The organism is Flavobacterium sp. (genome assembly GCF_044368995.1).
Classification (GTDB): domain Bacteria; phylum Bacteroidota; class Bacteroidia; order Flavobacteriales; family Flavobacteriaceae; genus Flavobacterium.
The window spans coordinates 1-46,353 of sequence record NZ_JBIPMS010000003.1; the positions used below are offsets into that span (position 1 = coordinate 1).

The window sequence follows — 46,353 nt, forward strand, 5'->3', positions numbered from 1 at the left end:
GTTATCTTCAATTTTAATAACAACATAATCTTTAATATTTTCTGTATAGACTTTAATAATTGGTTTTTCCGATGCATATTTCATTGCATTATCCAAAATATTAACCAAAACGTTTGTAAAATGGACATCATTTAAAAGAACTGTATTTCTAGTAGCATTAAAATGAGTATGCACTTCTCCTTCTCTATCTTCTAAAATTAAACTCACATGATCAATTGCATCTTCAATAAAATTGGTTATTTCTTGAGGTTCTTTATCAATATTTAATTCGTTTCTTTCTAATTTAGAAATTCTAAGTACATTTTCTACTTGGGCATGCATTCTTTTATTTTCATCCTTAATCATTTGAAGGTATTTATGCACCTTTTCTTTATCATCAATAATTTTAGGATTTTTTATTGCGTCTAAAGCTAAATTTATCGTTGCAATTGGTGTTTTAAATTCATGTGTCATGTTGTTTATGAAATCTGTTTTTATTTCAGATATCTGCTTTTGCATGATTAATTGTTTTAAAGCACTGGTATACGTTACTAAAATTATTACCACAAACAGCAAGGTTAAAATTGTCATAGGTAACATAGATGAGATTACAAAATTTGCTTTATTTGGAAATCTAAGTAATAATTTATATTCTGTTTTTCCGTCAGCGTCTAATAAAATAGGCACACTATAGGTCGTGCATTTATCATATCTAAACTCTTCTGATTTTATTTTTGTAGCTAAACCATTTTTATATACCGCAAACTCATAAGGTGTTTTTAATTCTGATTTATATAATTCAAAATTCAAAACATCATTTACTAATTTTGAAGAAATTCTTTTATGAATTTGTCTTTGAGATACAATATCTCTAAACAAAAGTTCAAATTGAACACGATCTAAAATCTCTAATCTTCCATTTTTTTGTATGGTAACATTAGGTTTTGTACCCATATTAGTTTCGCTACCTTCTAAAGAATTATCTTTATAAACTTGGGTTTTTCTTTTTGTTTGATATTCTCTAATTTTAATTGCTCCCGCATTTTTATCAAAGAACGAACCATCTATGCCAAAATCTTCAGGTATAATGGTATTTGAATAAATTAAAACTTCTTTTGTATTGGAATCTTTTTCATAATAAAAAAGTTGTTTTAATTGCTCTTGCATTGGTTCTCTTCCTGTACTGTCCTTAAATTTTTTATAAGACGTATAGAAATCAACCATTTCTTTATTATTAAGCTTTTCAGAAACATTATTTAAAACCACTAAAGCATGATGTCTAAATTGATCGTCATTTTTTTGAAACGAACTATTAATCCAGTACAATTGGACTAAAATAATTCCTATCAAAGAAATACTCATTAAAAAAACCAGTATAATAAATCTTGTTTTATTCATTACAACAAAGTTAAGGTGGAAATAACAACAAGCGAAATAATTAACCTATAATTAACAATTATGTTAAAATTTAAATATTATTTAATTTTTTTATTAAATTATCGATTATTTCATACGTTTTTTCTAAATTTTCATTTTCAATAACGTATGTTGCTAGACTAATTTTCTCTTCTTCAGGAAGTTGGTGATTAATAATCTTCAAAATGATTTCTTTGGAAGTTTTGTCCCTTTCTATAATGCGTTGGATTCGGGTTTCTAATGGTGCTGTAACAAGAATGGTGGCATCGCAATAATTTTGACCATTCGTTTCAAATAAAATGGCTACTTCTTTAATTACAAAAGGAGCTTCTTTAAATTCTTTAAGCCAATTTTGAAAGTCGATTTTAACTTTTGGATGAATAATTGAGTTGAGTTGAGTTAATTTATCTTCATCCTTAAACACCAATTCTCGAATATAGTTTCTGTTTAATTGACCGTTTTCTGAAATTACGTTTTCTGAAAAAAGTGTTTGAACCTGTTGTATAACTTCTTTAGTATTCATTATTTCTTTTGCAGCATCATCGGCAATATAAACAGGAACTCCCTTTGAAGCAAAGTACTTTGCCACAGTTGTTTTCCCTGTTCCTATTCCACCTGTAAGTCCAATTATTTTAGTCATTTTATCTTTTAAAAAATAGTTTTGGAAAGGCCATTTCAGGTTGTTGCTTTAATATATGAATTTTAATAAATGAAAGTAAAAAACCTTTTCCATAACCATAAAACTGAATTATCGTTGCTATCAAACTATAGAAAGCTATTTCAATTGATTTATTTTGTTTCAATGAAGCACGAAACAACATCATAAAATAAAAAACATATACGTACAAAAAGTAAGGAAAATTGAAAATGGCAACTAAAGCAGAAAACAAAAATCCTACTAAAAACAATGTTGGAAACCAAAATGTAATTTTAGCATATTCTGGATACCAAGAATTTAGTATTGGTCTTGCAATTCCGAATTTATTCACTTGCGTATAAAATTTATTCCAATCAATTCTGCGTTTGTGGTAAACAAAAGCTTTTGAAATTAATTTTGTTTTATAGCCTAATTTCCATAGTCGAATAGACAAATCAGGGTCTTCACCTGGATGGATATTTCCAAATCCATTAGAAGCCTCAAATGCCTTTTTGGACAAACCCATGTTAAAACTTCTGGGTTGAAATTTATCTAGTTTTTCACTTCCGCCTCTAATGCCTCCAGTAGTTAAAAAAGAAGTCATAGTGAAATTTATAGCCTTCTGTATGTTTGAAAAAGAATCCAATGCGGCATCTGGACCACCAAAACAATCTACAAATTCTGTATTTAAAGCTTCATCAACGGTTTGTAAGTAGTTAGATGGGATAATACAATCTGAATCTAAAATAATAAAATAATCACCTTTTGCTGCTTTCATACCAAAATTTCTTGAATCTCCCGGACCTGAATTAGATTTAAAATAATAGCTAATATTTAAAGCTACATATTTTTGAATAACATGCTCGCAAGTAATTGAAGAGCCATCTTCAATAATTACTATTTCATAATTAGCTGTATAGGTTTGTTTCGATAAACTTTCTAATAGCTCATCCATTTCATCAGGTCTATTAAAAATAGGTATAATTAAAGAAAATAGCATGGTCTTATTTTATGAAAACAAAGATATATATAAAAACAAAAAAGTCCCGATAAATCGGGACTTTTAAGTAAAAAATTATTTAAAATAATTATTCTTTAATCACTTTTATTGAATGTACTGTATCATCAACAGTTACATTAACAATGTAAACTCCTGCATTTAATGCAGACATATCAACTTGTACATCATTTGTATTTGCTTTTGCATTTACAACTTCTTGACCTAATAAGTTAATTACTTTTACATTACTAATAGCTGTTTTGTATGATAAATTCAATACATCTTTTACGGGATTTGGATACGCTACAAAGTTTGAAGTATCAAAACTTACAGCACTTAATGATGCATCATATGCAGAAACTTGAAATGTTCCAAAAGCATTATTTTCATATTCCCAAAATCTAACATATAATACCTCACCTGGTGTTCTATTTGTTAATGAAATCTTTGAAAATGAATCTAATGAATCATCATCATCACATTCAACTAATACCAAAGTACTACATGGACCTGAATAAACAGCCATACCTGAATCAGAAATAGGTGAGCCTGAAACAGATGCAGAATCGAATGTAATATTACCAGATGCTGGTACGATTACAGAATACCATACGTCACCACCTAAATAAGAAGCACATCCTGGAGCAGGAGCACCAGCGGAAGCTGTTGATCCAATATTAGTTCCAACTAATGGATTTGTAGCAAATGTACCACCTGGAGTTAAAACTGTTGCGGTAGCACAATCATCATTCACTGGTGGAGTTGCCACTGTAGTGAAAGTAACTGTATTCCAAGTACTATATGTTCCTATACTACAAACAGAACGAACATGAAAATAATAAGTTGTTAAAGGAGTTAAGGCCGAAGCCGCATAAGTAATACCGGTAATTGCTGTACCAGATCCTGTTGGGTCTGTTGGAACAGTATTTAAAACATACTCATATCCTAAAGCGGCACTTGGAACTGCAGGCCAGTTGATATTTGCAACCATATCTGCAACACCAGAAGCTACAGGAGCAGGTGGCGCACATGCTGGAGGTGCAATAACCGTAATTGTATAATCTTCAAACTCACCTCGTGAAACTGCTGCGCATGGATCATCCGGATTTGAAGCATTCCAATCGGTTGTAATTCTCATTTTATAATTACCTAAAGCTGTTCCAGCAGGAATCGAAATTGTACCAGAAAATGGACCATTACTATAAGAAGTTGTATTATATACTTTTTCTGTGGCATCGTCTAATAACATATCATTGTTCCAATCAATCCAAATTGCAAAACCAGCAGTTCCGCCCACAATAGCAGCATTAAAGTTAAAGGAGCTAGTAGCAAAGCCTTCTACAAATTGAGTACTTGCATTTAAATAACCACCAGTTGTGAAACCTGTAGCTAAATTTGAAATATTTTGAGTACCTCCAGTAGTAGAGAAATTGTCAACATAAGTAGTATTAGCAGTACTTGACGGCATACAATATCCAGTAAAAAATGATAATGTACTCCAGGTACCAAATGCTCCTGCTGCACAAGCTGCTCTAACATGCAAATAATGAAGAGTTTGTGGTGTTAAGCCAGTTGCAACATAAAAGGTAGCTGTGGTAGCCGTACCTGAAGTTGGTGGCGTTGCAGAAGTTGTTATGGCATATTCATAACCTGTTGCACCATTAGAAGATAAATTATCCCAAAATGTATTAGCAGCTGTAAAAGTAACACCTGTAACTATTAAACCTGTTTGATCTGGACAAGTTGGTATAGCTTCCCAAACCACATCATCAATTAGTAAACCACTTGATGGTGCTCCTGTGTGTCTGAATGCTGGATAATCCGAATACGTTCCAACAGGAGGAGCAAATGTCATATTTTCATAGGTTAATGTAGCAGCTGTCATTGTAGTAAATGCTACAAATGTAGTTGCATCCATTGGATTGGTTAAGTAACCGAATTCTACAATCCCGCCAATTGACCAGCTAGAGCTAGCTCTTATTTTTAATTTCAATCTATGCGTTCCATCACCTAAATTAGATACAGGTTGCATTTTAACTACTGCCATACTTGTTGTACTGTATGAAACCATATATAATGTATTTGGCGAAGAACTAGGGTTACTTGTTTCTGTGTATGCATAACCAGTTGTACCTACCTGACCCCAACAATTAGGAAAATCTGGAGTGGTAACTGCATCAAAATTCTGAACAAAGCTTGTAACTGAAGTACAAGATGTTGTAAAACTAATAGAGGTAGACCAAGGACTTAAATCACTTGATCCACAAGCTGCTCTTACAAAAATATAATAAGGTGTATTTGGCAATAAACCCGTTAAAACTGCATACGTATTTGTTGTTGCAGTTCCTGCTGCTGTTGGAGTTGTATTTGTTGTAGAAACAAAATACTCATAGCCAACTGAAGGTAAAGGAGAAGTTGCATCCCAAGAAATTGAAGCTCCTGTTGAAGTAACTGAAGATGATACTAAACCTAAGGGTTCAATACAAGACGGCGTTAATCGAATTTGGAAATTATCTATAAAAAATTCAAAATCAGAAGTTCCATTAGTCGTTCCTTCTACTACTCTATATGCAAATCTAACCGTTTGACCAGAGTAAGCATCTAAATCGATAATGTTTACGGAACCAGTATTAGACGGAACATTAGTATCATTATATGTGAAAAGCGGAGTCCAGGCTGTAGTGCCTGTTGAACTTACTAATACTTCTACTGAATCATCTGATTCCCAGTCTGTAACTGCGGTTGTAACGTCATAATTTGCAGCCGCGGCATCAAATTTTAATTCATATCCAGTTGCTGGTATGGTGAATAGAGGAGAAATTATCCAGTCATTTGCATTTGATGGTGACCAGGATGAGTAATATATATTATAAGCAAAAGATCCTGTGAAACCTACATTTGCAAATCCATCTTCATAGAAATCATTTGAACCAAACGTGGTTGGTCCTGCAGTTAAATCACCACCTTTTCCTTTAGACCAACATACATTTGGTAAAAAAGTATCAAATGGTTCGATACTAGGAAAAGTGGTTATAGGCGCACAAGCTGTAGTAAAACTAATTGAAGCACTCCAAGGACTGAAATCACTTGATCCACAAACTGATCTTACAAAAATATAATAAGGTGTATTTGATAATAAACCTGTTAAAACTGCATACGGATTAGTTGTTGCAGTACCTGCTGCTGTAGGTGTTGAATTTGTTGTAGAAACAAAATACTCATAGCCAACTGAAGGTACAGGAGAAGTTGCATCCCAAGAAACTGAAGCACCATTCCAAGTAACAGAAGCCGAAACTAAACCTAGGGGTTCAACACAAGAAGGTGTTAATCTAATTTGAAAATTATCAATTGAAAAATCAATATCAGCAAATCCATCGGTAGCTCCTTCAACAGCTCTAAATGCAAATCGAACATTTTGTCCTGCATAAGCATCTAAATCTATAATATTTGGAGTAGCTACAATCCCTGGCTGATTTGAATCATTATACGTGAAAAGCGGAGTCCAGGCTGTTGTACCTGTTGAACTTACTAGTACTTCTATAAAATCATCTGCTTCCCATGGTGTTGTTGGCGCAGTAGTTGCTGCATACTGAACCGCTGCTGCATCAAATTTTAATTCATAACCAGTTGCTGGAATTGAAATTGCTGGAGAAATTACCCAATCATTAGAACCTAGATAATCAATATTATTTCTAATTGCTCCTGAAGTACCATTATTGGCCAATCCATCTGCAACCCATAAAGATCCAGTTGTTAGTGTAGGACCTGTAGTTAAATCTCCTCCAGACATATTTGTCCAACAATTTGGCAAAAATGTTGTAAATGGCTCTGATAATGGAGCAGTAAAGGCTGTTGGACCTACAGCAACTGTAGAAGATGCAGCCATATTAGTTGAACAAGTAACTTCACAATAATAATTAGCAGTTGAAGTAACTGACGGAATAACATATGTAGCAGAATTTGCTCCTGAAATCGCAACCGAATTCATATACCATTGATAAGTTACACCTGAACCAGAAGTAGCATTTTGCAAACTTAGAGTAGCACTACTTCCGTTGCAAATAGTCGAAGGAAAAATAACATTACCTGGAGCAGGAGTTCCAGAACATGGAGTATTAGTATAAGTCAACTGTGTATTATAAATTCTTGTTTGACTAGAAGCCAAATTACCAGTAATTGAAGCAGAATCTGAAGTTCCAACTGCCTGAATTGCTGTAGATGTTGTATACAACCAAACGAAAGGACCAGTAGTTGGACTACCCGAACCCGAATTAATTGACCAATTTATAGCTGTTTCTATGGATCCACCATTATAATTAAATGGTGTAGAAAAAGTAAATTCAACCCAACCGGCTGCAGCTGGAAAATCAGCAGCACCAATAGCGGCGTTTGAATAGCAATTTGTAGAACCTGTAGTCCAAGTATTAAAATTACTTGAAGTTGAAAGCGCAGTAGCAACTGAATTCTTTAAAAAAATATTCATAGTAGCGGTTCTTCCTGTCGACAAATTATTACTATTATTTTTATAAAATGCAATTTTAGTAATGGTAGAACCTGAAGTTACACCTGCCGCAGCTAAATCAGCTGCAGTAAGTAACTGAATACTCTGTGAAAAATTAAAGCTACTAGAAGCACTTGAACGATAAATGGGATTACCATTATCAAATGCACCAGAAGCAGTAGTCCCTGCACCAATCGTGACGGTTGTTTGAGCAGTTATATGCCAACAGGTAAAAAGGGCAAATAACCAGAAAGTAATTTTTTTCATTTTATATAAATTTATGTTAGATTCGTAAATAAACAAAAAAAAAAACATATTGTTAAACAAAACATAAATTATTCGATGAAACGATTTAAAAAACCGATAAAAAACAAAAAAATCCCGAAGAATCGAGATTTTTTAACATTAATTTGATGTTTTGTTATTTGATACTAGGTACAAAAACCATTTCTGAGGTATCTTCTTGGTAATTTACGCCTTCAAAACCAAATCCGAATAGACTATCAAAATCTTTTTTATATCCTGCTAAATCACCAATTTCTGATAAATTTTCAGTAGTTGCTACTTTCCATAAGATAGCTACTTGTTCTTGAACATCCTCTCGCATTTCCCAATCATCAATTCTAATTCTTCCTTTTTCATCTGTTGGAATGGCGTTACCACTATATAATCGATCTGCATATAAACGCTGCATTTGTTCGATACATCCTTCATGAATACCTGCTGCTTTCATGGTTTTATACAATAATGAAATATATAATGGGATTACTGGAATAGCCGAACTAGCTTGCGTTACCAATGCTTTATTTACAGAAACATAAGCTTTACAGTTTACGCTTTCTAAATGTTTTGTAATTTCAAAAGCAGTAGCTTCTAAATGATCTTTTGCACGTCCGATTGTTCCTTTTCTATAAACTGCTTCGGTAACTTCTGGTCCGATATAAGAATACGCTAATGTCATTGCGTCATTTGCTAAAACGCCTGCATCGTTTAAGACATTCATCCACATTGACCAATCTTCACCGCCCATAACCACTACTGTATTGTCAATATCGTCTTGATTTGCAGGTTCGATAGAAACTTCCGAAACATTTCCAGTATGAAAATCAACGGTTTTGTTTGAAAATTTTCCTCCAATTGGCTTCAATGTTGAACGGTGTAAAACTCCTGAAACAGGATGCATACGAACTGGTGAAGCCAAACTATAAATAACCAAATCTACTTGACCTAAATCTTTTTTAATAATATCAATGGTTTGTTGCTTGATTTCATTTGAAAAAGCATCTCCATTTACACTTTTTGCGTATAGTCCTGCTTTTTCTGCTTCCTTCTCAAAAGCTGCAGAATTATAATATCCTGGAGTAGCTGTTTTTCCTTCGCTTGGTTCTTTTTCAAAAAACACACCAATAGTTGCTGCATTGCAACCGAATGCACTTGTAATTCTTGACGCTAAACCAAAACCAGTAGAAGCACCAATTACTAAAACTTTTTTTGCACCCTCAATTTTTCCTTTTGATTTTACATATTCAATTTGATTTTTTACATTTTTTGCACAACCATCTGGGTGAGCTGTTAAACATATAAATCCTCGCATTCTTGGTTCGATAATCATAATTTTATATTTTATTGTTGTTGCATTTATAAACTTGATACAAAAGTATACATTTTAATTTAATAATGTTTTAGCGTGAGATACTGCCGACTCGGTAATTTGTTTCCCTGACAACATTTCTGCAATTTCTATTATTCGTTCTTCTGAATTTAATTTTACAATTTTTGAAATGGTATTGTCAGCAATAGTCACTTTTGAAACCTTATACTGGGCATCGCCTTTTGAAGCAATTTGAGGCAAATGAGTAATCGCAAAAACTTGACGGTTTTTACTCATTTTTTTCATGATTTCACCCATTTTTAATGCAATTTCTCCTGAAACTCCAGTATCAATTTCATCAAATAAAATAGTAGGTAATTCAGAAAAATCTGCTAAAACAGCTTTGATAGCTAACATAATTCTGGACATTTCTCCTCCTGATGCTACTTTTTTAAACGAACCTAAGCTGGTTCCTTTATTAGCTGAAAATAAAAGTTCTAATTCATCTGTTCCATTAGAAAGAAATGAATTTGAAGAATTTAATTCCATTTTAAATTGCGAATCTGGCATGCCTAATTCAAACAAAATAGAAGAAATTTTAGAAACAAAAACAGGAATAGCTTCACTCCTATTTTGCGAAATTTTATTAGAAATGGTAGTCAGCTCAATTGTTTTTTGACTTAAATACTCCTTTAAATGAATTATTTTTTCTTCTAAATTATCTACTAAAAGTACTTTTTTTGCTAGTTGATTTTGAATTTCCAGTAAATCATGAATAGAAGTTACCTGATGTTTCTTTTGTAAATCGTATATAGTTTGTAACCTGTTCGATATAAATTCTAATCGTTCTGGATTATAGGTGTTTTTTTCGGCTAAATGAAATGTAGTATCAGTAATATCTTCTAATTCAATTAAAGCAGATTGTAATCTTTCGAAAACTTCTGAATACTTAGTAGAAAAACCAGCAATTTTTTGCAACGCATTTTTACATTCTTTAATGGAAGTAATAAATCCAAATTGGTCTTCATTGGCACTAGAAACTAATTTACTTAGCGATTCTGTAATTAATTCAGAATTATTTAAACTCATTAATTCGCCCTCTAATTCTGTTTGCTCCTCCACCAGCAAACCAACTTGCTCTAATTCATTTAATAAGTGTAAATTATATTCTTGTGCGGAGAAAAGCACCTTTTTATCTGCAATAACTTGTTCTAATTCTTTAGATTTTAGTTTAAAATCGGATAATAAAATTACATATTCTTTCAAATTATCAGCATTAGAACCCATCGCATCTAAAATAGAAATCTGGTAATTCTGTTCTTCTAATTCACGTGTTTGGTGCTGCGAATGAATGTCAATCAGATTTTCTGCTAAAAGTTGTAATTCCGATAAATTAACTGGAGTATCATTTATAAAAGCACGAGATTTTCCAGAAGGTAGAATTTCACGCCTAATTATTGTTCTGTTTTCGTAATCTAAATCGTTTGCTTCAAAAAGAGGTTTCAAATTGTATTTTGAGATTTCGAAACTGGCTTCAACTATACATTTTTTTTCATTATCTTTAAGTGAGGATAAATCAGCACGATTGCCCATAATTAAGCCCAATGCTCCTAATAGTATAGATTTTCCAGCACCTGTTTCTCCTGTTATAGTAGCAAACTGATTAGAAAAAGCAATATTAAGTTGCTCAATTAAAGCATAATTTTGTACAGATAAAGATAAAAGCATATTACCTTATTTTATTCCATTTAGAAGAATTTAACGGAGAAATAGTAGCTAAATTTTCTCTAATTTTAACAGTATCTATAACTGGTCCGCCGTTAAAGATAGCTACAATTTCATCTGTTTTAGTATCAAAAAAAGTTCTTGCTAAAAGTGAATTAGGCCTCACTTTATGTAGCTTATTTAATGTCTCTAATGCATTGGCAATCTCTAACTTTCCTTGTTTTAAATCGTCTGCCATTTTATCCAATCCATTGATGTGATATTGATAAAACGCTTCTCTATAGGCATCAAATGTATTTGACATTAAATCTGAAATCAAATTAAATCTTGTCATTTTTTTACCCGTTTGTACCCAACCTGAAAATCCACTTGATTGTGCCACATTAGTAATATTTAATGCAGTTTCTAAAGAATCTGTTCCGCCTTTATCAGAAAAAGTATCTGCGTCTGAAGCGATAATAATATTGGCATAAAACGACAAAACCGAAACTAAATTTGAAGTAAATGCATTTTGATCATATATTAAATTTTCAAATTCAATGTATTTAAAACTTACATCTTTATCATTAATATTTAAAATTGGCGATGTAAATGTGCTATTATAAACTGGACGTGAGGAATTAACTTGCAAAGTCACTTCAAAATTATTGCTTTCAAATTTATTGACAATGAAGAAAAAAGCACAATTTATTTTTTCATTTTGTTTAACAACTTTTTCAGAGAATTTAGTGTTATTTAAAAAATCGAAAACCTGTTTTTCTAAGTTCTTAAAAATTTGAGTATTTACATTCGTTACCTGATCTGTATTTATAGATACAATGGCTTTTAATTCTTGTGAATTTGCACAAAAAGCACCTAAAAAAAGTAGTATTAAAAATTTAATTCGCATATTTTTTTACAATTAGGTTAACAATATCTTCGGCAACTAATTCTTTTGATTTTAATGGAATATCAAATATATTAAATTCTTTATCAATAAATGTAACTTTATTAGTTGGTTTTCCAAAACCAGCTCCTTCATCGTTCAGAGAATTTAAGACGATAACATCTAAATTCTTTTTTTTAATTTTACTTTTAGCATTTTCAATCTCATTTTCTGTTTCTAAAGCAAATCCAATTAAAAATTGGTTCTTTTTAATTTGACTTAAAGATAATAAAATATCTTGATTCTTTTCTAATTCTATAGTTAACTTAGTTTCCTCTTTTTTTATTTTCTGTTGTGCTACATTTTTTGGTTTATAATCTGCAACGGCGGCGGCGGCAATAAATACATCGGTATTTTCAAAATAGTGATGACAAGTAGCAAACATGTCATCGGCAGTAGTAACTCTTATAATAGTTACCAAACTGTGTTGTAATAGCAAGTGCGTAGGTCCAGAAACCAAAATAACTTCTGCGCCTAAATTGGCGGCTACTTGAGCAATTTCGTAACCCATTTTTCCAGTAGAATGATTGCCTATAAATCGAACTGGATCTATAGCTTCGTATGTAGGACCTGCGGTTACTAATATTTTTTTACCTTTTAGTGGTAATTTGCTTTCAATATCTTTTTCAATAAATTGAAGTATGTTTTCGGGTTCAGCCATTCTACCTTCACCACTTAATCCACTAGCTAATTCGCCGCTTTCAGCTGGAATTATTGTGTTTCCAAAACTTTTTAATGTTTCAAAATTCATTTTTGTTGTAGGATGAATATACATATCTAAATCCATTGCTGGAGCAAAGTATACTGGGCATTTAGCAGATAAATAAGTAGCCAAAAGTAAGTTGTCGCAAGTGCCTGAAGCCATTTTAGAAAGTGTATTCGCTGTAGCTGGAGCAATAAGCACAAAATCAGCCCAAAGTGCTAATTCTACGTGATTATTCCAAGTAGCATTTTCATCTTCTTTATTGTAAAAAGTAGAAAATACGGGATTTTTTGATAGCGTTGATAAAGTTAAGGGTGTAACAAAATCAACAGAAGCAGGTGTCATGACAACTTGTACATGTGCACCTGCTTTTATAAGTAGTCTAACTAATGAGGCTGTTTTATAAGCTGCAATTCCGCCAGAAATACCTAGCAAAACATTTTTACCTTTTAAAACAGACATTAATTAAAGTTTAAATTATTTAGTATCTCTATAATAAATTTTATCTTCTAGCCATTCTTGAACAGCTAAAGCATGTGGTTTAGGCAATTTTTCGTAATACTTAGAAACTTCAATTTGTTCTTTATTCTCGAAAACTTCTTCTAAACTATCATTATAAGTAGCAAATTCGTCTAACTTATCTAATAATTCTTTTTTAATTTCAGAATTAATTTGATTGGCTCTTCTAGCTATTATAGTAATTGCTTCATACACATTTCCAGTTGGTTCTTCAATGACACTTTTGTTATAAGTTACTGTGTTTACTGGCGCATTTGTTTTCTTTAAATCCATAATAATGATTAATTTGTATATTGTTTCAATTCTTTTTCTACCATTTCAAGCATTTTGTTTGATTTTTCTATATACTTGGTATCTGCTTTAAATTTAACTAAATTTTGATAATACGATTTAGCTGAATTTAATCTTTCTTGTTTTTTTGAAGGAATACTATTTGTTGCTAATTTATACATAGCATCATATTTATAAAATAAAGCATCTTCTTTATATTTTGAACCTGGAAAATTAAAAACAAAATTATCAAGCGCTACTATTGCTGCATTATAATCTCTTGTAAATTCACCAATTGTATTGTATTGTTTTGCTATTTCAAATGCTTTAAGCTCTAATTTTTCAGACAATTGTTTTACAATTTCATTTGCTTTTGGTAAAAAAGTAGAATTAGGATATTTATTTACAAAAACTTGAATTTTATTTAGTGCTTTATCTGTGTCTACTTGATCTAAACTATAAATAGGAGATACTTTACTGTAACATTCTGCTCCTAAAAAAGCAGCTTCTTCTGCAAAAGCACTTTTTGGATAACTACTTGAAAATCTTTCAAACTCGTATGCAGCAGAAATATATTGTTTAGTGTTGTATAATGCCTGGGCGTAACTATAAAAAGCTGCTTCTCCCTGAGGTTTTGCTCTTAATGAAGAAGCAAATTGTTCAAACAATCTTATTGCTTTAGCGTACTTTTTCTTTTCAATTTGTTCTGTAAACACTTTTGTTTTAACTTCTATATCATCCGATTTCATAGCTCTTTGATAAGGACTACAAGATGAAATTGAAAGTATAACTATAAGAATGTATATAAATTTGTTCATATTTGATGTTGCATTATGCCTTTTGCGTAGTTTAAAAAACCAACTGCAAAGGTAGCTATATTTTTAAGTTTTACAAAAAAGATTTTTATTCTAAATTTTTAATGAAATTTGCCAATCTTCCAGACAAATTTTCATCTACATTTACCAATGGTAAACGGACGGTATTTTCAGACAAACCTAGGTGTTTAAAGACTTCTTTGATTCCTGCGGGATTACCTTGTTCGAAAATCATATCAATAGAATCAGCTAATTTATAATGTAATTTATAAGCTTCATCTACTTTTTTGTTTAATCCTAACCGAACCATTTCTGAGAATTCTTTTGGAAAACCTTCTCCAATTACAGAAATTACGCCAGATCCGCCAGCTAAAACCATAGGTAAAGTGATCATGTCGTCACCAGAAATTACTAAAAACCCTTCTGGTTTTGTTTGAATTAACTTCATCGCTTGTACAATATCGCCAGCAGCTTCTTTGATTCCAATAATGTTTTTAAAATCGTTAGCTAATCGAATAACAGTAGAAGGCAACATATTGCTCGACGTTCTTCCTGGCACATTGTATACAATAATTGCTATTGGTGACGCTTCAGAAACAGCTTTAAAATGTTGATAAATACCTTCTTGTGTAGGTTTATTGTAGTATGGCGAAACTGACAAAACAGCTGCAAATGGTGACAAATCTCTTGTTTTAAGTTCTTCTACTACTTTTGCAGTATTGTTTCCTCCAACTCCTAAAACCATTGGCACTCTGCCATTATTTGCTGCTAATATTGTTTTTATAACTGTTTCTTTTTCGGATGCCTCTAAAGTAGCGCTTTCTGCTGTAGTTCCTAAAATTACCAAATATTCAACTCCGCCTTCAATTACAAAATTTGTAATTCTTTTTAACGCTTCTGTATCAACAGAAAAATCTTTTTTAAAAGGCGTTACCAAAGCCACACCAGTTCCTATTAATGATTGCATATTATATTTTTTTAAGTATTTTTAAATATTTGAATAATTCCGAGATAAATTCCGAATAATTTTCAGCTACACTATTTATTGCTAAATGATTTACTCGTTTGTCAATGGATTGAAAACCAACCTTAAATTTTGCTTTCGAACTTCTTGTTACCAAAAGCAAAGTTGGTTTTTGAATATCGTAATAGCTGATTAACATATCAAAAGATTGTTCGGTAAAATTAGTAACTCTTTCGCTCTTAAACAAACCTCCAAACGAAATATCTTTTCTGAAAAAAAAATTAAATTTTTCAAGAATTGTTTTCTTGTTTTTATTTACAAATGATAAAATTTCGATGTTTTCTATTAAAATTCCATATTTTACAATTTCATTAATCAAATCTTCTTGATTTGTAAAATAATTAGTGTCAATCAAAACGCCAACTCTAACTATCTTATTTGAAGACATTTGTAGTTGATAGTTTCTTAATTTACTATTTACCTTTCTTTTAAGAAAAAAATCCTTTACTATTTTATAAATCATTGTAACTTTACATCTTTTACAATATTAAAGTAATCTATTCTAATATATGTCATTCAAAAGTAAAAATACTAAACATCTTTACACAATTTTTGTTACAACTTTAACATTATTTATTGTTGTCTCTTGCAAAACGAAACCTTACAACAATTATTTAATTGAAGGGAAAAAAATTGAGATATCTAAAAAATATTCTTCTAACGAGACAATAGAAGCCTATATTTTACCTTACAGAGCGCATATTACTAAAGATTTAGATAGTGTAATTTCTTTTACCAATGAAACTTTAGACAAAAGCCAAGGCGAATGGCAGAGCAATATTGGAAATTTTATGGCGGATGCGTGTATGGAATTAGCCACTCCAATTTTTTTTAAACAACAAAACAAGCAAATTGACATTGTTCTTTTAAATAGTGGAGGCATCCGGTCGATTATTCCGAAAGGAAATATCAGCAAAAGAAATGCTTTTGAGGTAATGCCTTTTGAGAATAGCTTAATTGTAGTAGCGCTAAAAGGAAACGAAATTATGGCAATGGCAAATCATTTCATCAAAGATAAAAAGCCACATCCATTAAACGGACTTAAAATATTTTTAAATAAAGAAAACACCATTACTAAAGTAATTTTTAAAGATAAAGAGATCGAACGTAACCAAATTTACTATGTTGCCACCAATGATTATTTAGCAAATGGAGGAGATAACATGACTTTTTTTCTCAAAAACGAAGGAACATTTGATTTAAATTATAAAATAAGAAATGTTTTGATTGATTATTTTTACAAATACAAAATTATTGAAGCTTCAACCGTAGATAGAATCATAAAAGAATAGCAACATGAGAAGAAGGAATTTTATCAAAAATACAGCTGCAACTTCAGCATTAATCTCACTTAGTGGACTTTCATTGTCGAGTTTTTCTACTGTAAAAGAGAAAAAAATAACCATATTGCATACCAATGATGTGCACAGCCATATTGATCCGTTCCCAGAGAATCATCCTAGAAATCCATCGATGGGAGGTGTAGCCAGACGTGCGAATATCATTGAACAAATTAGGAAAGAAGAAGAAAACGTACTGCTATTAGATGCTGGAGATGTTTTTCAAGGAACGCCCTATTTTAATTATTATGGAGGCGAATTAGAATTTAAACTAATGAGCATGATGAAGTATGATTTAGCCACATTAGGAAATCATGATTTTGACAACGGAATTGATGGTTTTTATGCACAATTACCACATGCTAATTTTGAATTTGTTTCGGCCAATTACGATTTTAAAAATACCGAGTTAAATGGAATTGTGAAACCATACAAAACATTCATAAAAGAAGGAATAAAAATTGGCGTTTTTGGTTTAGGTATTCAATTAGAAGGTTTAGTAGATAAAAAACTATATAAAGAAACCAAATACAACAACCCTATTGAAGTGGCAACAGATATTACTAAAACACTTAAAGAGACAGAAAAATGCGATTTAATAATTTGCTTGTCGCATCTAGGTTTTGACTATAAAAATGAAAAAGACAAAGCTTCAGATCTTAAATTAGCAGCTGCTACACAAGATATTGATTTAATTATCGGTGGACATACACACACTTTTTTAGATAAACCCGTTATAAAAACTAATAAAGTTGGTAAACAAGTCGTTATTAACCAAGTTGGTGCCTATGGAATAAATTTAGGTAGAATCGATTTTTACTTAAGCGATGAATTAAAATACATCAGTAAAGAAAAAAATATTGTGATAATTTAATTCTTAACCCATTATCATTTTTTGAAATTGGTATTCGTCAATAATTTCAATTTTTAGTTGGTTGGCTTTTTCTAATTTAGCAGGTCCCATATTAGCTCCGGCGATAACATAATTGGTTTTTACTGAAATTGAACTTCCAACTTTTCCGCCATAATCTTCAATGGCTTTCTTCAAATCGTCTCGAGAAAAAACTTCAAAAACGCCGGAAACAACAAAAATTTTCCCTTCTAAAATATTGGAAACAGAAGTAGAAATTTCATTCAATTCAAATTGAATTCCTACTGCTTTTAGTTTATTAATAATGTCTATGTTTTTTGAATTCTGGAAAAAATCCATTACACTTTGTGCAATTCGTTCCCCAATTTCATCCACAGTTACCAAATCAAGTAAATCTGCTTTTGCTAAGTTGTCAATGTTTTTATAATGTTTCGCTAATTTTTTCGCAACGGTTTCTCCTACATATCTGATACCTAAAGCGTATAAAACGCGTTCAAATGTAATGACTTTAGAATTTTGAATACCTAAAATTAAATTATCAGCAGATTTATCCGCCATTCTTTCTAAAATCACAACTTGCTCTTTTTTTAAATCATACAAATCGGCATAATTTTTTACCAATCCGGCATGATATAATAAAGCCACCGTTTCACCACCTAAACCTTCAATATCCATGGCTTTTCTGGTATTAAAATGCTGGATTCTACCAATTATTTGTGGTGGACAGCCATAAAAATTTGGGCAATAATGATTGGCTTCCCCTTCACTTCTTATTAGCTTCGTATCGCATTCTGGACAATTTGAAATATAAACTGTTGGATGTGCTTGATTGCCTCTTTTAGCAACACCAATGATTTTTGGAATAATTTCGCCGCCTTTTTCTACAAAAACTTCATCGTTTACACGAATATCTAACTTATAAATTTGATCTGCATTATGCAAAGACGCTCGTTTTACAATAGTTCCAGCTAGCTGAACAGGCTCTAAATTTGCCACAGGTGTTATGGCACCCGTTCGGCCTACTTGATAAGAAATAGATTGCAAAACCGTACTCACTTGTTCTGCTTTAAATTTATATGCCATTGCCCAACGAGGTGATTTGGCGGTGTAACCTAATTCTTCTTGATAATGAATGTTATTTATTTTTACTACTACTCCGTCTGTTTCATAAGGTAAATGGTGTCTGTTTTTATCCCAAAATTCAATAAAATCAAAAACTTCATCTATATTTTTTGCCAATTTGCTTTGATTTGGCACTTTAAAACCTAATTTTCTAGACAACTCTAAGCCTTCATATTGCGTATTAATTGCTAAATTATTTCCAATCATTCCGTACAATAGGCACTCTAATGGACGTTTTGCAACTTCAGCACTATCTTGTAGTTTTAAACTTCCAGATGCAGTATTTCTGGGATTAGAATAAGGAGTTTCTCCAATTTCAATTAGTTCTTGATTCATTTTTTCAAACCCTGCGAAAGGTAAAATGATTTCGCCTCGAATATCAAATTTAGTTGGAAATCCAGCATTTAAATGTAACGGAACGGACTTTATTGTTTTGATATTTTGAGTTACATCATCACCTTTAAAACCATCTCCTCGTGTTACTGCACGAACCAATTTTCCATTTTCATACGTAATACTTATCGAAGCACCATCATATTTTAATTCGCAAGTAAATTCTAAATCAACGTCACCTAAAATTTTCTGACATCTAGTTTGCCAATCGAGTAAATCTTCTTTGGAATACGAATTATCTAGAGAATACATTCTATATTCGTGTTCAATCGTATTAAAATTCTTTGTTACAGCTCCACCAACACGTTGTGTGGGTGAATTTTCATCAAAAAAAGATGGATTAGCTAATTCTAAATCTTGTAATTGTTTTAATTTTGCATCAAAATCAAAATCAGAAACCGTAGGATTATCCAACACATAATAGTTGTAATTGTGTAAATTTAATTCTGCTCTTAAAGATTGAATAGTTTCTAAAACAGTCATATTATGATACATTAATTAATGCCGTTAGTTTAATATATAAGTCGCCTTTACTAATAATTCCTCCGTTTTCAATTATTTTAAAAACTTCTTCATTTCGATTTTCGGGTACTTCTTTTTTTCCTGTTCGAATAGTGACTACATCAGAAAAAAGGTTATTTCCCAACCATTCTAACCCTTCTGTAGTAAAGAAATCAACAGAAACTTCTGAAGTATTTACAATTATTGATTCTAAAAAAGTATCGTGACATTTAAACAGAAAAATGTGATTTTTTGAAAAATGATCTACAAAACGAACATTAGTAATCGCTTTATCCCAAATTAAATCAGAAAATACATCAATTTCTTGCAAAGCAATTTGTGGTGTATTTGTTTTTAATTCGTCCCATTCTTTTTTATCAATTGTTTGAGTAGCTAAAAAAGTAATAAACTCAGGATGAAGTTCTTCTAATTGTTCTTTTGTTAATCGGGTATATTTCATTTACAGATATTTATCAAACATTTAAAGTTCCGTAAAAATAAAAAAAGCGTTGCAATTGCAACGCTTTTTTTAAATAAATATTTTAAATAAAATTATGCTTTTTCAGCAACAATTTCATAAGCTAATTCAATGATAACTTCTCTGTGTAAACGAATAGTAGCATTGTATTTACCTGTTCTTTTAATAATACCCGAAGTAATGAATTTTCTATCGATTGTTTGTCCATTTGCTTCTAAAGCGTGAGCTATATCTGCATTAGTAATTGATCCGAATAATTTTTCACCACCTGCTTTTGCAGTAATTTTTATCTCTAAAGCTTTGATTGCATCTGCAGTAGCTTTTGCATCAGCAACAATTTTAGCTTCTTTGTGTGCTTTTTGTTTTAAATTTTCAGCTAAAACTTTTTTAGCAGAAGAAGTTGCTAATATAGCAACCCCTTGAGGAATTAAGAAATTACGACCGTAACCATTTTTTACAGTTACTACATCATCTTTAAAACCTAAATTTTGAACGTCTTGTTTTAAAATTAGTTCCATTTTGTTGTCCTTTTATTTTATAAGTTAGTTCCGATGGCATCGGAACAACAAATGATTAGTATTATTTTAATAAATCGGCCACGTAAGGCATTAAAGCTAAATGACGTGCTCTTTTAACAGCCACAGAAACTTTTCTTTGGAATTTTAATGAAGTACCTGTTAAACGTCTTGGTAAAATTTTACCTTGCTCATTTACAAACTTTAATAAAAAGTCACCGTCTTTATAATCGATATACTTTATACCTGATTTTTTGAAACGACAATATTTTTTTTGTTTGTTGGTATCAATATTTAAAGGAGTAAGATATCTGATATCACCCTCTTTTTTACCGTTGTTAGCTATTGACATGATTAGTTTGCTTTAGTTTTTAATTTTTCTCTTCTTCTTTCTGCCCAAGAAATAGCATGTTTGTCTAAAGAAACAGTTAAGAATCTCATGATTCTCTCATCTCTTCTTAATTCAGTTTCCAAAGAAATGATTAATTCAGCTGGAGCTTGGTACTCGAATAAATGGTAAAAACCACTTTTTTTGTGTTGGATTTCATAGGCTAATTTTTTTAAGCCCCAATCCTCTTTTGATACCATTTTGGCACCCTTAGAAGTAAGAAAATCTTCAAATTTGCTTACTGTTTCCTTTACCTGAACATCAGATAAAACGGGATTCAAAATGAAAACAGTTTCGTAATTTTTCATGTGTACGTATTTTTTAAATTGGGTGCAAAGATATACAATTTTATTTAATTTACAAATTCACTAAAAAGTATTTATTTTTTACAATATTAGTTTTCTGTTTTTTTTTGTATATTTTTATGCTGTTTATAAAATAAATATTTAGTTTTACAAAAATTAGTTTTAAATAATTACTTTTATTTAATTGTAATAAATACCAATATATGAAATTAAAAACAATTGTTGTAGATGACAGTTCCATTCAACGTATTACTATTGCTAAGTTAATCTCTGAACATCCTAATTTACTATTAGGTGGCGATTTTTCAAACGCATTAGAAGCTAAAAATTATATTTCAAATAATGCTGTTGATTTAATTTTCTTAGATATAGAAATGCCACATATTACTGGTTTTGATTTAATTGATGGTTTAAAAATTAAGCCATTAATTGTATTTATTACTTCTAAAGCCGATTATGCTGTAAAAGCTTTTGATTATTCCGCATTAGATTTTTTACAAAAACCTATAAAAAAAACGCGTTTTATAACTGCTGCAAAAAAGGCTTTAGAAATGCACCATTTAAAATATGACAAAAATCATGACGAAAACGGACCTCATTTAATAATAAAAAGTAATCTTAAAAAAATAAAAATATACACTTCTAATATAAAATGGATAGAAGCTTTTGGTGACTATATTAAAGTAGTTACATACCAAGACACCCATCTTGTATTATCTACTATGAAATCTTTTGAAATAGAACTTCCGAAAGACAATTTTCTTAGAATTCATAAATCATACATTATAAACTTAGATAAAATCGATCGATTTAATAGCAAACAAGTAGAAATTAGCGGCGAAAAAATACCGTTAAGTAGAATTAAAAAAGAAGAAATTATAGCTATTTTAGAAAAGTATTAAACAGCTATTTTGTCAATCTGAATTTATTTCAGAATCTGAAACAAGTTCAGATTGACAATAAATGGTGAGAAAAGTATTAATAATCTACATTAATTGTTGTTTTTATTACTCGATATTGGGAAGTAGCTTCAAAACTTACCAATGCTTTTTTAATGATTTTTTTTGTTTCAACAAGATTCGCATCATTTGGAATTTTGATTAGAATGGTTCGAATATATTCATTTCTAATTCTATTAATTGCGGGTTCCTCTGGACCTAATATAGGAACAGCTACATGCTGTTTTAATACATTATACAGCCAAGTTGATCCTTCACGAAGTTTTTCGTAATCTCTATGTTTCAATTTTATTTGCAACAAACGGAAATAAGGCGGATATTGAAAATTACGTCTTTCGTATAATTGCTCATTAAACATTGCTGTATAATTATTATTCACCACTTGCTGAATCGTATTATGCATAGGATTGTATGTTTGAATCACTACACTACCATTTTTTGCTTTTCTACCCGAACGTCCCGCAACTTGAACCATCATTTGATACGCTCGTTCATAAGCGCGATAATAAGGTTGATTTAGTAAATTATCTGCATTTAAAATCCCAACTAAAGTCACGTTTTCAAAATCTAAACCTTTGGCTAACATTTGTGTACCAACTAAAATATCAATTTCCTGATTTTTAAAGGCATCAATCATTTTTTCAAAAGCAAATTTTCCACGAGTGGTATCTTGATCCATTCGGGCAATTCGTTTCTCAGGAAATAGCTTTATCAATTCTAATTCTACTTGTTCTGTACCGAAACCTTTTGCAGAAATATCTAATGAATTACAAGCATGACAATGCGTTGGTTTCGCCATGCTGTGTCCACAATAATGGCATTTTAAATGATTTTTAAACTTGTAATACGTCAAACTTACATCGCAACTTGGACATTGAGGCACGTGTCCGCAAGTAGTACATTCAATATATGGCGAATATCCTCTACGATTTTGAAATAGCATAATTTGGTCCTTATTCGCTAAAGTTTCGTTCATTCTTTCTAGTAATTCATCGGAAAAATGACCATCCATTCGTTTACGGAAATATTTATCTTTTAAATCAATCAAATGAATTTCAGGCAAAACCACATTATTAAATCGGGTAAACATTTCAATTAAACCATATTTATTGGATTTAGCATTATGATACGATTCTAAACTTGGTGTCGCACTTCCTAATAAAACTTTTGCATTATGAAATTTTGCTAATACAATTGCGGCATCTCGGGCATGATAACGCGGCGCTGGATCTTGTTGTTTGTATGTTGCTTCATGTTCTTCATCTACTACGATTAAACCCAAATTAGAAAATGGTAAGAATAACGCACTTCGCACACCTAAAACCACTTTTGCTTTTTCAGAATTATGCAACACATGATTGTACACCTCAACACGTTCATTAGAATTATATTTCGAATGAAAAACGGCGATTTGATTTCCAAAATAAGCCGATAATCGTTGTACTAACTGAGTAGTTAATGCAATTTCGGGTAATAAAAACAATACTTGTTTGTCTTGCTGTAAAAATTCTTCGATTAGTTTTATATAAACTTCCGTTTTACCAGAAGCGGTAACGCCGTGTAATAAATTAACATCAAATTGAGTGAACTTTACTTTAATTTTTTCTAAAACTATAGTTTGAGATTCGCTTAATTCAATTTCGTAATCGGCTTCTTTTTCAAATGAAACGCGATCAGTAGTAATGTAATATTCTTCAAATATATTTTTATCGACTAATGATTTAATTACCGCTGCGCTAACTCCAGAAGTTTCAATTAATAATTTTGCAGGAATTGGTTTTTTCTCTGTCGCTTGTAATTGAAAATACGTCAAAACAATTTCTTTTTGCTTTTTTGCTTTTCCTAAAATTTCTAATAATTCTTGCAATTTTTCTTGCTGTAAAAATTCATCTTGAAGTTTGATATATTTTACTAATTTGGGTTTATACATATCTTGAACCTCATCTTGCATTGTTAGTAATCCTTTAGATAACAAACTTTGAACAATTGGAATTACATTTTTTTTGTTTACTATCTGAGAAATTTCCGAAATTGTAATAGATGATTTATTTTCTAATGCTTCTAAAACTAAAAATTCGTCGTCTGAAGCAAGTGTTTTGTCCGATTCTGTATGCGATGAAGAAATCATCGTTTCGCTTTCTAAAATCAATCCAGAAGGTAATGCTGATTTAAAAACTTCGCCAATCGAACACATATAATACGATGCAATCCAATGCCAATGTTTCAATTGAATTTCATTTACAATAGGAACCTCATCAATAATTTGACTGATTTCTTTAGCTTCATACAAAACGGGAGGAATGTTGTGCTTTTCTACAACTAAAGCCGTATACACTTTTGTTTTCCCAAACGGAACCGTAACGCGCATGCCAGGGTGCAAAAATTTGTATTCTTCCACATTTACCGAATACGTAAACGTTTTATCAAGATTTAGAGGAAGAATGACGTTGATGAAGTACATTTTTTTAGGTGTTGGGTTTTGGGTGAAGGATATTTGGTTTAGGGTTAAAATACGAAAAACGAACCTTTTGCCTTATACCTTATACCTTTGCACTAATCTAACTTCTCCGTTAATTTACTAAATACTGCTTTGGCATTTTTACCTTCGTATAAAATCTGATAAACGGCATCAATAATAGGTGTTTTTGCTTTGTATTCTAAATTTAAATTATAAGCACTTTTACAAGCATAATAGCCTTCTGCCACCATACTCATTTCCATTTGAGCTGATTTTACGGTGTAGCCCTTGCCTATCATATTACCAAACATTCTATTTCTTGAAAAAACTGAATATCCAGTTACTAACAAATCGCCCAAATAGGCTGAGTCGTTAATATTTCGTTTCATTTTATGTACTTTTCGAATGAATTTTTTCATTTCACGAATGGCGTTACTAATTAAAACAGCTTGAAAATTATCTCCGTAACCCAAACCATGAGCAATACCTGCAGCAATAGAATAAATGTTTTTTAAAACTGCTGCATATTCGGTTCCAACAATATCATCAGACGTTTTTGTTTTTATATAATACGATGCCAAATTTTTAGCTACATACCTTGCTTTTGTTTTATCAGAACATGCAATAGTTAAGTAAGACAAACGCTCTAATGCCACTTCTTCTGCGTGACAAGGCCCAGTAATTACTCCAATATTATCGTAGGGGATATTAAATATTTCATGAAAATGTTCCCCTACAATCAAACTAGTTTCTGGAACAATTCCCTTTATTGCAGAAAAAATTATTTTTCCTTCTAAAGATGCCGTCATTTTCTCTAATTCAACACTTAAAAAAGCAGATGGAATAGCAAAGATTATAACATCAGCAAATTGAATGGCTTCGTTAATATCGTTTGTTAATTGTAATTTATTAGTGTCAAAAGCTACAGAACTTAAATAATTAGGATTGTGTTTTTGTAGTTTTAAATGCTCCAAAGCATAAGTACTGCGCATGTACCAAGCTATTTTTTCTTGATTTTCACATAACATTTTAGCAAGAGCTGTTGCCCAACTTCCGCCTCCTATAACTGCAAATTTTTTATTGCTTTCCATTTTCTAAAATTATGAACTCCAAAAATACACTTTTCAACAACAAAAAACAATATCAAAATTCAATATCAATTTCAAAGCTAAAAATCCTGAAAAAAGTTTAGTTTGATAATATTGAAATTTGTGTTGGCTAGAAAAAAGTGTTAATTATTTGTGAAGATGAAGTTTCTGGCACGACTATTGAAAATATCATTATATAGATTTAAAATAATAAAAGTTTGGTTAGTTAGTAGTTTTTTTTGCATGTAAAAAGCGTCACAAGATGAATTTCTTGGACGCTTTTTTATTTCACTTTTTATTTACTTAATAACTCATTTCAATAATTTCTTTTACTTTTTCTAAAGTAATATTTTGTTTCTCACCCAAAGCTTTCCAGCCTCTTTCTTCAAAGCGGTTTACAATGAAATTAGCCGTATCAGAATAATTTGTAGTAGCTTGAGAAAGTTTGGTTTCCATTCCCATTTTTTCTAAGAACCATACCAATTTTTCTATAGCTTTTTCAGCAATTTCTTCCGTGGAATTTCCTTTTAAATTAAAAACTCTTTCACCAAATTGTGCTAATTTGTCTTTTTTAGAATCAAACATAACTCGGTATAAATTCGGACCGATAATCGCTAATGTTCTAGCGTGGTCAATTTCGTACAATGCGGTTAATTCATGACCAATCATATGTGTAGCCCAATCTGATGCCACGCCTTTTTGTATTAATCCATTTAAAGCCATTGTAGCACACCACATAAAGTTAGATGCTAATTTATAATCGGTAGGATTTTCAACTACTTTTGGTCCAATTTCAACTAAAGTTTGTAAAATTCCTTCAGAGATTCGGTCTTGCAACATTGCCTCTTGTGGATAGGTTAAATATTGCTCTAAAACGTGTGTAAAAGCATCTACCACTCCGTTTTGAAGTTGTCTTTTAGGTAACGATTGAATTACCGTTGGATCACAAATTGAAAATTGAGGAAACAAAGCGCTTCCCCCTAAAGTTAGTTTTTCTTGTGTGGCTTCTATGGTAATTACAGCGCCAGAATTCATTTCGGAACCAGTAGCGGGTAACGTTAAAATTGTTCCAAAAGGAATTACTTTTGAAATATCTTTAAATAAAATTCTATTTTTTAAAATATCAACTGCATTTCCTTCATAATTTACAGCGCCTGAAATAAATTTTACGCCATCAATGACGCTTCCTCCGCCAACAGCTAAGATAAAAGTTATTTTTCCGGTACGAACAATTTCTACAGCTTTCATTAAGGTTTCAAATCTTGGATTTGGTTCAATACCGCCAAATTCAATAATCTCAAAACCTCTTAAGTGTTCACAAACTTGCGCATGAATACCATTTTTAAAAATACTTCCACCACCATACGCTAAAAGTACTTTCGCATTGGGAGGAATTAAAGAAGCTAATTTTTCTATTTGATTTGTACCAAAAATATAATTGGTAGGATTGTATAACTCGAAGTTTAACATGATATATTGAATTTTATTATTTCAAATCTACAAAATGAAATTCGTAATACTTCATTAGTTTTATTGCTTTAACAAAAATTTATTAAAACATTAAGTTTGCTTACTACTTTTATGATTTAAATTATTTTTCTTATTTTTGATATTATTGTGATCAATATTTCTTTGAAAAAATCTATTTTTATAGACTTAGTCAAAAATATTAATTTTGTTTTATCCTGAAATAATTCTTAAAATATTTAAACATGAAAAAAATAATTATTCTATCAATAATTTTATTTACTAATAATTTAATTAGTCAAGAAAATTTTAACTCTAAATCATTAATTTTAAAATTAAATTCTGAGTTATGGTGTGTTTCTAAATTGGATTTAAAAAATAATGTTTTCTCAATTTCGAAAATAGACAATTGGTTAAGTAGAAATCAAATTAAAAAAATTATTCCAATTGGTCAAGCTGAAAAAACATTTGTATTTCAAATAGAATTTAAAAATGAAATAAATGTAACAAAAAGTATAAAATTTTTAAAGTCTTACCCAGAAATAATTTATGTTGAGCCTGATTATTTATCTGAAGGAGGTGGAAAAAAATCTGATGCACTTCAAACCCCAAATGATGCACTTTTTAATCGACAATGGGGAATAATTAACAATGGTAGTTTTAATGTTTCAGGAATGCCTTTTGTTTCTGAAAATGATGCTGACGCAGATATTGATTTAGCTTGGGATATAGAAACTGGAGATCCAAATCTAATCATAGCCGTTCCTGACACCGGGTTTAGGCTAAGTCATCCTGAATTATCAGGTAGAATTTGGACAAATTCCAGTGAAATTGCTAATGATGGGATTGATAATGACAATAATGGTTTAATAGATGATGTCAATGGTTGGGACTATGCAAACAATGACAATAATGCAACTGATGATTATGGACACGGAACCAACTGCACAGGAATATTATTAGCAAAAGGTAACAATGGAATTGGTTATGCAGGTGTAAATTGGAATTCAAAGCTTATTCCATTAAAAGTATTAGATGCAAATAACAGTGGTCAATACTCATGGGTGGCAAATTCAATATATTATGCTGTTGATAAAGGAGCAAAAATCATTAGTATGTCTATTGGTGGAACTGGAAATAGTATAACCTTGCAAAACGCTGTTCAATATGCCATTTCAAATAATGTAGTATTCGTTGCATGTATGATGAACTTTAACAACAATACTACCTATTATCCTGCTGGATATGCAAGTTCAATGGATATTATTGCAGTAGGATCTACGGATTCAGATGATGATCGCACTTCTCCATTTTTTTGGAGTCCTACATCTGGTAGTAATTACGGTAATCATTTAACTTTAGTTGCGCCAGGGAATTATATTTATGGATTAAGTTCTACTTCAGATACAAATTATAATGGTTACTGGGGCGGCACATCGCAAGCTACACCATTAGTTGCAGGTATTGCTTCACTTTTACTTTCTTCTAATCCAAATTTAACTCCTTTGCAAATAAAAAATATATTAAAAAATACTGCTCAAGATCAAGTAGGGGCAACAAATGAAGATATTCTTGGATATGATATTTATATGGGTTGGGGTCGTGTTAATGCAAATAATGCTTTTCAAACATTAAGCAATTTAAATCTATATGACAATAAACAAGAATTTACCTACAAAAACCCTATTTACAATAAAAAATTTGAGTTTCTTTCTAGAAATTATCATACAAATTTTAATATTGAAGTTTACTCATACGATGGAAAATTAATAAAAGATGAAAAAATTATAATCAATGAAGGAAAGAATGAATTAGATTTTAATTACGCTAAAGGAAATTACATAATAGTTCTAAAAAATGATGATTATAAAAAAACTATAAAAATTATTGTCAATTAAGACCCTCACTTCTTATAAAACAAATTATGTTCAACATATTCCCAAACTTTATGGGGTAGCATAGGAATTACATTTTTATTATTTTTAATGTTTTCACGAATAAATGTAGAAGATAATTCGACAACTGGCGCAGCTATTCTGTGAATTTTAGAATTATTGACAAATTGCTCATCTATTTCACCAGAATTTAATCGTGGATATACATAAATATGATGGTGTTGTAAAATAGCTTCGTAGTTTTTCCATTTATGAAGTGAATTTAAATTGTCTTCACCCATAATTAAAGAAAATTCGTAATCAGGATGTTTCTCTTGCAAATGCACCAAGGTGTTAATTGTATAATTTGGTTGAGGCAATTTAAACTCAATATTAGATGGTTTAATTTTTGGGAAATCTTCAGTTGCCAAATGCACCAGGTGTAAACGATGGTAATCGTCTAACAAAGTTTTTTTTTGTTTTTGTGGATTGTGTGGTGTAACTACCAGCCAAATTTGATCTAAATCCGAATGCTCCGCCATATGATTGGCAATAATTAAATGCCCAATATGTATGGGATTAAACGTTCCGAAATATAAACCTATTTTCATCTTTTGGGTGTTGGGTATTGGGTGTTGGGTGTTGGGTTGTTAAGTATTTTATACCTTTTACCCTTAACCCATTGCCTTTTACCTAATATCTATTTATTCACAAATTCCTTAACTAAATTATACGCGTCAACTTTGGCAACATCTAAATCGTAATTTTTGATTATTGTATCAAATTGAGGCGCAGTGGCTAATTCTACCGAAGCTTTTGCAATACGCATGTTGATTTTATCGTCAGTTTCTGTAGAACGTTTTTTTAATCTAATTTTTAACTCGTCAATGCTTGGTGGTTTTACAAATACTGCCAATGTTTCTTGTTTGAATTTCGATTTTATTCGTAGTCCACCCGCTACATCAATATCAAAAATTACGTTTTTACTTTTTGCCCAAATACGTTCGACTTCATTTTTTAAAGTGCCGTAGAAATTATCTCTGTAAACCTCTTCCCATTCCACGAAATCTTCCGCTTTAATATGTTTTTTAAACTCGTCCAAAGAAATAAAATAATAATCTTTTCCGTGCACTTCTTCGCCACGTGGCTCACGAGTCGTGCAAGAGATAGAAAATTCTAAATTTAAATCTTCTTGATTTAATAAATGTCTTACTATCGTTGTTTTTCCAGACCCAGAAGGTGCAGAGAAAACTAATAATTTTCCTTGATTCATTGTGCTTTATATATGGTATGTTGTCACTCTGAACTTGTTTCATAGTCTCGTTTTTTTTAGATTCTGAAACAAGTTCAGAATGACAAAAAAATTACAAAACGTTTAAAACTTGTTCCTTAATTTTTTCTAACTCATCTTTCATCATCACTACCAATTTTTGCATTTCGGCGTGGTTTGATTTGGAGCCCATGGTATTGATTTCTCGTCCCATTTCTTGAGTGATGAAACCTAATTTTCTCCCGTTGGCTTCACTTCCGTTTAACGTTTGCAAGAAATAATCTAAATGATTAGTCAAACGTACTTTTTCCTCAGTAATATCTAATTTTTCTAAATAATAAATCAATTCTTGTTCAAAACGATTCGTATCTACATTCACTTTTAACTCGTCAATTGCAGTTTGCAAACGTTCTTTAATGTTAGTCACTCTTTCAGGATCTAAAACTAACGCCTGATTCATATAACTTCTAATATTTTCGATACGTAACGTAAATTCTTTCTCTAAAGAGGCACCTTCTGATATTCTGAAAGATAACATATTTTCAATGGCTTCATCAATTACAATTTGAATTTGTATCCATTCATTTTCATCTATTTCTTCGCGCTCGGTTTTCATGGTATCGGGCATACGAATTGCCATTTTCATCAATTCTGTATCGTCAGCGTTTGGCAAAATAGCTTTTAACTGAGCCATATATGCTTTTACAATAGATGCATTAATTTTAGATGAAGTATCTTCACCAGTAACCTCAACATATAAAGAAAAATCGACTTTTCCTCTTTCCAATTTAAGCGCTAGAAGGTTTCTTAAAGTCAATTCGTTTTCTCTATAAACAGAAGGCATGCGTGTATTTAAATCTAGCCCTTTGCTATTTAGAGATTTAACTTCAACTGTGATTTTTTTGGTTGATAATTGCAAACTTGCTTTACCAAAACCGGTCATTGATAATATCATATTTTTTTCAAATAAAGTGTAAAGATAATACTTTTTAGTGATTAGTAAAAAGTCAGTAGCAATTAGTCGTTGCTGGTTTCTTTCTTTTTATGAATAACCAAATAAACGCCAACAAATATTAATATTGCAGAAACTATTTTAACCATGTTTAAGTTGTCTTTTCCTAAACCAATAGCAAAAATTGTAGCGAAGAAAGGTTGTAAATAAATAAAAACAGCTACAGTTGTTGGTTTTAAATTTCGCATGGAAATTAAGTTTAGTAAATAGGTGAAAAATGTTGAAAACACTACTACAAATCCAATTTTCATACTAACATCTAAAGGAATTTCGTTCCATTTTACCACTTGTAACTCTTTAAACCCAAAAGGTAACACCATAAAAAATCCGAACAAATAAATGTATTTTACAAACGTAAATGCGTTGTATTTATCCATTAACTTCTTTACAAAAATTAAATAAAAAGCATAAGAAACGGCATTTACAAATACTAATATATTTCCTAAAGTGGCATTTGGTGCATTATTTAATGCTTTTCCATACAGAATTAAAGTAATGGTTCCTGCTAATCCTAACAAAATACCAATAATTTTTTTAGACTGCATTTTTTCTTTCATAATTATAGAGGAAAGAATCAACACAATCATAGGTGTGGTGACCATTAAAACGGCGCCCATAATTGGTGAAGTATAACTTAAACCTTTAAAAAACGTTAACATGTTAAGCGCTACTCCGAAAAAGGCACAAGCAGCGATTCGAAAAAAATCGTTAACCGCAATTTTTTCCTTTGGTCCTAAAAAAGAAACTATCCAAAATAAAATTGTTGCTCCTGCAACTCGCAAGACAATAAATCCGTAAGCATCAACATACTTTGGCATTACATCTTTTGCAACAGTGAAAGTTACTCCATAAATAATGGCTACAATCCAAGCGCAAACCAATGCCCAAGAACGACTACTCATTATGCAAGGCCTTTTGCAATTTTAGTATATTAGGTTGACTATTTCCAATAAAAATTTCATTTTCTAAAATTACCACAGGACGACTCAAAAAAGTATAATGTTCCAAAATATAATTTTTATAATCGGCTTCAGTTAAAATTATATTTTTCAATCCTTTTTCTTTATATAATTGGGCTTTTTTACTAAAAAGTGCCTCATAACTTCCTGAAAGTTGGTGCATAAATTCTAGTTCTGCTATGGTTATAGGATTTTGACGAATATCATGAAACTCTAAATTTGCATTTGAAGGCAATGACTTAATTATTTTTCTGCAAGTATCGCAAGTGGCTAAATAATATATTTTTCGCATAGGAATTGAATTGTTCTTAAAAAATATTAAACACAATGCACAAAGGTATGAAAGTTATTTTTGTTGAAAAGTTTTGCTTTGCATTTTTAAAATAAAAAAATCGGATATAAAATCCGATTTTTTATGAGTATATTATTAAAAATTATTCTTTACTAGCCAAATATCGTTCTGCATCTAAAGCAGCCATACAGCCAGTTCCTGCAGCTGTAATGGCTTGTCTGTACACATGATCAGCAGCATCTCCACCAACAAAAACTCCTGGAATATTTGTCTTTGATGAGCCTGGTACATTTATAATATAACCTGTCTCATCTAATGTTAAATAATCTGCAAAAATATCGGTATTTGGTTTATGTCCAATCGCAACGAAAAATCCAGTTGCAGGAATATCAAAATCTTCATTTGTAGTTTTGTTTTTAGCCTTAACACCTGTAACTACTTGTCCGTCACCTAAAACTTCCACTGTATCATGATTCATTAAAATAGTAATATTTTCGGTATTTTTGACGCGTTGTTCCATAATTTTAGAAGCTCTAAATTTTTCACTTCTAACTAACATAGTAACTTTTTTACATAATTTAGATAAATAATGTGCTTCTTCACAAGCACTATCACCTGCTCCAACAATCACTACTTCTTGGTTTCTATAGAAAAAACCATCACAAATTGCGCAAGCGGAAACACCACCACCAGTTTGTAAATAATGTTGTTCTGAAGGTAAACCTAAATATTTAGCAGTAGCACCCGTAGAAATAATTACGGTGTCGGCATGAATTTCTTTAGAATCGTTAATCCAAATTTTATGTGGTTCGGCGCTAAAATCTACTTTTGTTGCCCAACCATCTCGAACATCTGTTCCAAATCGTTCCGCTTGTTTTTGCAAACCAACCATCATTTCAGGACCTGTAATTCCTTCAGGATTTCCTGGCCAATTTTCTACTTCATTAGTCGTTGTTAACTGTCCACCAGGCTGCGTGCCTTGGTATAAAACCGGATGCATATTCGCTCTAGCAGCATAAATTGCAGCAGTATATCCCGCAGGACCAGAACCTATTATTAGGCATTTTACTTTTTCTATTTCGTTTGACATGGTCATTTAATTAATTTATATGCAAAATTAGTGAATTCAAAATCAAAAATCAATTAAAATTAAGTTCAAAAACCATTTAACGCTTTTCAATCGAATCCAAAAAACTATTTATAAACAATTATGATTTTCAATAATAAAAGTTTTAAATATTGATTACTTTTGTTTTTTAAAAACACATATTATGATTTATAAGTTTAGAGCCATTTTAGACAATGAAGAAGATATTTTTAGAGATATTGCTATTGATTCAAAAGACAGCTTGGAAGATTTTCACAATGCTTTAGTAAATGCATTTGGTTTTGATGGATCCGAAGTAGCTGCGTTTTATACTTGTGGAGAAGACTGGGCGTGGCACGAAGAAGACGGCATCCCAATGTTTGATACTGGAGATATTCCAGGAGAAATAAAAACAATGGCTGAGTATAAATTAGATGATTTAGTTCATGAGCAAAATACTAAGTTAGTGTATGTTTATGATTTATTCTCGATGTGGACCTTTTTTGTAGAATTAGCTTCTATCGAAAAAAACAAAGAAGATACAATTTATCCTGCATTATTATTTTCTCACGGCATTTTACCTGAAGAAGCAACAACTAGTGGCTTTAGAGGCGGCGATTTAGAAAATGAAAGCTTATTTAGTGACTTTGAAGACGACTTAGATCAAGATGATTTAGATATGTTTGATGGCGATGATAGTTTTGAAGACATGGGATTTGAAGAAAATTGGAATTAATTCAATAAACCAATGTGCCAATTGAAATATAACAAAAAATAATAATTACAGTTAATTGACACATTGTCAAATCGACTTATTGACAAATAAAAATGATAAACCTATTTAATACACACGTAGAGAACCTTTCTATTCATAAAGTTGGTAACAAAAATAAAGCGGAAGAGATTTTTCTGTCTGAAAATCCGTACTCGCTAAATGATGAAATTATGCCCATTTTGAAAGAGTATTTTTTTAAAGCTTTTCGCGAAAAAGAAGAAAATTACTATCAATTTGCACATGATGTAGATTTGGAATACAATGAAATGTTCAATTTAGTCACCGAAGTATTTAATAACCCTTCTGAAATTCATAACGTTTCAAAAAAAATCACACAACATTTATTTGAACAATCTAACCATCCACACATTAAAAGTGGCGAAGTTTACGTGGCTTATCTAACAAATGTTTCCATTGATAACAATGTAGTAGATGCCATTGGTGTTTTTAAAAGTGAAATTAATACCAACTTTTTACAATTCAAAGAAAGTGGAAGCAATTTAGAAATGATTTTACAAGACGGAATTAACTTAAATAAACTAGATAAAGGTTGCTTGATTTTTAACCACAAAAAGGAAGAAGGTTACAAAATATTAACAGTAGATAGTAATAGATACGATGCCAGATATTGGTTAGAACATTTTTTAAGCGTAGACGTTTTTCAAGACGAAACCTTTATGACCAAGAAATACCTGCAATTTTGCAAAGATTTTGCTAAAGAAGTAGTATTTCCCGCAGAAGATAAAAGAGAAGAAGTATTATTTATGAATCGTGCTGTAAATCATTTTGCGAAAAATGACGAATTTGAAGAAACTGCATTCTTAAATGACGTAATTAACAACCCGGATTTGATACCTGAATTTAGAAATTATAAAGTAGATAAAGGTGCAAAATATAGCATTGAAGATGTTTCTAATTTTCCAATAGCCAATGCCGCTGTTACTGATGTTCGCAGAAAATTAAAAAATGTAATTGAATTAGACACTCATATACAAATAAAGTTAGATTTCATAAACCCAGAAAGTGCTGAAAAATTTGTTGAAAAAGGTTGGGATGAAGAAAAACAGATGTATTACTACTTAGTTTATTTTAATAAAGAGAGTAAATCATAATTTTCAAAAAACCCCATTACAATTTAATTGAGGTTTTTTTTACATTTCGAAAAACATTGGTTCTATCATGGTTCTGTCCGCTACCGCTTCTACTCGATCTGAAATTTTATTACAAAAAATCAAACGTTGCGATTTAGAAATACTTTCTGACATTCGATTTGTTTTGGCATCTAATCGAAGTTTGAACAAAACATCGGCATCATCAACTACGAACATAAGCAATCTGTTGACATCAAAACCTGCAGTAGCAAACATTAAATCTAAGCGATTTGGTGTGCCAATTAATACATCTAGTCCTAAAGAAATTTGGTTTTTATCCCAATCAATATCGCCTTTGTCATGGGCACCATAAACTCGTAATTGTGTGTAACGATTATATTTTCTAAACATTTCTACCATTTCCAAAACCTTCTCTTTTGTTTCCACAACAATTAAAGCTCTTGGCGATTCCATTAAAGGTTTTTCCAATCGTTGAATCACATTCAGTACAATTGTTGTTGATTTTCCAGATTTTTTATCAGATTGAATTACAGCATCTGCACCACTTTTTATAGTTGAAAAAGTTTCTTTTTGCACTTCATTGGCATCGATTAAGCCGTTTTCAATTAATGCTTCCTGTAAAAGTGGGTTTATTTTTTTTAATTGCATTTTATTTAGCATTTTGTCATTAGCTTTTAGCTTTGACTGATTTTATTTAGAAGCAAACAAAGTTACATCATTTTCAGAGATTTCGTTTCCTCCAAGGATAATTAAACGCTCTACAACATTTCTTAATTCACGAATATTTCCTGTCCAATCATATTCTTGCAATAATTGTATGGCTTGTTTTGAAAATACTTTTTTGATAGTTCCTTGTTCTTCAGAAATTTTGGAGGCAAAATGCGATATCAACATGGGAATATCATCTCGTCTATCATTCAAAGCTGGAACATTAATTAGAATTACCGCCAATCTGTGATACAAATCTTCTCTAAAACGTCCTTCTGCAATTTCTGTTTTCAAATCTTTATTGGTAGCCGCAATCACACGAACATCAACTTTTATATCTTTATCTGCGCCAACTCTTTGAATCAAATTTTCTTGCAAAGCTCTTAATACTTTGGCTTGCGCGGACAAACTCATATCGCCAATTTCATCTAAGAAAATAGTGCCACCATTTGCTGCTTCAAATTTTCCAGCTCTGTCTTTTACTGCCGAAGTAAAGGCACCTTTTACGTGTCCAAACAACTCACTTTCAATTAATTCTGAAGGAATTGCAGCACAATTTACTTCAATAATGGCTTGTTGTGCACGATTGCTTTTTTCGTGTAATTGATGGGCGACTAATTCTTTACCCGTTCCATTTGGACCAGTAATTAAAACTCTTGCATCGGTTTGAGCAACTTTTTCAATCATGGTTTTAATATGTGAAATGGCTTCACTTTCTCCAATCATTTCGTAGTTTTTAGACACTTTCTTTTTTAGAATTTTATTTTCCACAACCAATTGCTTTTTATCTAAAGCATTTCTAACTGTGTTTAATAAACGATTCAAATCTGGTGGTTTCGAAATATAATCAAAAGCGCCTAAACGCATTGTTTGAATTGCGGTTTCTAAATCACCATGACCAGAAATCATCACCATTGGAATTTCAGGTTTCATTTTTTTTATAGCTTCCAACACCTCAACGCCATCCATTTTTGGCATTTTAATGTCGCATAAAATCAAATCGAAATCTTCGTTTTTTACCAATTCAATTCCTTGTAAACCGTCTTCTGCTTCTTGTACCGAATAGGTATCACTTTCTTCCGATAAAATTTTATTTAACACGCGACGTATTGGCGCTTCGTCTTCTATAATTAGGATTTTACTCATTTGCTAAGGTAATGGATTAAAGGTAAAAGACTAAAGGTTTAATTCTAAAATAGTAAACAATTAAACTTCTAAATACTTTTCTTAATATTTCAACCATTTATATAATTCTTTCCAAGTTGGTTTTTTTCCGTACATTAAAATTCCTACACGGTAAATTTTGCTTGCAAACCAAACTACTCCCACAAATGTAGCAAATAATAAAACTAAAGAGACAAGTATTTGCCAAGTGGGCACACCAAACGGAATACGCATTAGCATTACAATTGGCGAAGTAAAAGGAATCATGGAGAAAATCGTAGCAATATTTCCGTGAGGATCGTTGGCAACCGTGAAAAATCCGATATAAACGCCTAACATTAATGGCATAATAATAGGTAATAAAAATTGTTGCGAATCAGTTTCGTTGTCAACTGCGGCACCAATAGCTGCGTATAAAGAACTATATAAGAAATACCCTCCAATGAAATAAAATATAAACGAAATAATAATTGTAGCAATCGGTAAATTTCCTAATTCATCTAAATATAAAGGTAATTTCGCCATTAATCCACTGTTTTCAGTGGCTAATTTCACCGCTTGCGGATTAGCACTTGCGGCTGTTTCTGCACCAAAAAATGTAGAAACAATAAAGAAAATAGACGTTCCAACAATAGCCCAAATAGTAAATTGCAAAATTCCTGCTAAAGAATTTCCAATAATTTTTCCCATCATTAACTGAAATGGTTTTACAGATGAAATGACAATTTCTATAATTCGATTGGTTTTTTCTTCAATCACACTTCGCATGACAAAGTTTCCGTAAATGATAATAAACATCATAATTAAATAGCCAAAAACGAAACCTAAACCAATTTTAATTTCATTAATTCCTTTTAAACTCGCATCACCAGAATATTTACTTAATTGCAAAGTCGATTCCACTTTAGCCTTTTCAATTTTAGAAATATCTAAATTATTGGTTTTGAAATTATCTTGAGTTAAGATAGAATCCACTACAAACTCTATATTTGAGATGAATTCTGCACTTGCACTTTCATCGGAAATATATTGAACTTTAGACTTCAAATCTTGAATAGTTGCCGTTTTTGGAATAAACAACAATCCTTCATAACTTTTACTCGCTGTGTCTTTTGCGACTTTAAAAGGCATGGAAGACAAATCTGTAAAAGCGGTTTCTTTATCGGATTGTAAACTACTTTTTAATATATTTCCTTCATCGTAAATGGCAATTTTAGTTGCTTCATCTTTGTTTAAACTAGATAAATAGCCAATTAAAAAAGTCATTCCTAAGAAAATTAGTGGACTTAAAAAAGTCATCACTATAAATGATTTGTTGCGCACTTTGGCAATAAATTCTCTTTGTACGATTAATAATAATTTGTTCATTTTGTTTTAGATTATTAGAAGATTAGACTCCTTAGATTCTTAGATTTATTTGACTTTTTGTTTATTAAAATTTCAGAAAATCTAGCCTTCTAAAATTCTAATAGTCTAAAAGTCTATTCTGTTACTGTTTGAATAAAAATATCGTTTACACTTGGAATTTTTTCTGCAAAATGGGTTACTTGTCCGTTTTGTAATAATATTGATAATAACTCATTAGATGTGAAATCACCCAATTGAACTTCTAATTTTAAATCGTCATTTAACGATTTGAAATCGGTTTGCGCAATTGTAAACTTCTGAGTTAATTGGTACATCAACGCTTCTACATTTTGTGTCATTACGCCAACTTGAAATGTATTGGTTCTAAATTTACGTTTTACATCTTCTAGTTTGCCTTCTATTAATTTGTTCGATTTATGTATTAAGGCAATATAATCGCACATTTCTTCTACACTTTCCATTCGGTGTGTAGAAAAAATTATAGAAGTGCCTTTTTTATTTAATTCGATAATTTCATCTTTAATTAAATTGGCGTTTACAGGATCAAATCCTGAAAAAGGTTCGTCTAAAATTAATAATTTTGGATTGTGAAGAACCGTTACAATAAATTGTACTTTTTGAGCCATACCTTTAGAAAGTTCTTGCAGTTTTTTGTCCCACCAAGTTTCAATTTCAAACTTTTCAAACCAATATTTTAGTTGCTTTTTGGCTTCTTGTTTGCTCATGCCTTTCAATTGAGCTAAGTATAAACATTGCTCGCCCACTTTCATAGATTTATACAAACCACGTTCTTCTGGCATATAACCAATTATGGAAATGTGATTTGGATTTAGTTTTTCACCATTTAAAATTATTTCACCTGCATCTGGCAAAGTAATTTGATTTATGATACGAATTAATGAGGTTTTTCCAGCGCCATTTGGACCTAATAAACCATAAATACTTCCTTCAGGAACAGTTAATGAAACGGCATTTAGAGCGGTATAATTGCCATATTGTTTCACTACATTTTTAACTTCTAAAATATTATTCATATGTAGTATTTCTTTTCTTAATTAGTGTCTAATGTAAGGATTTTGTTACATGTATTGATAAATTTAATTAGAATTTTATTCATAAATACTTCAGTTTAAAATTCAAGATAAAAAAAATCCCAATCTGATTAGATTGGGATTTTTAGTATGTATTATTATTTTCAATTACGAAAACATGTCTTTTACTTTTTCAAAAAACGATTTATCTGATTTTTCAGGTTTAGGGACAAAGTTTTCACTCGCAATCATGCTTTCAAAAAATTGTTTCTGTTCTTTATCTAACGTTTTTGGTGTCCATACATTTACGTGAACAAGCAAGTCGCCATTTCCATAACTATTTAAACTCGGAATTCCTTTTCCTTTTAAACGAAGAATTTTACCGGATTGAATACCTTCTTCTAACTTAATACGAACTTTTCCTGAAACTGTTTCAATTTCTTTTGAAATTCCTAACGCTGCTTCTGGGAAACTGATGTATAAATCGTAATGTAAATTTTCGCCTTCACGTTTTAAAAATTCATGTTCAATTTCTTCTATGGCAACAATTAAGTCACCAGGAACGCTATTTCTGCCTGGTGCATCATTTCCTTTTCCAGCTACTTTCAATTGCATGCCATCTACAACTCCAGCAGGAATTTTAATTGAAACCGTATCGTCATCAGTAATAAAACCTTGACTATCTGCATTGGCAGGTTTACTATCTATCATTTGTCCTGCTCCACCACAATTCGGACAGGTTGCAGCAGTTTGCATACGACCTAAAATAGTATTTGTTACTCGCATTACTTGTCCTTGCCCATTACAAGTTGAACACGTTTTGTAAGTTACACCAGCAGCTTGAACTTTACGTTTTACTTTTACTTTCTTCTCAACACCATTAGCAATTTCTTCTAAAGTCAATTTGACTTTAATACGCAAATTACTTCCTTTCATTCTACGTTGGCCGCCGCCGCCGCCAAAACCACCAAAACCACCACCAAAAATATCTCCAAATTGACTAAAGATATCATCCATGTTCATGCCGCCTTGTCCGCCGCCAAAACCGCCGTTTCCATCAAAGGCTTGGTGCCCATATTGGTCGTACTTTGCTTTTTTGTTTGCGTCACTTAAAACTTCATATGCTTCTGCACAGGTTTTAAAATTTTCTTCAGCAGCAGCATCACCTGGATTTTTGTCTGGATGGTATTGTATTGCTTTTTTTCGGTATGCTTTTTTTATTTCTTCAGGAGAAGCATTTTTGCTAATCCCTAAAATTTCGTAAAAATCTTTTTTCATTTTATTTTATTAATACATTCTAAAAGAATAATTATAGAAATATTAGTTACCTAATATTACTTTTGGAAAACGAATGATTTTGTCGCCTAATTTGTAGCCTTTTTCGATTACATCGACAATTTTCCCTTTTAATTTAGGAGTTGGAGCTGGAATTTGAGTAATAGCTTCTGCGAAATCTGCATCAAAAGGATCACCAGCTTTAATTTCAACAACTTCCAAACCTTTAGACATTAAAGTTGATTTTAGCTTTTCATGAATTAATTCCACACCTTTAACTAAAGCTTCATCATCTGATTGAGAAACCTGAGCCCAAGCTCTATCGAAATCATCTAAAACTGGTAACATCGCTTGTAAAATTTCTTGTCCAGCAGTTTTAAATAAATCTATACGTTCTTTTGAAGTTCTTTTTTTATAATTTTCAAATTCGGCATATAGTCTTATGAATTTATCTTTTTGTTCTTGCAATTGATCTTCAACTGACACTTCTGGCTCATTATTTTCTTGAACATCTTGATTTTCTGTAGTATTTTCATCCTGAAGGATCTCTTTTTCGATGTTTTCAGTATTTTCTTGACTCATGATTGTATAATTTATTTTGAAAATGAGATTGCAAAAGTGTTGCCATACTTAATTTTATGACACATTGTCAGTAAAGAAAAGCAAAAATAAACTAACCCAAAAAGAAAAAAATTTTGGAAATAACTACAAAAAGAAAAAATTTAAAATATTATTTAAGTAAATTTTGTAACGATTTAGCAAGTGAAGCATTTTGAAACTGAAACCCTACATCCAGGATTTTTCTGGAACTTACATGCTGACTGCTGGTTACAATTTCATGCATTTCACCCAAAAGCAAACTCAAAATAAATTTTGGAACTTTTGGTAAAAACAAAGGTTTGTTTAATGTTTTAGCTATTGCTTTGGTAAGTTCTTCGTTTGTAGTTGGATAAGGTGAAACCGCATTGTAAACGCCTTCCAAATTATGATCTATAACATATTTGAAAATAGCCACTAAGTCGTCGATATGAATCCAAGAAACATATTGCTTTCCAGATGCCAAAACAGCTCCAAATCCATATTTTATTGGTTTAGTCATTTCAACCAATGCACCAGATTCTTTTGCTAAAACAACACCAATTCTTATTGTGGTTACCAAAAGTGGTAATGATTTAAATAAATTGGTACTTTCTTCCCAAAGTTGTGTTACTTCACCTAAAAAAGAATCATTAATTTTTGAATCATCTTCATGATAAATGGCAGTCAAATCGTCTGGGTAAATTCCAATAGCTGAAGCAGAGACAATCTGTTTTACTGTATTTGGATGAGATTGTAGTGTTTTGAAAAGTAAATTAGAACTTTGAATCCTACTTTGAATAATTTCTTTTTTATATGAACTTGTCCATTTTTTTGATACGGAAGCACCTGCTAAATGAATAATAACTGAAACATCTTTAAACGCAGCAAGGTCTATTTCACTTGTACTCGGATTCCAAAAAAAACCTTTTTCATTAGAAGATTGATTTATTTTTGATTTTGAAGTGGTTAAATAATGTATTACGTGGTTGTCGTTTTTAAATAAAGACACCATTTTTTTTCCTATTAAACCCGTAGCTCCTGTTATTAATATCGTCATTTATATTTTTTATATTACAAATTTACAATTAGTTATACGCCAACAAAAAACATTAACTAAGATTAACAAATGTCAAAAAAATTATATTCTTAATTTTATAGTCCATTGAAATTGCATTTCTGAAACTTGTTCATCATTTTCATTTATTCCTAATGACGTTATCCATATCGTTTGACCTTCACCCGATATAATTGCTTTTTTAATACAATCTGCAATTTCCTTTCCTTGATTACATGTAAAAGTAATTTTTCCCGTAGCTTTTTTTGTAAAAACAGCTTTATTCTGAGCCACAAGCATTGAAATGTTTTTACCACTTGTTTTGATATGAAACATTACTAATGCACCTGTTGTGAATTCGGCAGCCATAGCTTGCACAGCAAAATACATAGATTTAAACGGATTTTGATTGAACCAACCTAGTTTAACTGAAACCATACAGGTATTGGGTGTAATTTGTTTTACTCGCACCCCACTCCAAAATGCGGAAGGTAATTTAAAAAAGGTATAAGCATTTAATTTAAATGGTGTAAACTCCATATCTAATTATATTTTATGTAAAAATAAGAAAAAATATGTTGTGTGCATCAAGAAAAAAAAATGTTAAAATAATGTTAAATATTAGTACTATGTGATACAAGGTATCTGTTTTTAAATATATATTTGCATAAGAAAATAATGTACTAAGTAATGTACTCCATTTTAAATCGTTTTATCATGATTAAAAAAACAATCTCAAATGAATATTGAAAACACAAAAGCTCAAATGCGAAAGGGTGTTTTAGAGTTTTGCATCTTATCCGTTTTAAGGGAAAAAGAGGCTTACACCTCTGAAATTTTAGACACGTTAAAAACCGCAAAATTACTTGTTGTAGAGGGCACCGTATATCCTTTATTAACAAGATTAAAAAATGACAATCTGTTAAGCTATCGCTGGGAAGAATCTACATCAGGGCCGCCAAGAAAGTATTACGGCTTAACAGATGAAGGAAAAGAATTTTTAAAAGAATTAAACAACACTTGGTGTGAACTATCGGGTGCTGTAAACACTATCACTACTAAAAAATAACAGATTATGAACAAAACAACAAGTATAAATTTAGGTGGGTATTTCTTTTACATTGACGAAGATGCCTTTAGAAAATTAAGCAACTATTTTGATGCCGTAAGAAAATCATTATCGCCAGATGGAAGAGAAGAAATTATTAATGACATCGAAAGTAGAATTTCGGAACTTTTTACTGAAAAATTAGGCACTAATAAACATGTAATTGGCATAAAAGAAGTAGATGATATTATTACGATAATGGGACAACCGGAAGATTATAAAATTGAAGATGAAACGCCAAAAAATGATTTTCATTCAAATTTAGCTATGACAAGTACCGCAAAAAAATTGTATAGAGATAAAGAAAATTCATTTTTAGGAGGGGTACTTTCAGGTTTAGGTCATTATTTTGGAGTAGACCCGCTATGGCTAAGAATCATAATGGTAATCTTATTTTTCGGCTTTGGTACAGGATTAGTATTGTACATTATATTATGGGTTTTAATTCCAGAAGCTGTTACTACCTCTCAAAAATTAGAAATGAAAGGAGAACCTATAACCATTTCAAATATTGAGAAAAAAGTAAAAGAAGGATTTAATGAAATTTCCGATAAATTTTCAAATTTAGACCATGACAAAATTGCTTATAATGCAAAAAATGGTGCCGAAAGAATTGGAAATACTATAAGCGAAATTATTTCATCAATTTTGAACGTAATGTCCAAAATAATTGGAGGATTTATTGTGCTGATTGCCTCTTTGACATTACTTAGTATTGTTATATGTGGTATTGCCATGCTGTTTTTCTCATCCATGCCAGATAATTTTCTATACAACCATATACATACTCCTTTTAGTTTTGAAATTCCGATTTGGATTCAAGGCATATTGCTAATTGTAGTTATAGGAATTCCTTTATTTTACTTGTTAATTTTAGGATTAAAATTACTAACAAACAGAATAAAATCTATTGAAAATACAACAAATTACTCATTGCTAGCTATTTGGATAATCGGATTGGCGTCTGTTATATTTTTAACTATAAGAGAAATTAGTCAAAATGCCTACACCGGAAAAGATATCGAAAAAGTAGCCATCAATATAAAACCATCAGATACTTTAAATATCAAATTCATTTCAAATAATATATATAGTAAAGATAGTTACGATTATGAAAATTTTGAAGTCATACATGATGAGGCAAATAAAGCAATTATTTTTTCGAATAATGTATCCATAAAAATAGTAGAAACTACGGAACCAGTTGCCTTTCTTCAAGTCGAAAAATCGGCAGAAGGAAGTAGTATTAAAAATGCAAAACAAACGGCTGAAAAAATTAAATATAACGTTAAGATTGAAAACAACAATTTAATTTTAGACAATTATTGGATAACAGAATTAACCAATAAAAAACATGACCAAGAAGTAGAATTATTTTTATATTTACCAAAAGGCACAATCTTTAAAGTGGACAAAAACTTCAGCAATTTTGATCGATCTGATAACGATTATTTTAATTTACATCATAGTTCAGATACTTATATTTATATAGTTGCAGAAAACAAAGTATTATGTACCAATTGCCCGCTTGATGAAGATGATGAAGAAACTAATATTGTAAACGTCTCAAGTGGAATTTTTGGAAATAACAGAGTAGAAACTACTACTATTGAAAATGATAGTATTGAAAAGGTTTCAGTAAAAGTAAACGTGAACGGAAAAGAAATAATAAAAACTGAAACAAAAACCAGAACATTTAATTAATTTTTAACATTTACATCACATTTTTTTACTTAAATTTACAAAAGATTTTAATCTATAACCCCAACTTATCATGATACAATTTGTAATTAAAATAATTGACATTGCTGTGCAGTTAGTAATTCAATTTATAGAAAGTATTTTTTAACATCTTTTTTTAAAGATAAAAATTCTAATATCATAACATAGAAATCCCGATTTTTTCGGGATTTTTTTTAATATATTTGTCCTTATAATTTAAAAACACAAAAATGATAAAACCAATTACACTTTTCGTTATTACGTTGTTTAGCTTTTCAGTCGCCTCAGCACAAGCTAAGTTAGAAAAAATAAAAGGGTCTAAAATTGTAACCATTTCTGTAAAAGAAGTGGAAGAATTTGAACAAGTAGAAATTGAAGAATTTTTAGATGTATATTTTGTAAAAGGTGCGAAAACATCTATAGAAATTGAAGCGGATGACAACTTACACGATATTATTAGCTATAAAGTAGTTGGAAAAACACTTAAATTAACAGCATTAAAACAACCAGTTGGCGAGAAAAAAATGGCTATTAGAGTAAATTATAACGATAGCTTGAAAACAATTGTTGCGCGACATGAAAGTAAAATTAATGCCATTGCCGATATCTCATTAGCAAATATTACTGTTAATAACTTTGACAAATCGCAATCTTTTTTAAATGTAAAATCTACTAACTTTACTTTAATAATGACAGATAAATCGAAAGCTGAAATCAATGTGCAAGCTGAGAAATCTGTCGTAGAATTAAGTAAAGATGCCAATTTAAAAGCATTAATTGCTTCACCAGAATCAAAAGTAGATTTATACCAAAAATCGCAAGCAACTATTGAAGGCGATGCACAAATTGCCAAAATAAGATTAGATAATAATTCTAATTTAATGGCAAAAAAATTCACAGTAATTGATATGGAATTAATAGCTGAAGGCTACACCTCATGTTCGGTTAATGCGCAAAAAACAATTGAAATTTC

General features: G+C 30.9%; 43 protein-coding genes. 9 read left to right on the forward strand and 34 right to left on the reverse strand.

The window, feature by feature from the left end:
- The 12 genes from ACIQ2I_RS00455 to ACIQ2I_RS00510 form a co-directional block, all read right to left on the reverse strand.
- A partial coding sequence (locus ACIQ2I_RS00455) for a sensor histidine kinase (protein ID WP_396180471.1) occupies nucleotides 1–1,377 on the reverse strand: 1,377 nt, incomplete at its 3' end.
- Between the two features lie 70 nt (nucleotides 1,378–1,447).
- Nucleotides 1,448–2,035: a dephospho-CoA kinase gene (coaE, locus tag ACIQ2I_RS00460; protein ID WP_396180472.1), complete on the reverse strand. Its 588-nt coding sequence runs from the start codon at nucleotides 2,033–2,035 to the stop codon at nucleotides 1,448–1,450.
- Nucleotide 2,036: 1 nt separating this feature from the next.
- Nucleotides 2,037–3,032, reverse strand: a complete 996-nt coding sequence (locus ACIQ2I_RS00465; protein ID WP_396180473.1) for a glycosyltransferase — start codon at nucleotides 3,030–3,032, stop codon at nucleotides 2,037–2,039.
- 88 nt (nucleotides 3,033–3,120) lie between these two features.
- Nucleotides 3,121–7,800, reverse strand: coding sequence for a GEVED domain-containing protein (locus ACIQ2I_RS00470; RefSeq protein WP_396180474.1), 4,680 nt, complete (start codon nucleotides 7,798–7,800; stop codon nucleotides 3,121–3,123).
- A 154-nt stretch (nucleotides 7,801–7,954) separates the two neighbouring features.
- Complete coding sequence (gene fabV / locus ACIQ2I_RS00475; RefSeq protein ID WP_396180475.1) at nucleotides 7,955–9,145, reverse strand: enoyl-ACP reductase FabV; 1,191 nt, start codon at nucleotides 9,143–9,145, stop codon at nucleotides 7,955–7,957.
- A gap of 54 nt (nucleotides 9,146–9,199) precedes the next feature.
- Nucleotides 9,200–10,852, reverse strand: coding sequence for a DNA repair protein RecN (locus ACIQ2I_RS00480; protein ID WP_396180476.1), 1,653 nt, complete (start codon nucleotides 10,850–10,852; stop codon nucleotides 9,200–9,202).
- A gap of 1 nt (nucleotide 10,853) precedes the next feature.
- Nucleotides 10,854–11,738 (reverse strand): DUF4835 family protein, encoded by an 885-nt coding sequence (locus tag ACIQ2I_RS00485; RefSeq protein ID WP_396180477.1) that lies wholly within the window; start codon nucleotides 11,736–11,738, stop codon nucleotides 10,854–10,856.
- Nucleotides 11,728–12,939, reverse strand: coding sequence for a bifunctional phosphopantothenoylcysteine decarboxylase/phosphopantothenate--cysteine ligase CoaBC (coaBC, locus tag ACIQ2I_RS00490; RefSeq protein ID WP_396180478.1), 1,212 nt, complete (start codon nucleotides 12,937–12,939; stop codon nucleotides 11,728–11,730). Before coaBC ends, ACIQ2I_RS00485 begins: the two co-directional genes overlap by 11 nt.
- Nucleotides 12,940–12,954: 15 nt before the next feature.
- Nucleotides 12,955–13,269: a DNA-directed RNA polymerase subunit omega gene (locus ACIQ2I_RS00495; protein WP_396180479.1), complete on the reverse strand. Its 315-nt coding sequence runs from the start codon at nucleotides 13,267–13,269 to the stop codon at nucleotides 12,955–12,957.
- 8 nt (nucleotides 13,270–13,277) lie between these two features.
- Nucleotides 13,278–14,084 (reverse strand): outer membrane protein assembly factor BamD, encoded by an 807-nt coding sequence (locus ACIQ2I_RS00500; protein WP_396180480.1) that lies wholly within the window; start codon nucleotides 14,082–14,084, stop codon nucleotides 13,278–13,280.
- 85 nt (nucleotides 14,085–14,169) lie between these two features.
- Entirely contained in the window at nucleotides 14,170–15,048 is an 879-nt protein-coding gene (gene dapA, locus ACIQ2I_RS00505) for a 4-hydroxy-tetrahydrodipicolinate synthase (RefSeq protein ID WP_396180481.1), read from the reverse strand.
- Between the two features lies 1 nt (nucleotide 15,049).
- A complete protein-coding gene (locus ACIQ2I_RS00510) occupies nucleotides 15,050–15,568 on the reverse strand; it encodes a DUF6913 domain-containing protein (RefSeq protein WP_396180482.1) in 519 nt (172 codons plus the stop codon).
- Nucleotides 15,569–15,614: 46 nt separating this feature from the next.
- Between ACIQ2I_RS00510 and ACIQ2I_RS00515 the strand changes: the two genes are divergently transcribed.
- Both ACIQ2I_RS00515 and ACIQ2I_RS00520 read left to right on the forward strand, forming a co-directional pair.
- Nucleotides 15,615–16,397: a 5'-nucleotidase C-terminal domain-containing protein gene (locus tag ACIQ2I_RS00515; protein ID WP_396180483.1), complete on the forward strand. Its 783-nt coding sequence runs from the start codon at nucleotides 15,615–15,617 to the stop codon at nucleotides 16,395–16,397.
- Between the two features lie 4 nt (nucleotides 16,398–16,401).
- Nucleotides 16,402–17,319: a bifunctional metallophosphatase/5'-nucleotidase gene (locus ACIQ2I_RS00520; protein WP_396180484.1), complete on the forward strand. Its 918-nt coding sequence runs from the start codon at nucleotides 16,402–16,404 to the stop codon at nucleotides 17,317–17,319.
- A 3-nt stretch (nucleotides 17,320–17,322) separates the two neighbouring features.
- Here the strand turns inward: ACIQ2I_RS00520 and ligA are convergent, their stop codons facing one another.
- The 5 genes from ligA to rpsF all read right to left on the reverse strand — a co-directional run bounded on the left by ligA (nucleotide 17,323) and on the right by rpsF (nucleotide 21,021).
- Nucleotides 17,323–19,314, reverse strand: coding sequence for an NAD-dependent DNA ligase LigA (gene ligA, locus ACIQ2I_RS00525; RefSeq protein ID WP_396180485.1), 1,992 nt, complete (start codon nucleotides 19,312–19,314; stop codon nucleotides 17,323–17,325).
- Nucleotide 19,315: 1 nt separating this feature from the next.
- On the reverse strand, nucleotides 19,316–19,792 hold the full coding sequence (locus ACIQ2I_RS00530; protein ID WP_396180486.1) for a DUF6495 family protein: 477 nt from the start codon (nucleotides 19,790–19,792) through the stop codon (nucleotides 19,316–19,318).
- Nucleotides 19,793–19,884: 92 nt separating this feature from the next.
- Nucleotides 19,885–20,328, reverse strand: coding sequence for a 50S ribosomal protein L9 (rplI, locus tag ACIQ2I_RS00535; RefSeq protein ID WP_396180487.1), 444 nt, complete (start codon nucleotides 20,326–20,328; stop codon nucleotides 19,885–19,887).
- 61 nt (nucleotides 20,329–20,389) lie between these two features.
- Nucleotides 20,390–20,677, reverse strand: coding sequence for a 30S ribosomal protein S18 (gene rpsR, locus ACIQ2I_RS00540; RefSeq protein ID WP_091312528.1), 288 nt, complete (start codon nucleotides 20,675–20,677; stop codon nucleotides 20,390–20,392).
- Between the two features lie 2 nt (nucleotides 20,678–20,679).
- Nucleotides 20,680–21,021, reverse strand: coding sequence for a 30S ribosomal protein S6 (gene rpsF, locus ACIQ2I_RS00545; protein ID WP_353078732.1), 342 nt, complete (start codon nucleotides 21,019–21,021; stop codon nucleotides 20,680–20,682).
- A gap of 200 nt (nucleotides 21,022–21,221) precedes the next feature.
- Between rpsF and ACIQ2I_RS00550 the strand changes: the two genes are divergently transcribed.
- A complete protein-coding gene (locus ACIQ2I_RS00550; protein WP_396180488.1) occupies nucleotides 21,222–21,920 on the forward strand; it encodes a LytR/AlgR family response regulator transcription factor in 699 nt (232 codons plus the stop codon).
- 76 nt (nucleotides 21,921–21,996) lie between these two features.
- Here the strand turns inward: ACIQ2I_RS00550 and priA are convergent, their stop codons facing one another.
- The 3 genes from priA to ACIQ2I_RS00565 all read right to left on the reverse strand — a co-directional run bounded on the left by priA (nucleotide 21,997) and on the right by ACIQ2I_RS00565 (nucleotide 26,993).
- A complete protein-coding gene (priA, locus tag ACIQ2I_RS00555) occupies nucleotides 21,997–24,438 on the reverse strand; it encodes a primosomal protein N' (protein WP_396180489.1) in 2,442 nt (813 codons plus the stop codon).
- Nucleotides 24,439–24,530: 92 nt separating this feature from the next.
- Nucleotides 24,531–25,526, reverse strand: coding sequence for an NAD(P)H-dependent glycerol-3-phosphate dehydrogenase (locus ACIQ2I_RS00560; RefSeq protein ID WP_396180490.1), 996 nt, complete (start codon nucleotides 25,524–25,526; stop codon nucleotides 24,531–24,533).
- Nucleotides 25,527–25,826: 300 nt separating this feature from the next.
- On the reverse strand, nucleotides 25,827–26,993 hold the full coding sequence (locus ACIQ2I_RS00565) for an iron-containing alcohol dehydrogenase (protein ID WP_396180491.1): 1,167 nt from the start codon (nucleotides 26,991–26,993) through the stop codon (nucleotides 25,827–25,829).
- A 242-nt stretch (nucleotides 26,994–27,235) separates the two neighbouring features.
- On the opposite strand from ACIQ2I_RS00565, the gene ACIQ2I_RS00570 reads away from it, so the two are divergent.
- Complete coding sequence (locus ACIQ2I_RS00570) at nucleotides 27,236–28,888, forward strand: S8 family serine peptidase (RefSeq protein WP_396180492.1); 1,653 nt, start codon at nucleotides 27,236–27,238, stop codon at nucleotides 28,886–28,888.
- A 5-nt stretch (nucleotides 28,889–28,893) separates the two neighbouring features.
- Here the strand turns inward: ACIQ2I_RS00570 and nadD are convergent, their stop codons facing one another.
- The 6 genes from nadD to trxB form a co-directional block, all read right to left on the reverse strand.
- On the reverse strand, nucleotides 28,894–29,475 hold the full coding sequence (gene nadD / locus ACIQ2I_RS00575; protein ID WP_396180493.1) for a nicotinate (nicotinamide) nucleotide adenylyltransferase: 582 nt from the start codon (nucleotides 29,473–29,475) through the stop codon (nucleotides 28,894–28,896).
- Between the two features lie 89 nt (nucleotides 29,476–29,564).
- Nucleotides 29,565–30,137, reverse strand: a complete 573-nt coding sequence (gmk, locus tag ACIQ2I_RS00580) for a guanylate kinase (protein ID WP_396180494.1) — start codon at nucleotides 30,135–30,137, stop codon at nucleotides 29,565–29,567.
- Nucleotides 30,138–30,228: 91 nt separating this feature from the next.
- Nucleotides 30,229–31,089, reverse strand: a complete 861-nt coding sequence (locus ACIQ2I_RS00585) for a YicC/YloC family endoribonuclease (protein WP_396180495.1) — start codon at nucleotides 31,087–31,089, stop codon at nucleotides 30,229–30,231.
- A gap of 62 nt (nucleotides 31,090–31,151) precedes the next feature.
- Nucleotides 31,152–32,048, reverse strand: a complete 897-nt coding sequence (locus ACIQ2I_RS00590; protein ID WP_396180496.1) for a DMT family transporter — start codon at nucleotides 32,046–32,048, stop codon at nucleotides 31,152–31,154.
- A complete protein-coding gene (locus tag ACIQ2I_RS00595) occupies nucleotides 32,041–32,397 on the reverse strand; it encodes an arsenate reductase family protein (RefSeq protein WP_396180497.1) in 357 nt (118 codons plus the stop codon). Before ACIQ2I_RS00595 ends, ACIQ2I_RS00590 begins: the two co-directional genes overlap by 8 nt.
- A 142-nt stretch (nucleotides 32,398–32,539) precedes the next feature.
- Nucleotides 32,540–33,487, reverse strand: a complete 948-nt coding sequence (gene trxB, locus ACIQ2I_RS00600) for a thioredoxin-disulfide reductase (protein WP_396180498.1) — start codon at nucleotides 33,485–33,487, stop codon at nucleotides 32,540–32,542.
- Nucleotides 33,488–33,668: 181 nt separating this feature from the next.
- Between trxB and ACIQ2I_RS00605 the strand changes: the two genes are divergently transcribed.
- Together ACIQ2I_RS00605 and ACIQ2I_RS00610 are read left to right on the forward strand one after the other, a co-directional pair.
- Nucleotides 33,669–34,220, forward strand: coding sequence for a hypothetical protein (locus tag ACIQ2I_RS00605; RefSeq protein ID WP_396180499.1), 552 nt, complete (start codon nucleotides 33,669–33,671; stop codon nucleotides 34,218–34,220).
- A gap of 92 nt (nucleotides 34,221–34,312) precedes the next feature.
- A complete protein-coding gene (locus tag ACIQ2I_RS00610; RefSeq protein ID WP_396180500.1) occupies nucleotides 34,313–35,371 on the forward strand; it encodes a nucleoid-associated protein in 1,059 nt (352 codons plus the stop codon).
- 39 nt (nucleotides 35,372–35,410) lie between these two features.
- Here ACIQ2I_RS00610 and ACIQ2I_RS00615 read toward each other — a convergent pair whose 3' ends face one another.
- The 8 genes from ACIQ2I_RS00615 to ACIQ2I_RS00650 form a co-directional block, all read right to left on the reverse strand.
- Nucleotides 35,411–36,019 carry a DEAD/DEAH box helicase gene (locus ACIQ2I_RS00615; protein WP_396180501.1) on the reverse strand — a complete coding sequence of 203 codons (609 nt, stop codon included), beginning with the start codon at nucleotides 36,017–36,019 and terminating at the stop codon, nucleotides 35,411–35,413.
- A 42-nt stretch (nucleotides 36,020–36,061) separates the two neighbouring features.
- On the reverse strand, nucleotides 36,062–37,225 hold the full coding sequence (locus ACIQ2I_RS00620; protein WP_396180502.1) for a sigma-54-dependent transcriptional regulator: 1,164 nt from the start codon (nucleotides 37,223–37,225) through the stop codon (nucleotides 36,062–36,064).
- A gap of 81 nt (nucleotides 37,226–37,306) precedes the next feature.
- The gene (locus ACIQ2I_RS00625; RefSeq protein WP_396180503.1) at nucleotides 37,307–38,611 is read right to left on the reverse strand and encodes an ABC transporter permease; all 1,305 of its coding nucleotides are present in this window, start codon (nucleotides 38,609–38,611) and stop codon (nucleotides 37,307–37,309) included.
- A gap of 113 nt (nucleotides 38,612–38,724) precedes the next feature.
- Nucleotides 38,725–39,645: an ABC transporter ATP-binding protein gene (locus tag ACIQ2I_RS00630; protein WP_396180504.1), complete on the reverse strand. Its 921-nt coding sequence runs from the start codon at nucleotides 39,643–39,645 to the stop codon at nucleotides 38,725–38,727.
- A 165-nt stretch (nucleotides 39,646–39,810) separates the two neighbouring features.
- Nucleotides 39,811–40,920, reverse strand: a complete 1,110-nt coding sequence (gene dnaJ, locus ACIQ2I_RS00635) for a molecular chaperone DnaJ (RefSeq protein WP_396180505.1) — start codon at nucleotides 40,918–40,920, stop codon at nucleotides 39,811–39,813.
- 42 nt (nucleotides 40,921–40,962) lie between these two features.
- Nucleotides 40,963–41,499: a nucleotide exchange factor GrpE gene (locus tag ACIQ2I_RS00640; protein WP_396180506.1), complete on the reverse strand. Its 537-nt coding sequence runs from the start codon at nucleotides 41,497–41,499 to the stop codon at nucleotides 40,963–40,965.
- Between the two features lie 148 nt (nucleotides 41,500–41,647).
- Nucleotides 41,648–42,553 (reverse strand): TIGR01777 family oxidoreductase, encoded by a 906-nt coding sequence (locus ACIQ2I_RS00645; RefSeq protein WP_396180507.1) that lies wholly within the window; start codon nucleotides 42,551–42,553, stop codon nucleotides 41,648–41,650.
- A gap of 81 nt (nucleotides 42,554–42,634) precedes the next feature.
- Nucleotides 42,635–43,090 carry a DUF4442 domain-containing protein gene (locus ACIQ2I_RS00650; RefSeq protein ID WP_396180508.1) on the reverse strand — a complete coding sequence of 152 codons (456 nt, stop codon included), beginning with the start codon at nucleotides 43,088–43,090 and terminating at the stop codon, nucleotides 42,635–42,637.
- 199 nt (nucleotides 43,091–43,289) lie between these two features.
- Between ACIQ2I_RS00650 and ACIQ2I_RS00655 the strand changes: the two genes are divergently transcribed.
- The 3 genes from ACIQ2I_RS00655 to ACIQ2I_RS00665 form a co-directional block, all read left to right on the forward strand.
- A complete protein-coding gene (locus tag ACIQ2I_RS00655; protein ID WP_396180509.1) occupies nucleotides 43,290–43,619 on the forward strand; it encodes a PadR family transcriptional regulator in 330 nt (109 codons plus the stop codon).
- 6 nt (nucleotides 43,620–43,625) lie between these two features.
- Nucleotides 43,626–45,362 (forward strand): PspC domain-containing protein, encoded by a 1,737-nt coding sequence (locus ACIQ2I_RS00660; RefSeq protein ID WP_396180510.1) that lies wholly within the window; start codon nucleotides 43,626–43,628, stop codon nucleotides 45,360–45,362.
- 248 nt (nucleotides 45,363–45,610) lie between these two features.
- Nucleotides 45,611–46,353: GIN domain-containing protein (locus ACIQ2I_RS00665; RefSeq protein WP_396180511.1), on the forward strand; the 743-nt coding region annotated here is incomplete at its 3' end.

Excerpts from the sequence above, each read along its gene's own strand:
- coaE (WP_396180472.1), bottom strand. The coding sequence starts at position 2,035 with ATGACTAAAATAATTGGACTTACAGGTGGAATAGGAACAGGGAAAACA.
- ACIQ2I_RS00465 (WP_396180473.1), bottom strand. The coding sequence starts at position 3,032 with ATGCTATTTTCTTTAATTATACCTATTTTTAATAGACCTGATGAAATG.
- ACIQ2I_RS00470 (WP_396180474.1), bottom strand. The coding sequence starts at position 7,800 with ATGAAAAAAATTACTTTCTGGTTATTTGCCCTTTTTACCTGTTGGCAT.
- fabV (WP_396180475.1), bottom strand. The coding sequence starts at position 9,145 with ATGATTATCGAACCAAGAATGCGAGGATTTATATGTTTAACAGCTCAC.
- ACIQ2I_RS00480 (WP_396180476.1), bottom strand. The coding sequence starts at position 10,852 with ATGCTTTTATCTTTATCTGTACAAAATTATGCTTTAATTGAGCAACTT.
- ACIQ2I_RS00485 (WP_396180477.1), bottom strand. The coding sequence starts at position 11,738 with ATGCGAATTAAATTTTTAATACTACTTTTTTTAGGTGCTTTTTGTGCA.
- coaBC (WP_396180478.1), bottom strand. The coding sequence starts at position 12,939 with ATGTCTGTTTTAAAAGGTAAAAATGTTTTGCTAGGTATTTCTGGCGGA.
- ACIQ2I_RS00495 (WP_396180479.1), bottom strand. The coding sequence starts at position 13,269 with ATGGATTTAAAGAAAACAAATGCGCCAGTAAACACAGTAACTTATAAC.
- ACIQ2I_RS00500 (WP_396180480.1), bottom strand. The coding sequence starts at position 14,084 with ATGAACAAATTTATATACATTCTTATAGTTATACTTTCAATTTCATCT.
- dapA (WP_396180481.1), bottom strand. The coding sequence starts at position 15,048 with ATGCAATCATTAATAGGAACTGGTGTGGCTTTGGTAACGCCTTTTAAA.
- ACIQ2I_RS00510 (WP_396180482.1), bottom strand. The coding sequence starts at position 15,568 with ATGATTTATAAAATAGTAAAGGATTTTTTTCTTAAAAGAAAGGTAAAT.
- ACIQ2I_RS00515 (WP_396180483.1), top strand. The coding sequence starts at position 15,615 with ATGTCATTCAAAAGTAAAAATACTAAACATCTTTACACAATTTTTGTT.
- ACIQ2I_RS00520 (WP_396180484.1), top strand. The coding sequence starts at position 16,402 with ATGAGAAGAAGGAATTTTATCAAAAATACAGCTGCAACTTCAGCATTA.
- ligA (WP_396180485.1), bottom strand. The coding sequence starts at position 19,314 with ATGACTGTTTTAGAAACTATTCAATCTTTAAGAGCAGAATTAAATTTA.
- ACIQ2I_RS00530 (WP_396180486.1), bottom strand. The coding sequence starts at position 19,792 with ATGAAATATACCCGATTAACAAAAGAACAATTAGAAGAACTTCATCCT.
- rplI (WP_396180487.1), bottom strand. The coding sequence starts at position 20,328 with ATGGAACTAATTTTAAAACAAGACGTTCAAAATTTAGGTTTTAAAGAT.
- rpsR (WP_091312528.1), bottom strand. The coding sequence starts at position 20,677 with ATGTCAATAGCTAACAACGGTAAAAAAGAGGGTGATATCAGATATCTT.
- rpsF (WP_353078732.1), bottom strand. The coding sequence starts at position 21,021 with ATGAAAAATTACGAAACTGTTTTCATTTTGAATCCCGTTTTATCTGAT.
- ACIQ2I_RS00550 (WP_396180488.1), top strand. The coding sequence starts at position 21,222 with ATGAAATTAAAAACAATTGTTGTAGATGACAGTTCCATTCAACGTATT.
- priA (WP_396180489.1), bottom strand. The coding sequence starts at position 24,438 with ATGTACTTCATCAACGTCATTCTTCCTCTAAATCTTGATAAAACGTTT.
- ACIQ2I_RS00560 (WP_396180490.1), bottom strand. The coding sequence starts at position 25,526 with ATGGAAAGCAATAAAAAATTTGCAGTTATAGGAGGCGGAAGTTGGGCA.
- ACIQ2I_RS00565 (WP_396180491.1), bottom strand. The coding sequence starts at position 26,993 with ATGTTAAACTTCGAGTTATACAATCCTACCAATTATATTTTTGGTACA.
- ACIQ2I_RS00570 (WP_396180492.1), top strand. The coding sequence starts at position 27,236 with ATGAAAAAAATAATTATTCTATCAATAATTTTATTTACTAATAATTTA.
- nadD (WP_396180493.1), bottom strand. The coding sequence starts at position 29,475 with ATGAAAATAGGTTTATATTTCGGAACGTTTAATCCCATACATATTGGG.
- gmk (WP_396180494.1), bottom strand. The coding sequence starts at position 30,137 with ATGAATCAAGGAAAATTATTAGTTTTCTCTGCACCTTCTGGGTCTGGA.
- ACIQ2I_RS00585 (WP_396180495.1), bottom strand. The coding sequence starts at position 31,089 with ATGATATTATCAATGACCGGTTTTGGTAAAGCAAGTTTGCAATTATCA.
- ACIQ2I_RS00590 (WP_396180496.1), bottom strand. The coding sequence starts at position 32,048 with ATGAGTAGTCGTTCTTGGGCATTGGTTTGCGCTTGGATTGTAGCCATT.
- ACIQ2I_RS00595 (WP_396180497.1), bottom strand. The coding sequence starts at position 32,397 with ATGCGAAAAATATATTATTTAGCCACTTGCGATACTTGCAGAAAAATA.
- trxB (WP_396180498.1), bottom strand. The coding sequence starts at position 33,487 with ATGTCAAACGAAATAGAAAAAGTAAAATGCCTAATAATAGGTTCTGGT.
- ACIQ2I_RS00605 (WP_396180499.1), top strand. The coding sequence starts at position 33,669 with ATGATTTATAAGTTTAGAGCCATTTTAGACAATGAAGAAGATATTTTT.
- ACIQ2I_RS00610 (WP_396180500.1), top strand. The coding sequence starts at position 34,313 with ATGATAAACCTATTTAATACACACGTAGAGAACCTTTCTATTCATAAA.
- ACIQ2I_RS00615 (WP_396180501.1), bottom strand. The coding sequence starts at position 36,019 with ATGCAATTAAAAAAAATAAACCCACTTTTACAGGAAGCATTAATTGAA.
- ACIQ2I_RS00620 (WP_396180502.1), bottom strand. The coding sequence starts at position 37,225 with ATGAGTAAAATCCTAATTATAGAAGACGAAGCGCCAATACGTCGCGTG.
- ACIQ2I_RS00625 (WP_396180503.1), bottom strand. The coding sequence starts at position 38,611 with ATGAACAAATTATTATTAATCGTACAAAGAGAATTTATTGCCAAAGTG.
- ACIQ2I_RS00630 (WP_396180504.1), bottom strand. The coding sequence starts at position 39,645 with ATGAATAATATTTTAGAAGTTAAAAATGTAGTGAAACAATATGGCAAT.
- dnaJ (WP_396180505.1), bottom strand. The coding sequence starts at position 40,920 with ATGAAAAAAGATTTTTACGAAATTTTAGGGATTAGCAAAAATGCTTCT.
- ACIQ2I_RS00640 (WP_396180506.1), bottom strand. The coding sequence starts at position 41,499 with ATGAGTCAAGAAAATACTGAAAACATCGAAAAAGAGATCCTTCAGGAT.
- ACIQ2I_RS00645 (WP_396180507.1), bottom strand. The coding sequence starts at position 42,553 with ATGACGATATTAATAACAGGAGCTACGGGTTTAATAGGAAAAAAAATG.
- ACIQ2I_RS00650 (WP_396180508.1), bottom strand. The coding sequence starts at position 43,090 with ATGGAGTTTACACCATTTAAATTAAATGCTTATACCTTTTTTAAATTA.
- ACIQ2I_RS00655 (WP_396180509.1), top strand. The coding sequence starts at position 43,290 with ATGAATATTGAAAACACAAAAGCTCAAATGCGAAAGGGTGTTTTAGAG.
- ACIQ2I_RS00660 (WP_396180510.1), top strand. The coding sequence starts at position 43,626 with ATGAACAAAACAACAAGTATAAATTTAGGTGGGTATTTCTTTTACATT.